Origin of the sequence: Rhizobium terrae, from assembly GCF_003425685.1 — a bacterium.
Classification (GTDB): Bacteria; Pseudomonadota; Alphaproteobacteria; order Rhizobiales; family Rhizobiaceae; genus Neorhizobium; species Neorhizobium terrae.
Genome location: NZ_QJKM01000019.1, coordinates 1 through 55456, shown reverse-complemented (window position 1 = coordinate 55456; position 55456 = coordinate 1). Strand labels below are relative to the sequence as shown.

Annotated in this window: 57 protein-coding genes and 2 pseudogenes; 31 read left to right on the top strand and 28 right to left on the bottom strand. The window is 59.8% G+C overall.

Going from position 1 to position 55456, the window contains the following annotated elements:
• The first annotated feature begins 242 nt into the window (after window positions 1–242).
• Complete coding sequence (locus DMO26_RS27700; RefSeq protein ID WP_117195597.1) at window positions 243–890, top strand: LysE family translocator; 648 nt, start codon at window positions 243–245, stop codon at window positions 888–890.
• Window positions 891–1002: 112 nt separating this feature from the next.
• On the top strand, window positions 1003–1419 hold the full coding sequence (locus DMO26_RS27695) for a RidA family protein (protein WP_205421269.1): 417 nt from the start codon (window positions 1003–1005) through the stop codon (window positions 1417–1419).
• Between the two features lie 423 nt (window positions 1420–1842).
• Here the strand turns inward: DMO26_RS27695 and DMO26_RS27690 are convergent, their stop codons facing one another.
• Window positions 1843–2589, bottom strand: a complete 747-nt coding sequence (locus tag DMO26_RS27690; RefSeq protein ID WP_117195556.1) for a pirin family protein — start codon at window positions 2587–2589, stop codon at window positions 1843–1845.
• A gap of 62 nt (window positions 2590–2651) precedes the next feature.
• On the bottom strand, window positions 2652–3227 hold the full coding sequence (locus DMO26_RS27685) for an isochorismatase family protein (protein ID WP_117195555.1): 576 nt from the start codon (window positions 3225–3227) through the stop codon (window positions 2652–2654).
• A 137-nt stretch (window positions 3228–3364) separates the two neighbouring features.
• Here DMO26_RS27685 and DMO26_RS27680 point away from each other — a divergent pair, with 137 nt between their 5' ends.
• Entirely contained in the window at window positions 3365–4249 is an 885-nt protein-coding gene (locus DMO26_RS27680) for a LysR family transcriptional regulator (protein ID WP_117195554.1), read from the top strand.
• Window positions 4250–4266: 17 nt separating this feature from the next.
• On the opposite strand, the gene DMO26_RS27675 is transcribed toward DMO26_RS27680, so the two are convergent.
• A complete protein-coding gene (locus tag DMO26_RS27675) occupies window positions 4267–4590 on the bottom strand; it encodes a winged helix-turn-helix transcriptional regulator (protein ID WP_117195553.1) in 324 nt (107 codons plus the stop codon).
• Window positions 4591–4696: 106 nt separating this feature from the next.
• Between DMO26_RS27675 and DMO26_RS27670 the strand changes: the two genes are divergently transcribed.
• Window positions 4697–5692 carry an NADPH:quinone reductase gene (locus DMO26_RS27670; protein ID WP_117195552.1) on the top strand — a complete coding sequence of 332 codons (996 nt, stop codon included), beginning with the start codon at window positions 4697–4699 and terminating at the stop codon, window positions 5690–5692.
• A gap of 20 nt (window positions 5693–5712) precedes the next feature.
• On the opposite strand, the gene DMO26_RS27665 is transcribed toward DMO26_RS27670, so the two are convergent.
• The gene (locus tag DMO26_RS27665; RefSeq protein WP_117195551.1) at window positions 5713–7131 is read right to left on the bottom strand and encodes an aldehyde dehydrogenase family protein; all 1419 of its coding nucleotides are present in this window, start codon (window positions 7129–7131) and stop codon (window positions 5713–5715) included.
• Window positions 7132–7230: 99 nt separating this feature from the next.
• Here DMO26_RS27665 and DMO26_RS27660 point away from each other — a divergent pair, with 99 nt between their 5' ends.
• The 8 genes from DMO26_RS27660 (at window position 7231) to DMO26_RS27625 (ending at window position 14861) form a co-directional block, all read left to right on the top strand.
• A complete protein-coding gene (locus DMO26_RS27660) occupies window positions 7231–8133 on the top strand; it encodes a LysR family transcriptional regulator (protein ID WP_162895082.1) in 903 nt (300 codons plus the stop codon).
• 190 nt (window positions 8134–8323) lie between these two features.
• Complete coding sequence (locus tag DMO26_RS27655; protein ID WP_117195549.1) at window positions 8324–8935, top strand: glutathione S-transferase family protein; 612 nt, start codon at window positions 8324–8326, stop codon at window positions 8933–8935.
• A 59-nt stretch (window positions 8936–8994) separates the two neighbouring features.
• Entirely contained in the window at window positions 8995–11052 is a 2058-nt protein-coding gene (locus DMO26_RS27650) for a 2Fe-2S iron-sulfur cluster-binding protein (protein WP_117195548.1), read from the top strand.
• A gap of 124 nt (window positions 11053–11176) precedes the next feature.
• Window positions 11177–11722, top strand: a complete 546-nt coding sequence (locus tag DMO26_RS27645; protein ID WP_117195547.1) for a carboxymuconolactone decarboxylase family protein — start codon at window positions 11177–11179, stop codon at window positions 11720–11722.
• Window positions 11723–11798: 76 nt separating this feature from the next.
• Entirely contained in the window at window positions 11799–12263 is a 465-nt protein-coding gene (locus tag DMO26_RS27640; RefSeq protein WP_117195546.1) for a nuclear transport factor 2 family protein, read from the top strand.
• A gap of 24 nt (window positions 12264–12287) precedes the next feature.
• Window positions 12288–12629, top strand: a complete 342-nt coding sequence (locus DMO26_RS27635) for a hypothetical protein (protein WP_117195545.1) — start codon at window positions 12288–12290, stop codon at window positions 12627–12629.
• A gap of 33 nt (window positions 12630–12662) precedes the next feature.
• Complete coding sequence (locus tag DMO26_RS27630) at window positions 12663–13553, top strand: LysR family transcriptional regulator (RefSeq protein WP_117195544.1); 891 nt, start codon at window positions 12663–12665, stop codon at window positions 13551–13553.
• A 336-nt stretch (window positions 13554–13889) separates the two neighbouring features.
• Window positions 13890–14861 (top strand): alpha/beta fold hydrolase, encoded by a 972-nt coding sequence (locus DMO26_RS27625; RefSeq protein WP_117195543.1) that lies wholly within the window; start codon window positions 13890–13892, stop codon window positions 14859–14861.
• Between the two features lie 341 nt (window positions 14862–15202).
• On the opposite strand, the gene DMO26_RS27620 is transcribed toward DMO26_RS27625, so the two are convergent.
• The 7 genes from DMO26_RS27620 to DMO26_RS27590 all read right to left on the bottom strand — a co-directional run bounded on the left by DMO26_RS27620 (window position 15203) and on the right by DMO26_RS27590 (window position 20707).
• A complete protein-coding gene (locus DMO26_RS27620; protein WP_117195542.1) occupies window positions 15203–15607 on the bottom strand; it encodes a VOC family protein in 405 nt (134 codons plus the stop codon).
• Between the two features lie 59 nt (window positions 15608–15666).
• A complete protein-coding gene (locus DMO26_RS27615; RefSeq protein ID WP_162895078.1) occupies window positions 15667–16869 on the bottom strand; it encodes an MFS transporter in 1203 nt (400 codons plus the stop codon).
• Between the two features lie 204 nt (window positions 16870–17073).
• Window positions 17074–17520: a carboxymuconolactone decarboxylase family protein gene (locus tag DMO26_RS27610; protein ID WP_117195541.1), complete on the bottom strand. Its 447-nt coding sequence runs from the start codon at window positions 17518–17520 to the stop codon at window positions 17074–17076.
• A gap of 94 nt (window positions 17521–17614) precedes the next feature.
• Window positions 17615–18052 (bottom strand): cupin domain-containing protein, encoded by a 438-nt coding sequence (locus DMO26_RS27605; RefSeq protein ID WP_117195540.1) that lies wholly within the window; start codon window positions 18050–18052, stop codon window positions 17615–17617.
• A 26-nt stretch (window positions 18053–18078) separates the two neighbouring features.
• Complete coding sequence (locus tag DMO26_RS27600) at window positions 18079–18831, bottom strand: SDR family oxidoreductase (RefSeq protein WP_117195539.1); 753 nt, start codon at window positions 18829–18831, stop codon at window positions 18079–18081.
• Between the two features lie 11 nt (window positions 18832–18842).
• The gene (locus DMO26_RS27595; protein ID WP_112435186.1) at window positions 18843–19355 is read right to left on the bottom strand and encodes an RrF2 family transcriptional regulator; all 513 of its coding nucleotides are present in this window, start codon (window positions 19353–19355) and stop codon (window positions 18843–18845) included.
• Between the two features lie 515 nt (window positions 19356–19870).
• Window positions 19871–20707, bottom strand: a complete 837-nt coding sequence (locus DMO26_RS27590; protein WP_117195538.1) for an alpha/beta fold hydrolase — start codon at window positions 20705–20707, stop codon at window positions 19871–19873.
• A 228-nt stretch (window positions 20708–20935) separates the two neighbouring features.
• Here DMO26_RS27590 and DMO26_RS27585 point away from each other — a divergent pair, with 228 nt between their 5' ends.
• The gene (locus tag DMO26_RS27585; RefSeq protein WP_117195537.1) at window positions 20936–21934 is read left to right on the top strand and encodes a GlxA family transcriptional regulator; all 999 of its coding nucleotides are present in this window, start codon (window positions 20936–20938) and stop codon (window positions 21932–21934) included.
• A 392-nt stretch (window positions 21935–22326) separates the two neighbouring features.
• On the opposite strand, the gene tehA is transcribed toward DMO26_RS27585, so the two are convergent.
• A complete protein-coding gene (gene tehA / locus DMO26_RS27580) occupies window positions 22327–23301 on the bottom strand; it encodes a dicarboxylate transporter/tellurite-resistance protein TehA (RefSeq protein ID WP_117195536.1) in 975 nt (324 codons plus the stop codon).
• Between the two features lie 260 nt (window positions 23302–23561).
• On the opposite strand from tehA, the pseudogene DMO26_RS27575 reads away from it, so the two are divergent.
• A pseudogene (locus DMO26_RS27575) lies at window positions 23562–23666 on the top strand (Lrp/AsnC family transcriptional regulator); the annotation flags it as partial.
• A gap of 36 nt (window positions 23667–23702) precedes the next feature.
• Here DMO26_RS27575 and DMO26_RS27570 read toward each other — a convergent pair.
• The 3 genes from DMO26_RS27570 to DMO26_RS27560 all read right to left on the bottom strand — a co-directional run bounded on the left by DMO26_RS27570 (window position 23703) and on the right by DMO26_RS27560 (window position 26259).
• Window positions 23703–24932: an MFS transporter gene (locus DMO26_RS27570; protein ID WP_117195535.1), complete on the bottom strand. Its 1230-nt coding sequence runs from the start codon at window positions 24930–24932 to the stop codon at window positions 23703–23705.
• Between the two features lie 59 nt (window positions 24933–24991).
• Window positions 24992–25750 (bottom strand): SDR family oxidoreductase, encoded by a 759-nt coding sequence (locus tag DMO26_RS27565; protein WP_117195534.1) that lies wholly within the window; start codon window positions 25748–25750, stop codon window positions 24992–24994.
• Between the two features lie 104 nt (window positions 25751–25854).
• A complete protein-coding gene (locus tag DMO26_RS27560; protein ID WP_117195533.1) occupies window positions 25855–26259 on the bottom strand; it encodes a winged helix-turn-helix transcriptional regulator in 405 nt (134 codons plus the stop codon).
• A 116-nt stretch (window positions 26260–26375) separates the two neighbouring features.
• On the opposite strand from DMO26_RS27560, the gene DMO26_RS27555 reads away from it, so the two are divergent.
• From DMO26_RS27555 to DMO26_RS27540, 4 genes are all read left to right on the top strand, one after another.
• A complete protein-coding gene (locus DMO26_RS27555) occupies window positions 26376–27395 on the top strand; it encodes a zinc-binding alcohol dehydrogenase family protein (RefSeq protein WP_117195532.1) in 1020 nt (339 codons plus the stop codon).
• Window positions 27396–27483: 88 nt separating this feature from the next.
• Window positions 27484–27792 carry a putative quinol monooxygenase gene (locus DMO26_RS27550; RefSeq protein ID WP_117195594.1) on the top strand — a complete coding sequence of 103 codons (309 nt, stop codon included), beginning with the start codon at window positions 27484–27486 and terminating at the stop codon, window positions 27790–27792.
• Between the two features lie 38 nt (window positions 27793–27830).
• Window positions 27831–28544: an SDR family oxidoreductase gene (locus DMO26_RS27545; RefSeq protein ID WP_117195531.1), complete on the top strand. Its 714-nt coding sequence runs from the start codon at window positions 27831–27833 to the stop codon at window positions 28542–28544.
• A 49-nt stretch (window positions 28545–28593) separates the two neighbouring features.
• Complete coding sequence (locus DMO26_RS27540) at window positions 28594–29019, top strand: cupin domain-containing protein (RefSeq protein WP_117195530.1); 426 nt, start codon at window positions 28594–28596, stop codon at window positions 29017–29019.
• A 338-nt stretch (window positions 29020–29357) separates the two neighbouring features.
• Here DMO26_RS27540 and DMO26_RS27530 read toward each other — a convergent pair whose 3' ends face one another.
• Window positions 29358–30164 (bottom strand): SDR family NAD(P)-dependent oxidoreductase, encoded by an 807-nt coding sequence (locus tag DMO26_RS27530; RefSeq protein WP_117195529.1) that lies wholly within the window; start codon window positions 30162–30164, stop codon window positions 29358–29360.
• A gap of 120 nt (window positions 30165–30284) precedes the next feature.
• Here DMO26_RS27530 and DMO26_RS27525 point away from each other — a divergent pair, with 120 nt between their 5' ends.
• Together DMO26_RS27525 and DMO26_RS27520 are read left to right on the top strand one after the other, a co-directional pair.
• On the top strand, window positions 30285–31247 hold the full coding sequence (locus DMO26_RS27525; RefSeq protein ID WP_080823616.1) for a GlxA family transcriptional regulator: 963 nt from the start codon (window positions 30285–30287) through the stop codon (window positions 31245–31247).
• 105 nt (window positions 31248–31352) lie between these two features.
• Complete coding sequence (locus DMO26_RS27520; protein WP_117195528.1) at window positions 31353–32171, top strand: alpha/beta fold hydrolase; 819 nt, start codon at window positions 31353–31355, stop codon at window positions 32169–32171.
• A gap of 30 nt (window positions 32172–32201) precedes the next feature.
• Here the strand turns inward: DMO26_RS27520 and DMO26_RS27515 are convergent, their stop codons facing one another.
• From DMO26_RS27515 to DMO26_RS27490, 6 genes are all read right to left on the bottom strand, one after another.
• Window positions 32202–32933: a PP2C family protein-serine/threonine phosphatase gene (locus DMO26_RS27515; protein WP_117195527.1), complete on the bottom strand. Its 732-nt coding sequence runs from the start codon at window positions 32931–32933 to the stop codon at window positions 32202–32204.
• Complete coding sequence (locus DMO26_RS27510; protein WP_117195526.1) at window positions 32930–33643, bottom strand: nucleotidyl transferase AbiEii/AbiGii toxin family protein; 714 nt, start codon at window positions 33641–33643, stop codon at window positions 32930–32932. Before DMO26_RS27510 ends, DMO26_RS27515 begins: the two co-directional genes overlap by 4 nt.
• On the bottom strand, window positions 33640–34209 hold the full coding sequence (locus tag DMO26_RS27505) for a hypothetical protein (RefSeq protein WP_117195525.1): 570 nt from the start codon (window positions 34207–34209) through the stop codon (window positions 33640–33642). Before DMO26_RS27505 ends, DMO26_RS27510 begins: the two co-directional genes overlap by 4 nt.
• 193 nt (window positions 34210–34402) lie before the next feature.
• The gene (locus DMO26_RS27500) at window positions 34403–35035 is read right to left on the bottom strand and encodes a hypothetical protein (RefSeq protein ID WP_117195524.1); all 633 of its coding nucleotides are present in this window, start codon (window positions 35033–35035) and stop codon (window positions 34403–34405) included.
• A gap of 576 nt (window positions 35036–35611) precedes the next feature.
• A complete protein-coding gene (xth, locus tag DMO26_RS27495; RefSeq protein WP_226951438.1) occupies window positions 35612–36505 on the bottom strand; it encodes an exodeoxyribonuclease III in 894 nt (297 codons plus the stop codon).
• Window positions 36506–36516: 11 nt separating this feature from the next.
• On the bottom strand, window positions 36517–36693 hold the full coding sequence (locus tag DMO26_RS27490; protein WP_117195523.1) for a hypothetical protein: 177 nt from the start codon (window positions 36691–36693) through the stop codon (window positions 36517–36519).
• Between the two features lie 198 nt (window positions 36694–36891).
• Between DMO26_RS27490 and ku (DMO26_RS27485) the strand changes: the two genes are divergently transcribed.
• The 3 genes from ku (DMO26_RS27485) to ligD (DMO26_RS27475) are packed head-to-tail and all read left to right on the top strand — an operon-like array spanning window position 36892 to window position 39650.
• Window positions 36892–37794, top strand: a complete 903-nt coding sequence (gene ku, locus DMO26_RS27485) for a non-homologous end joining protein Ku (protein WP_117195522.1) — start codon at window positions 36892–36894, stop codon at window positions 37792–37794.
• Window positions 37795–37806: 12 nt separating this feature from the next.
• Complete coding sequence (gene ku, locus DMO26_RS27480) at window positions 37807–38622, top strand: non-homologous end joining protein Ku (RefSeq protein ID WP_117195521.1); 816 nt, start codon at window positions 37807–37809, stop codon at window positions 38620–38622.
• Window positions 38619–39650 carry a non-homologous end-joining DNA ligase gene (ligD, locus tag DMO26_RS27475; protein WP_117195520.1) on the top strand — a complete coding sequence of 344 codons (1032 nt, stop codon included), beginning with the start codon at window positions 38619–38621 and terminating at the stop codon, window positions 39648–39650. Before ku (DMO26_RS27480) ends, ligD (DMO26_RS27475) begins: the two co-directional genes overlap by 4 nt.
• A 31-nt stretch (window positions 39651–39681) precedes the next feature.
• On the opposite strand, the pseudogene DMO26_RS27470 reads toward ligD (DMO26_RS27475), so the two are convergent.
• Together DMO26_RS27470 and ligD (DMO26_RS27465) are read right to left on the bottom strand one after the other, a co-directional pair.
• A pseudogene (locus DMO26_RS27470) lies at window positions 39682–40070 on the bottom strand (DUF4112 domain-containing protein).
• Complete coding sequence (gene ligD / locus DMO26_RS27465) at window positions 40067–42733, bottom strand: DNA ligase D (RefSeq protein WP_117195519.1); 2667 nt, start codon at window positions 42731–42733, stop codon at window positions 40067–40069. Before ligD (DMO26_RS27465) ends, DMO26_RS27470 begins: the two are co-directional and overlap by 4 nt.
• 653 nt (window positions 42734–43386) lie before the next feature.
• On the opposite strand from ligD (DMO26_RS27465), the gene DMO26_RS27455 reads away from it, so the two are divergent.
• The 5 genes from DMO26_RS27455 to DMO26_RS27435 are packed head-to-tail and all read left to right on the top strand — an operon-like array spanning window position 43387 to window position 50202.
• Window positions 43387–44145 (top strand): ImuA family protein, encoded by a 759-nt coding sequence (locus DMO26_RS27455; protein WP_117195517.1) that lies wholly within the window; start codon window positions 43387–43389, stop codon window positions 44143–44145.
• Complete coding sequence (locus tag DMO26_RS27450; RefSeq protein ID WP_205421268.1) at window positions 44063–45577, top strand: Y-family DNA polymerase; 1515 nt, start codon at window positions 44063–44065, stop codon at window positions 45575–45577. Before DMO26_RS27455 ends, DMO26_RS27450 begins: the two co-directional genes overlap by 83 nt.
• Window positions 45574–48840 (top strand): error-prone DNA polymerase, encoded by a 3267-nt coding sequence (locus tag DMO26_RS27445; protein WP_117195515.1) that lies wholly within the window; start codon window positions 45574–45576, stop codon window positions 48838–48840. Before DMO26_RS27450 ends, DMO26_RS27445 begins: the two co-directional genes overlap by 4 nt.
• Before the next feature lie 10 nt (window positions 48841–48850).
• Complete coding sequence (locus tag DMO26_RS27440; RefSeq protein ID WP_117195514.1) at window positions 48851–49516, top strand: SOS response-associated peptidase family protein; 666 nt, start codon at window positions 48851–48853, stop codon at window positions 49514–49516.
• Window positions 49517–49557: 41 nt separating this feature from the next.
• Window positions 49558–50202: an SOS response-associated peptidase gene (locus tag DMO26_RS27435; protein WP_117195513.1), complete on the top strand. Its 645-nt coding sequence runs from the start codon at window positions 49558–49560 to the stop codon at window positions 50200–50202.
• Window positions 50203–50215: 13 nt separating this feature from the next.
• On the opposite strand, the gene DMO26_RS27430 is transcribed toward DMO26_RS27435, so the two are convergent.
• From DMO26_RS27430 to DMO26_RS27415, 4 genes are all read right to left on the bottom strand, one after another.
• Window positions 50216–50407, bottom strand: coding sequence for a hypothetical protein (locus tag DMO26_RS27430; protein WP_226951437.1), 192 nt, complete (start codon window positions 50405–50407; stop codon window positions 50216–50218).
• An 86-nt stretch (window positions 50408–50493) separates the two neighbouring features.
• The gene (locus tag DMO26_RS27425; protein ID WP_117195511.1) at window positions 50494–51303 is read right to left on the bottom strand and encodes an NAD-dependent epimerase/dehydratase family protein; all 810 of its coding nucleotides are present in this window, start codon (window positions 51301–51303) and stop codon (window positions 50494–50496) included.
• A gap of 4 nt (window positions 51304–51307) precedes the next feature.
• Window positions 51308–51757 (bottom strand): MarR family winged helix-turn-helix transcriptional regulator, encoded by a 450-nt coding sequence (locus DMO26_RS27420; RefSeq protein ID WP_117195510.1) that lies wholly within the window; start codon window positions 51755–51757, stop codon window positions 51308–51310.
• A gap of 278 nt (window positions 51758–52035) precedes the next feature.
• Complete coding sequence (locus tag DMO26_RS27415; RefSeq protein WP_117195509.1) at window positions 52036–52926, bottom strand: LysR family transcriptional regulator; 891 nt, start codon at window positions 52924–52926, stop codon at window positions 52036–52038.
• A gap of 95 nt (window positions 52927–53021) precedes the next feature.
• On the opposite strand from DMO26_RS27415, the gene DMO26_RS27410 reads away from it, so the two are divergent.
• The 3 genes from DMO26_RS27410 (at window position 53022) to tnpA (ending at window position 55382) form a co-directional block, all read left to right on the top strand.
• The gene (locus DMO26_RS27410; protein ID WP_117195508.1) at window positions 53022–54116 is read left to right on the top strand and encodes an aldo/keto reductase; all 1095 of its coding nucleotides are present in this window, start codon (window positions 53022–53024) and stop codon (window positions 54114–54116) included.
• Between the two features lie 58 nt (window positions 54117–54174).
• Window positions 54175–54720, top strand: coding sequence for a nuclear transport factor 2 family protein (locus tag DMO26_RS27405; RefSeq protein WP_117195507.1), 546 nt, complete (start codon window positions 54175–54177; stop codon window positions 54718–54720).
• Between the two features lie 227 nt (window positions 54721–54947).
• Window positions 54948–55382 (top strand): IS66-like element accessory protein TnpA, encoded by a 435-nt coding sequence (gene tnpA, locus DMO26_RS27400; RefSeq protein ID WP_117195506.1) that lies wholly within the window; start codon window positions 54948–54950, stop codon window positions 55380–55382.
• Window positions 55383–55456: the final 74 nt, after the last annotated feature.

Sequence of the window (55456 nt, the reverse complement as noted above, 5' to 3'; positions counted from 1 at the left end):
AGCCTGGTGTCGTCGCGGGCCTTCAATGCAGATCGCCATGGAAGGTACAGCAGGAGCGCACTCCGATGATTGTAGAATGTCTCAACTTTTCAGCCTCGTTGAAACGGTGCTCTACATCTCTGTTGCCCGGGAGCACTGTGCCCGATAACTCTGTCTCGACTCGAACTCCTTCGTATGATCCAGGCCGGAAAACGGCCGGATGCAGTACGCTCTAATTGTGCCCAAACCGCAAGGTCGTTACCATGTCCATCCCTCTGCATCAGTACTTCATATTTATCTCTATCGTTACCATGATCGTGGTGACACCGGGACCCAACCTTGCTTTGCTCCTAACCAATTCGCCGAGCAACACGAAGCTGACCGGCTTCGGGATGGTATTGGGGTTCGCCGCAGCCATCGTTTCTCATGCCACGTTGGCACTTGTTGGAGTGGGGGCGGTGATCGCAGCTTCGGCAATCTTGTTCACAGTGATGAAACTGTTGGGCGCAGCCTATCTCATCTGGCTGGGGATTAAATCTCTCTTGTCGCTGCGCGGTCTGGATGCATCTGTCATAAATCCAAGCCGGGTTCCAATGAGCCTGACAGCTCCGAAAGCCTTCGTTCGCGGATATCTCAGCAACTTCCTCAATCCCAAACCGGCGATCTTTTACGTTGCAGTCTTCCCCCAATTCTTGGAGGGCCACCAACAGGATGTGCTTGCAAATGGCGCCGCGCTTGCACTCACACATGCTCTGATCGCTGTAGGTTTTTACGGCGTAGTTGTCCTCCTTGTCGGCAGCGTGACTGGTTTTCTCAATCGCCCGCACATCGCCAGAAGGATCAAAACGATCTCCGGAGCGGCTTTGATTTTGCTAGGCGGTCGCTTGTTATTGGCAAAGAGCCCTGCCTGATCGTCTCAACCTAATCCGGGGCTAACGCGGCTTCAACACAACGACCGCCTCGCGTCAATGCATTCACTTAGCTAACTTGGCTCGGCCTATTCGGACGAAGAAAGGATCATTTGTGAATCGCAAAATTATCGTGCCGCTGGCAATGAAGCCCATTGTGGAGCGGGCAGGCTATGTCCCTGCAGTACGCGTCGAAAACCTGGTTTTCTGCGCGGGGCAGGTTGGACGTGATGCCAACATGAATGTCATCAACGACCCAGAGAAGCAATTCGAGGCGTGTTGCGACAACTTAGCTACCGTTTTGTCGGCGGCAGGTTGCAGCTTCGAAGATGTTGTCGAAATGACTACGTATCATGTCGGATTGCAGCAGCATATGCATACCTTTCGCAAGGTAAAGGACCGGATTTTCCCCCGCGGAACATGCGCGTGGACTTGCATTGGCGTCTCTGAACTTGCCCATCCCGGTCTTCTTGTGGAAATCAAAGTTGTGGCAGCTACACCTTCACACCCGTTGCAACAGAGCGGTAGTTGAGGCCCGCCGAAGTCCTGGAGTGCTCAAATTGGACTGGACAGCTGGTGTAGAAGACATAACAAGACGACGCAGCTGGTGGACGACCAGCCGCGGTTTGTATCGCTAATGGCGCGGCTGCGACAGGTGTGTGTGCTCACCATAATGTTCCTTGGTCGGCTGGAATTAGCGGTTCCATAATTAACGGTCACGCTCCAGCCTACGCTCCGCTTGCATGAAGCCATTGGACTTTCTATCGCTTGACGAACCAACGCGTGGGCAGATGGTTCGATTCCGCTCAAGGCGTGTGTAGCGCGACATTCTCGATACGGATGCCGAGCGGCGCGAGCCGCTGATGCGAGGCCTTCCATAAACCCCACACACGAACTTCGTTGAAGGTTCGACGCCAAAGACTGCCAGTGAGCAGTGACTGAGGCGCTCTTAGTCTTAGGCAGGCCGCCTTTGGTTCCCGCTGAACATGCCGCCGCGATAGACGTCCGCCATAAGATCGAACGAGAACAGCACGACGTCGGATGCCGACAGCGCGCTGATTTCGAAATCGCCATTGGACGTAAATGCGCTTTCTCCCTCAGAGACCAACTCGCCCGCGATGGAGACCTTTCCACTGTAGACGTAAAGCAAGGTGTTTCTTCGAGCTTCCTTGGCCGGCAGCCGCAGATGGACCCCTCCAGCAATACGGGCGTCAAAGACGCGGACGTCAGATCTGACCTTCAACGGTGCACCGCTCAGTCCGGCAATAAGCCGCCAGCGATCGACGCTGTCTTCCTCCGTGAACTCATGGAACTGAACCATCGGCTCCAGATCGGGGGCGTTCGGTCGCAGAAATATCTGCAGTGCTTTCACGGGGTCGTCACCAAGCATCAGCTCTTCATGCTGAAACGTATGCCCGGCGTTCATCAACATGAAATGCGTCTTGTCGAGCTTCGTCTCGTTTCCGACCGTGTCGCGATGGAGCATCTCGCCACCACGAATATAGGTCAGGATTTCGTCGTCCTTGTGCGGGTGCATGCCGATGAGATGACCCGGCTGAACCTGGGCACGGTCGATCCTGCCGATCGGGCCAATACCGGTGTCGTCCGACGTCAGCGTCAGGCCGGGATAGAGGATCTCGACGCCGAAGCCATGGGCGAAGTCGCCGCGCATCTGGCCCGCGGGAATCTTGGTGATGGTCATTATATTGTTCCTTTCATCCGGGCGCGGGCTCTCCCGCCCGCGCCGAAGACGGCTATGTGCGTTCAATGGTAGTTCAGGATGCCGACCAGCTTCTGACCGAGCGGGCTCGTCCAGTCGACGGCGAGCTCGGAAATGATCTGGTCGACGGTGGTGATGATCGCGCCGGCCTTCTCCATGCGGCGCAGGGCGATATCGTCACCGTATTTGGTGTAGGACGCGGATGCGTCGGCCGAGACCTGGACCTCGTAGCCTTCGTCCAGCATCTGCAGGACCGGAAAAGTGACACAGATCTCGGTCGTCACGCCGGCGACGAACAGCTTCTTGCGACCGGTCGCTTTGACCGCCTGATTGAAGCCGTCGTGGTGCATGGCGTTGACGATGCCGGGGCGCTTGATCCGAGCTTCGAACGCTTCGGGCAGGATGGCTTTGAGTTCCGGCAGCAACGGACCCTGGATCTGGTTTTCCATGCTGGAGGTCAGGATCGTCGGGATGTTGGCGGCCTTGGCAATGTGGGCAAGCTTCAGCGCGTTCTGCTTGACCAGGTTGATGTCATGCGAGTGCGTCCAGGCCATGGTGCCGATCTGGTGATCGATCAGAAGCATTGCGGAATTCTCGGGGTTAAATACGTCCTTATGCATTGATGTGTTCCTTTTTCTGTCGGCGGGGTTGGTGAAGCTCGTTTCGATCCGCTCGATGACTGGAATTTAGCGTTGCGATCAGCGGTACGGTAGCTCTATGATTGGCCACTCTGTCGAACGAAAAATGGAACACTGGGATGATCAGCTTCGAGGACATGCAGACCTTCGTGGAGGTCGCGGACGGCGGTGGCATTACGGTGGCCGCCCGGCGTCTCGGCCTGCCGAAGTCGATCGTCAGTCGGCGGCTTGTCCGGCTTGAAAGCGAGCTTGGCGTTCAGCTTCTGGCACGGACGACCAGAGGCGCATCCCTCACCGAAGCTGGCGCCACCTTTCGCGAGCATGCCGCCCGCATGTGTCTTGAAATGGACGTGGCGCGCGAGGAGATGCTTCCAACCGGAGAGCTGCGAGGACGCCTTCGCGTGGCGGTCCCCTCGTCCTTCGGTCCTGGGCACTTCGCCCCGGCACTGGCCGAGCTCGCCCGCCTGCATCCGCTCCTGCAGCTCCACGCGCATTACAGCGACCGCTACGTCGATCTGGTGGCGGAAGGCTTCGACTGCGGCATCCGCGTCGGCTACCTGCAGGATTCGAACCTGACCGCGCGCAAGATTGGCACCTTTGCGGCAGGCCTTTTTGCAAACCCGGAGTATCTGCGTGTCCACGGCGTTCCACAGAAGCCGTCAGATCTTCTCGACCATCAGGCCATCTTGCAGGGGACCGAAAGCTGGAGGGTTTCCGACGGCACCCGGACCGTGGTCGTCAGCGCTCAGGGACGGTTCAAGGCCGACAGCGCTGCGGGCATCGCCGAAGGGACGGCGGCGGGGCTGGGCGTGGCAGCGCTACCCGTGGTGATCGCTCAGAATTACCTGGAAGCCGGAACCCTTGTGCCGATCATGACGGACTACAGCCTGCCAGAAATTGGGGTCTACATCGTGCGCCCGCCTGGGTCACACGTGTCGCGGAAGGTCCGGGTTCTGATCGACTTCTTCGTCGAGAGGTTCTCCGCAAACGCGGTGGCTGGCTAGAGCAACGAAGGCTAGTATTACGTGGCCGAGCGCCGCTCCTGGAACGCGACGCCCCAGTCGCGCATGGCTATCAGCACGGGTGCCAGAGTCTGCCCGAAGGGCGTCAGAGAGTATTCAACGCGCGGCGGAACCTCTGCGAAGACTTCGCGGGCGACGATCCCGTCGGCTTCGAGTTCGCGGAGCTGCATCGTCAGCGAACGCTGGCTCGGGTCACCGACAAGCCGGCGCAACTCGCCGAACCGTCGAGGCCCGTCCAGCAGCCGGTAAATGATCATTGGCTTCCATTTTCCCCCCGTAACGTCGACGGTGGTTTCGACAGGGCACTTCTGGCCAGAAGTCATTACATGCTCCAATAGTGTATTTTCTATATCTATAGGCAAAATTGTTGCCTACTTGCAAGTTCGCCTGTGTCGCGTCAGTTGGAAGCAGTATATTCAGAGGTGCGTCATGCGAGCTGCTTTCTACGACCGACAAGGCCCTGCAAAGGAGGTGCTCGCCGTCGGCGAGCTCCCCGATCCGCAGCCGGGAGCGGGAGAGGTCCGGGTGAGGGTGGTCGCGTCAGGCATCAATCCCTCCGACATCAAGACGAGAACCGGATTTGGCGGCAAGGCCATGCCGTTTCCACGGATCGTGCCGCATCAGGACGGCGCGGGCGTCATCGACGCCGTCGGTCCCGGCGTGCATCTGTCGCGCGTCGGCGAGCGCGTCTGGATCTACATGGGCCAATGGGGTCGTGCGTTCGGTACTGCGGCGGAATTTGTCGTCGTGCCCTCCGTGCAGGCCGTCAGGCTGGCCGACAACGCATCCTTCGAGATCGCAGCGGCGCTCGGCGTTCCAGCGATGACAGCGCATCGCTGCCTCTTCGCCGACGGAGACCTGCGCGGCAAGCGAGTCCTCGTCCAAGGAGGAGCAGGCGCCGTCGGCAATGCAGCGATCCTTCTTGCGAAGTGGGCGGGGGCATGGGTGGCGGCGACGGTGAGCCGTGAGCAGCAAGCGGAGGTCGCGCGTGCGGCGGGCGCCGATCTTGTCGTCAACAGGCGCGAGGAAAATGTCGCTGCGGCCGTCCGATCAGCCACCGGCGGCAATGGCGTCGATCGCATCGTAGACGTCGATATCTCCGCCAACATCGACGTAGCAATCGCCTCTCTCGCCCGCGACGGTGTCGTGTCGGCCTATTCGACGGAATCGCCAGATGCGAAGCTGACGATTCCGTTCTTCCCGGCGCTGCTGGGCGGCTTCTCGTTCCGTTTCGTCTATGTCTACACCATGCCGGAATCCGCGATGAGGCAGGCAGCCGATGAGGTTTCGGCCTGTGCCGCATCGGGGGTATATGCTCCGCTGATCGCGAAGACATATGCGCTTGACGAAGTGGCCGAGGCACACGAGTTGCAGGAGAGCGGGAAAGCTGTCGGTAAGATTCTCCTCCGAATCCAGAACGCGTGATGCGATCCCATCAAGCTAGCTTATGAGGCGATGACGGCTTTCGGCTCCAGGAACGCCTCGAGGCCGAACACGCCATACTCGCGACCGATACCCGACTGCTTGAACCCACCAAAAGGAGCGAGAGGTTCATGGGGGGCGCCGTTGACGACGACGCGGCCGGACTCCAGGCGATCCGCAAGCGCCTGCATGCGCGCGACATCGGTGCCATGCAGGTAGGCCTGAAGTCCATACGGCGTGTCGTTGGCGATGGACACGGCTTCGTCCTCGTCTCGATAACTGATTACCGACAGGACCGGCCCGAATATCTCCTCGCGCGCGATACGCATCTGGTTGTTGACGTGAGTGAATATGGTTGGCTTCGTGAACCAGCCTCGCTCCAATCCGGCAGGCCGTCCGAGACCACCCGTCAGGAGGCAGGCGCCCTGTCGTGTCCCCAGCTCGATATAGGACTGGACCCGGTCGTACTGCTTTTGACTAACCATCGGTCCGATCATTGCGTCCGGATCGTCGGGGGCGCCGATCTTGAATGTCTCGATCTCCTGTTTCAACCTGGCCAGAACCTCGTCGAGCCGATGGCTCGGTACCAGAATACGAGTGCCGGCAATGCAGGCCTGGCCGCTGTTGATAAAGCCCATCCGCAGGACGGCGGGTATTGTAACGTCCAGATCGGCGTCGTCGAGAATGATGTTCGGACCCTTGCCGCCGAGTTCAAGCGTGACGCGCTTGAAGGTATCGGCCGCGCTGCGCAGGATCTCCCTGCCGACCGCGGTGGAACCCGTGAAGGTCACCTTGGCGATATCCGGATGCCGGCTGAGCTCTGCGCCGACAATGCTGCCAAACCCGTTGACGATGTTGAACACGCCCTTCGGTAAACCCGCTTCATGAAGGCACTCGGTAAGGATCTGTGTCTGCGTTGCGCTCATTTCGCTGGGCTTGATGACGATGGTCGTGCCGGCGGCGATGGCGGTTGCGAGCTTCGAGGTGATGAAGCCGATATTGCTGTTCCACGGCGTGATAGCGGCGGCAACGCCGGAGGGCTGCATGACGACGCGGGCCCGGCCCATCTGTCTCTCGAAGTCATAGTCCTCCAGAACCTTCGCCATGGTCAGAAAGCTTGAAGCAGCGTGGGGAATAGCGAACCGGGTAAAGGTCTGAGGAGCGCCATATTCGAGCGCCATCGCTTGCGTCAGGTCGGAGACGCGCGCGGCGACGGCTGCGTTCAAACGCTTAAGCATCTCGACACGCTCGGCCTTCGTCGTCCGTGAGAACGCCGGGAAGGCGCGTTTCGCGGCGGCGATAGCCTCATGGGCATCTTCGATGCCGCCAAGCCTGACTGTGCCGATCTTCTCCTCTGTCGACGGATTGTAGAGATCGGCGGTCTCCGATCCCTTCGGTGTGACGAAGCTTCCATCGATATAAACCTTGTCGATGATGCGCATCTCAAACTCCTTTTGGCTGTTCCGTCATATCTGGCGCTTCGACACTGTCCTGATAAGCTGGTTAAACATGCTCAGACTGATAGGAGATTACGGACAATGATGCGCGGCTCACTTGCTGAACTTGAGGCTGTCCTCGCCGTCGCCTCACAAGGCGGGTTTCGCGCGGCGGCTCGCGAGCTCGGCATCTCGTCGTCATCGCTCAGCCAGCAGATCGCTACGCTGGAGTCCCGCATGGGCGTCAGGCTGTTCAACCGCTCGACCCGTAGCGTGGTGCTGTCAGCCGCGGGAGAGCAGTTCGTCGCAACTGTGGGCCCGGCGCTGGAGGCGATCCGCAACGCCGTCGAGCATCTCGATGAACATCGGACTGAAGCTACAGGCACTTTACGGATCAATACATCCATCGGCGCCACTCGTATGATCCTGACGCCGCTGATCCTGGAGTACATGCGCCGGAACCCGCAGATGGGGGTGGAGATCGTCACGGAGGGTGCGCTGGTCGATGTCAACGCAAAGGGTTTTGACGCCGGGATCAGGATCCGAGAAGCCGTTTCTCCCGACATGGTGGTCGTCCCGATCGGCGACAGCATCCGACCGGCCATTGTCGGGTCGACCGATTACTTCCGCCGCTATGGAAAGCCGGAGGTCCCGGCAGAGCTCCAAAACCACTTGTGCATTCGTGCACGAATGGCGAGCGGAACCATCTATCGCTGGGAGTTCGAGCGGCGAGGCGAGAGCTTCGCGCTCGACGTTCCCGGCAGGCTCGTGCTCGACGATAGCGATCTGATGCTCCGGGCCGCGCGTGAGGGGGCGGGGCTAGCCTACCTGAGTGAGTGGCAGGTCGAAGATGATCTTGCTGCCGGTAAGCTGGAGCAGGTTCTTGCTGACTGGACCCCGCCTTATCCCGGCTTATGTCTCTACTACCCCGGAAGGCGCAATCTGCCGGCGAAGCTTCGCCAGCTCGTCGACTTGATAAAGGAACTGCGGACAACCGGAACGATGTGAGCCGCTGTTCAGCTTGGGAGATCGCCCGACGGGATGGATGCGAAGTTCACCTTTCATCCTGGCGCTACCGAACTATTCCGCTCAGCGTAACAGTCCAGTGCCGAACATGAGTATTCAGCCGCGCGGTTGCGCATTGCATCCTGTGTTCACGGATCGGGAACGAGCCCGGCCTTCAATCAGGAGCGATCACATGAAACTTTATCACCACCCGCTGTCAGGTCACGCGCACCGCGCCCGGCTCTTCCTTTCTCTGGTCGGGCTCCCCCACGAGCTGGTCGAAGTCGATCTGAAATCTGGCGCCCACAAGCAGCCCGACTTCCTTAAGATGAACCCCTTCGGGCAGGTCCCGGTGCTGGCGGATGGCGATGTCTTCATTTCCGATTCCAACGCGATCCTGGTCTACCTCGCCAAGAAGTCGGGCAAGACGGAATGGCTCCCGGAAGATGCAAAAGGGGCCGCCGACGTTCAGCGCTGGCTCTCGGTTGCAGCCGGTGAAATTGCTTACGGTCCGGCAGCTGCGCGTCTGGTGACGGTCTTCGGCGCCAAGTTCAACCCAGAAGAAGTTATCGGCCGGGCACATACCATCCTTGGCCGGATCGAGAGCCATCTGCAAGGGCGCGAATGGCTGGTGGGCAACCGTCCGACCATCGCCGACGTCGCGGTCTACAGCTATGTCGCACGGGCCCCAGAGGGCAACGTCGACCTCAGCGCCTATCCGTCCGTGAATGCCCTGCTGCGCCGGGTCGAGCAACTTCCGGGCTTCGTCGATTTCGTCAAAACGCCGGCCGGTCTTGCCGCCTGAGCCTGGACAGGGCGTGCGGCACCTCGCACGCTCTTCGCCTCTTTTTCTGGAGAACAGAGATGTCCGTGAAGCTTACAAGATTGCCGACGTGGCATGAAGGCGAGACCTTTATTCAGGAAAAGCTCGGCGTAAAGGAACGCATGGCCTCCGTCGGCCAGCGTGTCGTTCGCGATTTCATGCCGGACCAGCACCGTGACTTCTACGCCCAACTCCCCTTCATCGTTCTCGGGAGCGTCGATCAAGCAGGTGACGCCTGGGCGACCGTTATCGAAGGCCAGCCGGGGTTCATGTCGTCGCCTTCGCCTGCCATCCTAGACATCCTCGCAAGCCGAGATCCCAGCGACCCGGCAAGCGAAGGACTGGCGGACGGCTTGCCGATCGGTCTTCTCGGGATCGAGATGCACACACGCCGCCGCAACCGTATGAACGGCTTTGTCTCGACGATCGATGGCGGTTTCCGCGTCGATGTCGACCAGAGCTTTGGAAATTGTCCGCGTTACATTCAGCTGCGCGACTTTACATTCGAACGCCAGCCCGAGACTTCGTTTCAAGGTGAGGTTGAGGAACTGCCCGCCCTCGATGACGAGGCGCGCGCGATCATTCGGGAAGCCGACGCCTTCTTTGTCGCGTCCTACGTTGATCGCGAGGACCGGCGCCAGGTGGATGTGTCCCACCGGGGCGGCAATGCGGGGTTTGTCCGCGTTGGTGACGATGGCGTCATGACGATCCCGGATTTCGATGGCAATCTCTTCTTTGCAACGTTGGGCAACATCCTGATGAACGGAAAGGCAGGACTTCTGTTCGTGGATTTCAACACCGGCGATATGCTGCAGATGACGGGCAAAGCCGAAGTCATATTCGACTCCCCCGAGATCGCCGCTTTCCAGGGGGCAGAGCGGTTCTGGACATTCAAGTCGACACGGATCGTACGTCGCCGCAATGCACTGGCGTTGAGATGGGCTTTTCAGAAGGACGGCTGGTCGCCGAGTTCCCTGATGACAGGCAGCTGGAGCCAAGCGGCCGACCGTCTCCGCGCCGCAGAGTTTGCCAAGAGCTGGCGGCCAATGACCGTCACCGCGATCGTTGATGAAAGCGCGACGATCAAGTCTTTCCACCTCCAGCCAGGCGATGGCGCAGGGCTACTCCCGCACGCGGCCGGTCAGCATCTGCCCATCCGCATAAAGCTGCCCGGCGAAAATAAGGCGGTCATTCGCACCTACACGCTCTCGGTCGCGCCGTCCGACGGGATCTACCGCATCAGCGTCAAGCGCGATGGTCAGGTATCTCAGTTCCTCCATGATCGCATCGCCGTTGGCGATGTCATCGAGGCGCGCGCGCCGGCCGGCCACTTCAGCATAGACGCGCGTTCAACCCGTCCGGCGGTGCTTCTTGCAGGCGGCGTCGGCATTACGCCGATGCTCGCGATGCTCCGTCATATCGTTTACGAGGGGCTCCGCAAGCAGCGCGTCCGCCCGGTGACGTTATTCCATGCGTCCCGTTCCAAGGCCGATAGGCCGTTCGATCAGGAGATCGGGGAACTGGTCGGTGCGGCCAAGGGCGCCGTGCGGCTGGTCAGGATCCTCAGTGACACCACGGATGCCGAAGAGGGCAGGGATTTCGATGCCGCAGGGCGGATCGATATGGCGATGCTGACGCGGTTCCTTCCCTTCAACGACTACGATTTCTATCTCTGCGGGCCTCCCCAGTTCACACAAGGCCTCTATGACGGACTGAGGGCTCTCAACATTGCTGACGATCGCATTCAGGCTGAAGCCTTCGGTCCGTCGTCGCTGGTCCGCACAGGGCAACCCACACCAGCCCTGATGTCTCCTGTCGCGCAGCCGTCCGAAAAACCTGTGCCCGTCGTGTTCACGAATTCCCTGAAAGAGGCACGGTGGACACCTGGTTCCGGCACTCTCCTGGAACTTGCCGAAGCGCGTGGCGTCGAGCCTGAGTTCAGTTGTCGGGAAGGAAACTGCGGGACGTGCCGGACGAAGCTCGTCAAGGGTGCTGTCGCTTACGTCAAGCAGCCCACCGCGAAGGTCGACGCCGACGAAGTGCTCCTCTGCTGCGCCGTCCCTGCTGAGCAGGAAGGCGGCCTGCAGCTCGCTGTCTAAGGGCCGATTGCTGCGTCCGACGTAATGGACCCTTGTTCCCTTTCGATGTTCAGCAAGCCGCCCCACCAGGTCATATTCAATCCCAAGGGAGCGACGTCTCCCTCAACCAAAAAAGGAGAATACAATGTCACGCATTTCTACCCCGGCAACGATCGACGACGCTCCGGAAGCCTCTCGTCCGATCCTCGAGACCATCCAGAAGCAGATCGGCTCCGTCCCCAACATCTTTCGTCTGGTTTCCAACAGCCCCGCAGCGCTGTCGGGCTTGACGTCGCTCCAGGGCGCACTTGGCAAGGGAAAGTTGCCGCCGGCCACCCGCGAACGCATCGCCCTCGCCATGGCTGAAGCAAACGGCTGTGACTATTGCTTGTCCGCCCACACCTTCACCGGCAGGAAGTTCGCCAAGCTCGACGAAAGTGAAATCGTTGCCAACCGAAACGGCACATCCAACGATCCTAAGGCAGCGGCCGCTGTCGAGTTCGCCCGGGCTCTGACGGTCGCTCGCGGGTCCGTCGCGCCAGCCGAAATCGCCAAGGTTCGCGATGCCGGCTACAGCGATGCCGAGATCGTCGAGATCATCGCCCATGTGGCTCTCAACACCTTTACGAACTACGTGAACGAGGCCCTCGACACCGAGATCGACTTCCCCCGCATTGACACTGCTGCCTAAGGCCAAGCCTGGAGGCGGCGCAAGACTTACCGCCTCCCGCCCCGCGGTCAGAAATCATCCCGAGAGGAATTTTACCATGTCCCGTCCACCGCTTCCCCCATTCACCAGAGAGAGCGCGATTGAAAAGGTCCGTCTTGCAGAGGATGGCTGGAACAGCCGCGATCCCGCCAAAGTGGCGCTTGCCTATACGCTCGATACCCGTTGGCGCAATCGCGCCGAGTTCGCGAAGAACCGGGCCGAGGCCGAGGCTTTCCTGACCCGCAAGTGGAATAAGGAGCTCGACTACCGCCTGATCAAGGAACTCTGGGCCTTCACCGGCAATCGTATTGCCGTCCGATACGCCTACGAATATCGCGATGACAGCGGCCAGTGGTTCCGTGCCTATGGCAACGAGAACTGGGAGTTTGCCGAGGATGGCCTTATGCGGGAACGTCATGCAAGCATCAACGAACACCCGATCGCTGAAGTCGATCGCAAGTTTCGTTGGCCGCTGGGCCGCCGCCCGGACGACCATCCTGGCCTGAGTGATTTCGGCTTTTAGACGGCTGAGCCAGGAGATGGAAAAATGGCCGGCTCGTCAATCGGTGCTCGCATAAGGCTTTCAATAGAGCTTGCTCTCACGGGAGCCAACGCGAGCAAATCGCTGCTGGCGAAACAAGAAGAAGCCGGTCGTGCCCTTGGCATGACAGGCGCAGAGATGGATGTTGCCAGGCAAGGTTCCAGCTTCGATTTCGAGACTTCGGTCGCGGTCTCGCTTGCTTTGAATGCCTGTCGGGAGACGCACCAGCGCGCCCTGCGCGCCGGTCTTTCCGAGGAAGCCTGCGCGGAGATAGAATTCATCTCGCAGGCTTGCCGTTCTCAATCGGATGATCCCGTGCCTCTTGAGGCTTCGTTTTTAAGCCCCTAAGGTCTTGGAATTTCGACCGGTTCGGGGGAATGGATGGATCGCTGGCAAGCAATGAGGATCTTTGTAAAGGTCGCCGAAACCGAAAGTTTCGCGGACACCGCACGCCAGATGTTCATGAGCGCACCGGCTGTCACACGTGCCGTTGCCTCGCTCGAAGATCTTATTGGTGCGCGCCTACTCGTGCGAACCACCCGCTCGGTGAAGATGACCGAAGCAGGCGTTCGCTATTTTGAAGATTGTCGCCGGATCCTCGCCGATATCGCAGAAGCAGAGGCGGCTGCCGGCGGTTCCTACGCCACGCCGACAGGGACTCTCTCCATAACCGCGTCCGCGCTGTTCGGCCAGATGTACGTTCTTCCGATCGTGACAAGCTATCTCGACACCTATTCGACCATGAGAGCGAAGACGCTATTCATCGATCGACCGGTCAACATCGTCGAGGAAGGGATCGACGTCGCGGTGCGTATCGGTCATCTTCCGGATTCCAATCTCTCGGCCGTCAAGGTCGGAAGTGTTCGTCGCGTCATGTGCGGTTCTCCGAAGTACTTCGAGCGCTACGGCGTTCCGAACTCGCCAACCGATCTGAAGGACCACCGCATCGCAGCATCGACCGCAGCCTGGGCTTCACCTGAGTGGAAGTTTCGCGACGATCTGCGAGTATCCGTGGATGCAGCTTTACAATGCAACACCAACGAAGCGGCGATACAGTCTGCGCGCGAGGGATGGGGCCTGACCAGGGTTCTCAACTACCAGATTGGCCCAGCGCTCGTTGCTGGAGAGCTACAGATCATCCTCAGTGAATTCGAAGAACCACCTTTACCCATACACATCCTTCATCCGGAGGGTCGGCACGCTCCAGCAAAGGTTCGCACTTTCGTCGATATGGCTGCAGCAAGGCTGCGCGAGAACCGCTTTTTCAATTAGCCCTTCAATATCACCGAGCTAGGCCTAAGCTCGTGGAGCGAACTGCGTCCGCCCGCCGTCTCTTTGCGCGGGATTGCCGTTTGACCAGACAACATCCGTGGCCAAGAAGCGCAATAGTCGTACCGTAAGTCGATCCCTAGCTGCGATCCGTCGGTGGGCGTTAAACAACGCCGATACTACCGTAGCGATTCATCCAAATGGCCGACCGCCTAGCCACACTCATACCATCAGATGTAATAATCCCTTGTCGAATACGAACGTTCTCCTTCCAGGCCGAACGAGCGATGTTGGCTGCGGGCAACAAGCCGCCCACAACCACTCCTGAGGAGAGCTACAATGTCTCGCACTCTTGCCGCCCTGCTTTTCGCATCCGCCAGCATCTTTGTTACAACCCCCGCAAGCATGGTGTTCGCCGAAACGCCGGCGATTTCCCAGCAGGCATCTGCAACGGTTCACTATCGCTCCGTGAAAATCGACGGCGTCAACGTGTTCTATCGCGAAGCCGGTCCGGCCGACGGCGCCGTCGTCGTCCTGCTTCACGGCTTCCCGACATCGTCGCACATGTTCCGCAACCTGATCCCGCTGCTCGCTGACCGCTACCGCGTCATCGCTCCTGACTATCCGGGCTTCGGTCAGAGCGATGCGCCCGATCACACCAAGTTCGAGTATTCCTTCGGCCACTATGCCGATATCATCGATACGCTGCTGACCAAGCTCGGTGCTACCAAATATTCGATGTATCTCATGGATTATGGCGCACCCGTTGGCTACCGGCTGGCGCTCAAGCATCCGGATCGCATCACCGGAATGATCGTCCAGAACGGCAATGCTTATGACGAAGGCATCCGGGATTTCTGGAACCCGATCCGCGCCTACTGGAAATCAGGGGCAACCAAGGACCGGGAAGCGCTCTCGGTGCTCGTTGCACCGGAGACAACCAAGTTTCAATATACCGATGGCGTTAAGGATCTGACGCGCATCAGCCCCGATAACTGGGTCCACGACCAGGCACTGCTCGACCGGCCAGGGAACAAGGATATCCAGCTCGATCTGTTCTACGATTACCGCACCAACCTGCCGCTCTATCCGCAGTTCCAGGCATTCTTCCGCGACCGTAAGCCGCCGACGCTGATCGTCTGGGGCAAGAACGACAAGATCTTCCCGGAAGAGGGCGCGCATCCCTATCTTCGCGATCTTCCCGAAGCAGAGTTCCATCTCCTTGATACAGGCCACTTTGCGCTTGAAGACAAGCTAGACGAGATGGCTCCGCTGATCAGGAGCTTCCTGGATCGCAAGATTGCAAAGTGAAAACGGAGTGAGGCTCCCGCACCGGCTGAGAACAGTTCGGGAAGCCTCCTCCACAAGCCTCTCTTCATGGGCAGCCATTTGTTCTATACGCTTGCCGCATCTCTCCTCCCGCGGCAGGCGTTTTGGTTTGCCTTGAGATGGAAATATTGGTCATCATTACCGTCGGCTCTGGTTTGGCGATCGCAGGGACAGGTCGTCGGTTCAGATCCCATCAAGCGCGCTGGGACCGACTAAAATGCGGGTGGCGCCACCACGATGCGGTGCTTGTTGGGTATACGTCTGCCGCAGGACAGAGCAGGTAGCGGGCGTGAGACAACCAACAGAGTTTTGAAAGTAACTTCTCAAAGTCGACCGTCGTTGTATTCGATCAGATCCCAGAGATTGCCATAAAGGTCCTTGAACACGGCCACGACGCCGTAATCTGCTTGTGCCGGCTCGCGCACAAATTGAACGCCCTTCGCGGTGAATGCGCGATAGTCCCGCCAAAAATCGTCGGTTCTTAGGAACAGGAAGACGCGGCCGCCTGCCTGGTTGCCGAGCCACTGCGTCTGATGAACGTTCGATGCGCGAGCGAGCAAGATCGAGCATCCCTGGGCTCCAGCCGGTCGAACGACCACCCAGCGTTTGTCCTGCGCCGGCTGATACGTGTCTTCGACAAGATCAAAGCCAAGCTTCCCTACGAAGAAGGCGATTGCCTCGTCGTATTCTCGAACGAGTAAAGCGACATGCGTGAGGGACTGGGACATGAGGTTCTGGTAATAAGTGGAAGTGGCACTTCTCCGCCGGCGCTTATCTCCGCTGGGTGTCATCGCATTCCTGCCTCTGCAACGCCTTTCGGAAGGAATACGAGACACACGAGCCCAAGAGTAGCTGACAGGAAGCTCGCCAAGGCGAGCGGCCACCACCCCGAGTTAAGGAAGGGTGCAGCAGCGGCAGTGCCTGCCGCTGTAAATCCCAGGATACTCGCCACGACCAGCGCGGCGCCTCGCGAGTGATCGCCCTTCGACGCGATGATCGCTTGATGGAAGCCGATCGGACCTCGGATGCCGAAGCCAGCATTCGTGATCACCCAGACAGGTATGATGACGCCAAGGCTCCTCCCACCAAATCCGACGTAGGCCAGGATCAGCGCGAAACCCGCGAACAGGCCTGTCGTTCCGATGAAGATCATGCGCTCCACTCCGAACGTGCCGGCCAGCTTACTCGAGAGATTGGAGGCGAGGATGAAGTTCGCAATCCCACAAACCTGCAAGAGAATGAAATCCCCGATGTTGCCGCCCATAACCTCAGTCATGATTACGGGGGCGCCGAAGACGAAGACGAGGATCGCCGCTAGCGAGAAGGCCTGGCTTAAGGCGTGCCGGAGAAAGGCCGCCTCGCGCATGATAGACGCGTAGGTGCGATGGCTCTCTAGGGCTTCTGCCCGATCCGGAAGCAGGTGTCCGTACGCGATGCTGGCGGCGGCACAGAGGGTCGCCAAAATGGCGAGGACGACAAAGGACATCTCCCACCCGCCAGCTTCGAGCAGGAAAACGCCTGCTATGGGGGCGAGCGCCGGAGTGAGGGATTCAATCGAGCCCAGTCGCCCGAACATGCCGGCTGCCTTCTCGCCAGTGAAAAGGCCCTGGATGAAGCCCGGCGCGAAGACTGCCGGACCGGAGCCGAACGCGCCCTGGGCGAACCGAAGCGCAACGAGCCACTCCAAGGACTGCACCATCACCGATGTGATCGACGTGATTGCAAACAGCGCCAGCGACCAGATTAGGAGTTTGCGAGCCGAATACCTTGCGCCGAGTTCGCCAAAGGTCAGCAACCCGACAAGCGTCCCCGCCGCATAGGCGGCAAGCACCATCTGAGCGAGGGCTGGGGTTCCGCCGAGCTCCCGCGGCATTATCGGGACGGCTGGTAGAACGAGGTCGGTCCCGGCGATGCCAAGTATCGTGCCGCAGGCGACGAGAGTGAACATGAAGGCGGGAGATGCAGATCGGGTCATGGCCGCAGATACCATTCGGGCATGATCAAAACCATCACGCCACGTTTATAACGGTCTTCAAATTCGTTGATGGATGCAGACGATAGGGCCCGCCCAGTGCCCCAACGTTCGATGCCCTGGGCGTCAATCGTCTAGACGACGTCCTTGGCGCATGACATCCTGGCGTCCTGTCGGCCGTGAACTAGGCCGACAAGACGTTTCTCGGCCAGCAAGGTGCCATCAGGCCTTTGCCGCCACCGGAAGACGAAACGGCGCCCCGAGGCGATTGAACGCGTTCATCGCAGCGATCGTAATCGTCAGATCGACGAGATCCTTCGGTTCGAAAGCGGCGGCAGCGGCGGCATAGGCCTCGTCGGAGGCATGGGTCTGGCTGACATTCGTGACTTCTTCAGCCCAGGCCAGTGCTGCTCGCTCCTGCTCGCCGAACAGGTGAGGCACCTCGTCCCACACCGGAACAAGCGTGATCTTATCGACGGACATCGTCTTGCGCAGATCGCGACTATGCATGTCGATGCAATGGGCGCAGCCGTTGATCTGCGACACGCGCAGGAAGACGAGATGAACCAGCTCTTCAGGCAGGTTCGTCTTCTTGGTGACGTAGTGATGGACGCCGAAGAGCGCCTTGGCACCCTCGGGGGCGACTTCGGACCAGTTCATGCGGGACATATCGTTTTCCTTTCTCGTGGACACGGTTCTCCGTTCGCCGGAGAAACCGTCGTTGCTTGTGCAGTAGGGGAGGGTGTAGGTCTGGTAGGTAGCGCTACGGCTTGCGCGGTGTCGTCAGGGCGGTGTCATCGGTATCGACGACGAAGACGGCGAGCAGTTTCGCCGGCTCGGTCTTGCTGGCGTTAGCGCTGACGTCGTGGCGGTCGCCCGGCAGCTCGGTGAAGTTTTGACCGGCGATGAAGGTCTTCGTCTCGCCACCGTTCACGGCGCTTTGGATGGCGCCTTCGAGAACCGTCGCGTAGATCAGCGCGGACTTCGCATGCGTATGGGCTGAACTATAACCGCCGGGTCCGTACTCCACGAGCACGCCCTTGACGCTCTTGCCGGGAACGTCCGGAAGAGGATGCTCGTAGACCAGAGTCACCTTGGCGTCTTTCGTGTCGTATGCGAGTCCCGGCTTTGCGACGTCGTGAGCGGAAGCCGTAATCAGCGAGGCAGAGAGTGCCGCGGCGGCATAGAGGATTGTCTTCATAATCGTTCTCCTTGTGCTGTGGGAGCTCACGCCCGAAGCCATTCGGCTAGCGTGATCGCGCCCTTGATGTAGTCTCCGCCGGGAACCAGTGAGCCGGTGACAACGGGGGCGCCGAAGTAGTCGACAGCCGCGTCGGCGTTGACCGGACGAGCGTCGCTCTTGGCATCGAGATAGGTCCGGATGAAGGATTCGAACGGTCCCCGTTCAGGCCCGGCAAGATCAACGGATCCGTTCTTCGGCTCGCTGAGCGCGGCTTCCACCAAAGCAGCGGCGACGTCGTCGGCCGCGATCGACTGGAAGTCGATATCCGGCACTTTCACCGCGCCGTCGGCCGAGTAGGCGTCCACCAGCGTCTCCATGAACTCGTGGAACTGTGTCGCACGCACGATGGTGTAGGCCTGGCCCGATGCTGCGACGGCCTCTTCTTGGGCGAGTTTGCCGGCCATGTATGGGTTAGCGGCGAGGCGTTCCGCGTTGACGATCGAGAGGACGACGTGATGACGCACGCCCGCGGCCCGTTCGGCGCTCGTCAGGTTCCGGCTCGACGTGCCGAAGAAGTCGTTGATGACGGCCTTGTCGAAGGACAGCATGTTCGACACGTCGATGACGGCGTCAGCGCCCACGAGGGCTTCGGCTAGTCCTTCGCCCGTGTAGGCGTTGATGCCGTTGCGGGAGCTTGCGACGACGGCTTCGTGACCGGCGTCCTGCAGCAGTTTCACTGCCTTCGAGCCGATCAGGCCCGTGCCGCCGATAACGACGACCTTCTTCATCTTGGTCATGGTGCTTTCTCCTATGACGAGGCGCGATTGCCCGTCCTGCGTTCGTGGAGTTCGAGGAAGGCGCATCCGCGGGCGGCGATACCGCCGTCGTCGTCTGCACCAAGGTTCGCCAGAAGGTCTGCGACGGACACCTTGGCGAGTTCTGCGCGATAGGCCTTCTCGGCCTTCAGCATCGCGGCGTTAATCTGGCAGGGCTTTGTAAAGTAGCGCTGCGGCAGAGGGTTCGGCCCCCGCTGGCGGATCTCGGCGCACCGGAAGGCGGGCGCCGGACCTTCAACCGCGAGGACGATGTCCAGGAGACTGATGTCCTTCGGCGTCTTGGCCAGACGGTAGCCACCTTTCGGTCCAGGCGTCGTCACGACGATCCCGGCGCCGGAAAGCGCCTGCAGGTGCTTAAGGAGGTAGCTCGTCGAAACGCCGTGGAGTTCGGCCAGTGCTGCTGCAGACAGTACGCCGTCGTCCGAAAGGCCCGCCAGGAAAGCCGTGCAGTGAATGGCTTGCTCCACGCCTTCGCTTAGTTTCATGTTGCATCTCCTAATCGTGGATATAAAATATCTATGATTAGGCTGATGTCAATCCCCGATCACGTCGTGTGCTCACAATTCATAAAATGAGATCACAAAACGGGTTTTGGGTGCGGGTGCCTCGCCATAGTCAGGATGCTCGTATTTCCCATCTGCTGACGGGATATTCATACTGCGCCAAGAAGGATGAGGCAGGCGCGATGCCTCTGTTGCAAATATTTCAGACGGCAGCGAAGAAGCTTTCTCGGGTGCGATCATACGGGTTTGGCATCGAAGTTCTGTTCGAGCATTGCCGCCACCTCGGGTAGCGTTTGGACCAGCCCCTAAGGCCCGTTGAACGATTTAAGCCCCTCCACGAATGCGCCGATTATGCCGTAGCAATCGGTACGGAGAACACTGCGAGGCCGAGCGCGGCCTGCGGGGCGAAGATCAGAAAAAAGGGGCGCAGACGCCCCCTTTTGTTTTTCGATCGGCCGCAAACGGCCGTGGCATGGGTCATCCACGCCGGATTCGGATCAGCCCTCGATAAAAGCCAGTAGATCCTCATTCAGCACGTCGGCGTTGACGGTAAGCATGCCGTGCGAGAAGCCCGGATAGGTCTTGATCTGTCCGTTCGCCAGAAGCTTGATCGACTTCCTGGCAGCATCGGCAATCGGCACGATCTGGTCGCCTTCGCCATGCAGGACAAGCGTCGGCACAGCGATCGCCTTCAGGTCTTCCGTCTGGTCGGTCTCGGAGAAGGCTTTGATGCCATCGTAATGGGCTTTTGCGCCGCCCATCATGCCCTGGCGCCACCAGTTCTGGATCACGCCTTCCTGCACCTTGGCGCCGTCACGGTTGAAGCCGTAGAACGGGCCGGCCGGAACTTCGCGGAAGAACTGTGCGCGGTTGGCGGCAAGCGCTGAACGGAAGCCATCGAAGACTTCGATCGGCAGGCCTTCAGGATTGGCGGCGGTCTTGACCATCAGCGGTGGGACCGCGGAGACGAGGACAGCCTTGGCAACACGGCCGGCCTTCTGGCCGAACTTTGCGACATAGCGGGCAACTTCACCGCCGCCGGTGGAATGGCCGATATGGATGGCATTCTTCAGGTCGAGTGCCTCGACGACGGCGAATGCGTCGGCTGCGTAGTGATCCATGTCGTGACCGTCGGCGACCTGGGCAGAGCGGCCATGGCCACGCCGGTCGTGAGCGACGACGCGATATCCCTTGGAGAGGAAGAACAGCATCTGTGCGTCCCAGTCGTCCGACGACAGCGGCCAGCCGTGGTGGAAGACGATCGGCTGTGCGTCCTTCGGACCCCAGTCCTTGTAAAAGATTTCAGTGCCGTCCTTGGTTGTTACAAAGCCCATGTCGATATCTCCTTGTGATGAACTGTTTGTGGAAGAGTTGTGTGAGAAGGCAAGCGCTGGAATGCTCACGCTGGCAAGTGCGATGCCTCCGATCAGTACGCTGCGTCTCGACACGAAAAACCGATCTGTATCGGATGCCATTGCATTTCTCCTGTCGCGGTGTGTTTAAGAATTCGTATTTGACAAAGAGAAAGTATCGCCATCTTCTGGCATAAGCACGTGGCGGAAATGACTTTATCCGAGGCAAAAGTGGCAAAACGCAAAGAAGCTGAGTTCACAGAGGTGGGGCTGCTGCTCTACCCAGACTGCCAATTAGCTGCTGTCTACGGATTGACCGATCTGTTCCGCGTCGCCAGCGACTGGTCGACGGATCTGCAGGTGCCGACAGGCCTTCGCAATATCCGCGTCAGCTATTGGAAGATGGAGGACGGTGATGTGTCGTGCACATGGGATACACACCCTGGAATCCCTCACGCTCTGAGCTACGTTATCGCGCCACCGAGCATCATTATGCCGGAGAAAATGCAGAGCATGAGCCCTGCGTCGCAATGGCTCGCACACCAGCACGCGCTCGGTGTCACCGTCTGTTCGATCTGTGCCGGAGCATTTGTCCTTGCCGAGACCGGACTCATCGACGGCCGGCGCGCTACCACCCACTGGGCTTTCGCCAAAAGACTTTCCGAACAGTTTCCCAATATCGACGTCTCACCGGACAATATGATTATCGACGATGGTGACGTGATCACCGCGGGCGGCATTCTCGCCTGGGCGGATCTCGGCCTGCTGCTTGTCGAGAAGCTGCTCGGACAGGCTGTGATGCTGGAAACGGCTCGCTTTCTTGTCGTCGATCCGCCGCGTCGCAGTCAGAGCCCATACAAGGCCTTTCTCCCGCAGTTCGACCACGGCGATAAAGAGGTCGTGCAGATTCAGCAACAGTTCCACGCGAGACCAGAGCTACAGAAATCGATTGGCGAGTTGGCGGAGAGCGTGCATCTTTCAGAGAGGACGCTCCAGCGACGATTCTACCGTGCGACGCGGCTTAAGCTAACCGAATATCTGCAGAACGTGCGCATCATGAAGGCGCGGCAATTGCTTGAGACGACAAACGCGTCGGTCGAGAGCATCGCATATACAGTCGGTTATACAGATCCAGCCGCATTTCGGAAGATATTTGGCCGGCTGACGGGCGCCAAGCCAAACGTCTACCGCGGCGATGCGCGATTCTAATCATCGGCAAATTGATGCCTTTCCAGGTGATCGACGGGCCGCCAGTTTCTTAATGGCAGCTCGCGCCGTGCGCGGGCACCGGCGCGAATGGACCACGACGGAGCGCGGCGCGTAGAAGCCGAAATCGTTGAGCGACGAATAAGAAACGAGAGTTAAGTGTCTTCTGAGGCCGCCAGTCTTAAGACAAGCGCGATCGAATGTAACGGTCGAGGGTTCGGCTCTCATCAAGGCGAAGACGCTGATCGGCCATGGCGTCCGCAGCACCGGCGGCTTGCGCCCGACAACGGGTAACCCGATGTTTAACGCGCTTTCCCTTATGCTCCCAAACCAGCTCATGCCTTTCGCACTCGCAGTTGAGCCAGGGCCAAGAGAGCCAGTGCGGTACAAGTCACTCAAGCTCGTGTGGCCGGCGGACCTGCAGTCAGCAGCTGTCCCTTCATTGCCAAACGAATTGTTGCCATCGCAATGATCAGCACGACTAGATTGGCAGAGATAAAGAGCACAGGTGCGATAACGATGGTAGCGCCGTGATCGCCTTTGACAGCCAGCAGCATGCTGGCGGCGGCCAGCGCCGTCGACCCAAAGGTGAAGGCCCAGAACGATGGTGAGAAACCTTCTTCCATAATCCACGGTAGCATCCGCACGAGTAAGATCGCCTGCAGCATCGCATAGCCGAGCAACGCGTGCGCGAAGATGTCTGGAAGACCGCCGCCGACGGAAAGGTAGGCAACAGCGCCAACGGCTGGAGGTGCTAGTTGGATCCCCAGTGTGGCACGAACACTGGCTGGCATCATCGGTCCAGAATAAAGGCGATGGAGTAGGACCGATTCGATTGCGAGCCACGAGAACAGGGCGGCGCCGAAGGCTAGCTGACCCCAATCTGGTGCACCAAACATGGCTGCCGTGGTTCCCGTCACGAAACCTCCCGCGACCGCCGGCAAGTAGAGCACTGGCGTTGTTGCTCCGATATCCCTTTCGCCTCTCAACAAGAGCCCGGTGCGCCAGACAGCGAACGCTAAGGTATAGGTCGCACCTAAAGCAAATAGGCTGGTGGCGAATGCTTTTGAATAAGGTAGCATCCCTTGCGCGACGAGCATGGTGGCAACCCCGCCAAGACCTATGAAACAGCATTGGACTGGATGCGCCGCCTCAGCTTTGGCCATGGCCGGTCGAAGAACCCATTTTGCCAAATAGAGGATGGAGACCAATAGCCAGGTGGCGGCTGCTGCGAATGTTAAGAGCTCACCGATCAACTCCGGCAGACCCCACAGGTTGTGCGCAAGCCGCCATGTATTGGCAAGGCCCGCTAATCCGAGAACCATGCCAAAGAAAGATGCAGGGATTAGCGGCAATTTGCTAGGCTCCATCACGATTTTCTACCCTCTTCTACGCTTTGGGGACATCAGCTTGGTTACATGCATCTGCCCAAGCATATCGACTTAATCTCTAGCCTCCCGACCGTTCACGTGAGGCTGCGAGCGCTAAGGATCCGTGTATGTTTGCAGGTAAGTTCAGTTGCTGAGCGATCTAGGTCAATTCGGCGCGACGCTTGCCCTAGCCACCAGAACCACACGGTCTTGACGTAGACTAGTCCAGTGGCGAAAGCAGGTGTGACGTCGTCTTCGTGTTGGACTGCCTGACGCGGATACTGAGTGTCGCCAACATTCGCTCGAGTTTCGCCCTCAACCAGGTCAGATACACAACGGCGCTGCCGACAGGACACCTGCGGTAGCGCCGTTGTCTGACAATAGTGGCCGTGGCCTGCGGATTAACTTCCATTCCGCTTCCAGATCTTGTCGAGAGCCAAGGCTACCAGTTCCATCACTGCGGCAGCCGCACCGACCATCCAGACATCACCCACCGCGATGATCCCCGCGCCGATTGCGCTGCCGATGGAAAAGCCGAGATACATGGTGGACGTGTTGAGGGAGAGCGCGACCGAGGCCTGGCCCTGGCCGCCCGCAACGATCAGACGGGCCATCTGGGCGGGAAAGAAGGACCAGACGCTGAAGCCCCATCCGGCGACGGCGAGAAGTGCCAGAGAGACGGCAGCCCCCGGCAATGCTGTGGCTACCGCCAAAGCTGCGAAAGAGAGGGCGAGCACGACAAGCGAGATGCTTGCGACCTTGAGCGATCCGAAGCGATCGTTCAATGCGCCGCCGGTGAAAACGCCGAGTGCCGCGAATATGCCCCAGAGCGTGACGGTTGCCGCAATGCCCCTGTCGGCGAAGCCCAGCGTCTGGGAGAGATAAGGGGCGATATAGGGATAGGCCGTGTAGGCGCCCATCGACCAGAACAGTGTCACCGAGAGGAGTTTCAGAACGGGAGCCTGGCGGATGACGCCGATACGGTCAGCAATGCTTACGATGGCCATATGCGCACCGGCATTGCGTCCAACGCCTGTCAGGATGCCGATAATCGCAATGGCTCCCATGGCGGCAACCATAAGAAATGTCGAGCGCCAGCCGAATGCATGGCCAATGATCGAACCGAGTGGCAGGCCGAGCGCAATCGCAATGGTCATGCCGCCGCTGACGATGGCAAGCGCACGCCCCCGTTTTTCTGTCGGTACAATCATGCCGGCAAGAGCATTGGCGTTCGGCGCATAGAGACCGGCGGCGACAGCCATCAGGATACGGGCACACATCAGCGTGCCGAACCCGGGCGCGAAGGCCGCAATCAGATTGCCGACTGTGAATATCGTCATGGCAAGCAGCAACGTGTCCCGCCGGCGCAGCCCGCCGGTAATGACCGTTGCGATAGGAGAGCTGAGCGCCAGCACGAGGGTAAAGACAACGACAAGCATGGCCGTCGCGGAAAGGCTCATGCCCAGATCGGCAGCGATGGTCGGCAACAAGGGAGCTATCATAAAACCCTCGGTACCGATTGCGAAAGTACCGAGTGCCAGGACCCATGCCGGCAGCATGGATGGCTCGGGCTGCCCCAAATGCTCGCCCTTCAAGGGAATGGCGGTTTTCAGATCATGTTTCTGCAGCATGGTAACCTCCTGCCGAATGCCCGGCTGCCCGTTCGGCAACCGGGTCTCGGCCCGTCCTGTCAGACGGGGATCGGGTTAGCGGCGAGTGACTCGTTGAAGGCGTTGAAGAGCGCGTGTTCTCCGCTGCCCGGGTTGTCGCGGATGGCCTTGATCTCCTCGACATAGATTTCTTCGGATTCCGTTCCGAGGCCCTTCATGGTTTTTTCGATGAAGATGTCGAGCGGCATGGCGCGCGGATCACCGCTCTTCTTGACGAGGTCCGTATCAACCCACGGCGGTGCGATTTCCTGGACGCTGACATTGGTGCCGCGTAACTGGAAGCGCTGCGACAGGGCATAGGAATGCAGCGCTGCCTTTGTGGCGGAATAGACTGCGGTGGAGGCGAGTGGCAGATAGGCCAGAACCGACGTATTGTGGATGATCGTGGCTTTCGGCTGAGCCTTGAGGTGGTCGATAAGAGCCGAAGTCAGGCGGATCGGACCAAGCAGGTTCGTGTCGACAATCCGACGTGACTGAGCGTCATCGATCTTTGCGCCAGCATCATCAAAGGGCATGATGCCCGCATTGTTGACGAGGACATTGAGCGTCGGGTAGTCGCGGATCAGTAGAGTAGCGACGCGATCGATATCGGCCGGATCGGCAATGTCGAGCTCGATGCCTTCCATGCCCGGATTGGCGGCGGTTACCTGATCGAGCAACGCCTTGCGGCGGCCGGCGATGATGACCTTGTTGCCAAGGCGATGGAAGGATTCCGCCAATGCGCGGCCGATGCCGGATGTGCCGCCAGTGATAAAGATCGTGTTGTTTTCGAGTTGCATGGGTCTCTCCTTTGAACCGAGCGGCTGAAGGCCGCGCTTCGATGGAGAGATCTTGCATCAAGTCATCTATGTCTGAAATGACGCATAAACGTCAATTCAGGACATTACGCTGATCGACTGCTCGGCGTCTCCATGGCAATCGTCTCGCGCGGATCCATCCCGCGTGGTTTGCCATAGAGACTGATATTGGCGTCACCCCAATATTTAAGGGCGAGCAGGATCGGTTCCATGCTGCGGCCGAGCTCTGACAGCTTGTACTCTACCTTTGGCGGCACCTGAGCATAGACTTTGCGTTCGATCAGGCCGTCGTCCTCAAGCTCGCGCAACTGGTTGGTTAACATGCGGGGGGTCACGTTGACGATGTGTTTGCGCAGTTCGTTGAACCGCAGTGTCCCTGAAAGCAGGTGAAAGAGCACGACCGATTTCCATTTTCCGTCAATGAGGCCAACGGCAGCCTCAACCGAGCAACCGGGAGAACAATCGAGGCGCGAATGGCGAACTTTGGCCATAACAGTATCCTTTTTGATACTACGTGTGTGATTTGTGCGTATTGCGTGCTTTCGATAATAGCCCATTTTAGCTCCATATCAATCGACACGGCAGTCGATCATCAAAGGAGCACATCATGAAGGCCATCGGTTATAAGGCACCGGGAGCTATCGAGCGCGAAGACGCATTGCAGGACATCGAGCTTCCCCGGCCGGTTCCGGCAAACCGGGACCTTCTCGTTGAGGTGAAGGCCATTTCGGTCAATCCGGTCGACACGAAGGTCCGCAAGGGCGCAAGTCCGGAAGCTGGACAGTGGAAGGTGCTTGGCTGGGATGCTGCCGGCACTGTCGTGGAGACCGGACCCGCAGCGAAGGATTTCAAGATCGGCGACGAGGTATTCTATGCCGGCTCTTTGATCCGCCCCGGAGCCAACAGCCAATTGCACCTGGTCGATGAACGAATTGTCGGCTTAAAGCCGAAATCGGTTTCCGATGCTCAGGCCGCGGCCCTACCGTTGACGGCCATCACGGCCTGGGAAATGCTGTTCGACCGGCTGGATGTCCGCAAAAGCGTGCCGGGTGCGGCGAACGCCATCCTAATCATCGGCGGTGCTGGTGGGGTTGGCTCGATTGCCATCCAACTCGCGCGCGCGCTGACAGACCTGACCGTCATTGCGACAGCCTCGCGGCCTGAAACGCAGGACTGGGTGAAGACGCTTGGCGCCCATCATGTGATCGATCATTCCAAGCCGATCGCCGAGCAGGTGGCAGCTCTGGGCATTGGCGCCCCCGCCTTTGTATTCTCGACAACCGAAACCCATCGCCATCTCAAAGAAATCATCGAGCTCATCGCGCCGCAGGGCCGGTTCGGGCTGATCGATGATCCGGAAAGCCTCGACGTGCTTGGCTTCAAGCGCAAGGCTGTTTCCACTCATTGGGAGCTGATGTTCACACGCTCGATCTTCGAGACCGCCGATATGGCCGAACAGGGCAAGCTGCTGAACGAGGTGTCTCGTCTGATCGATGCTGGCAGTATCCGCACGACCGTGACCGAAGTCTTGTCGCCCATCAATGCCGCAAATCTGCGCAAGGCGCATGCCGCCATCGAAAGTGGGCGAACAAAGGGCAAGGTGGTGCTCGAAGGGTTTTCCGACTGAGGCAGCCGGATCTTGAGGCGGTGATCGCTCACAGTCGTTCACCGCCTGAGCTACTTGCAGTGACTTTCAACGAAAAAGGATGACCGTCATGAGTGCTCAGCCCTCTGACCAAATTGAACTTATTGCGCTTTTGCGCGCGAAGCCGGACAAAAGCGTAGCCTTGTTCAGTGCACTGGCTGCCATCGTGCCTGACGTCCGCAAGGAAGATGGATGCCTACGATACGATCTTCACGTCGATCGCGACAATCCGGAAATGGCGGTCATGATCGAGAGCTGGCGGGATGAGGCCGCTCTCGCTGCCCACGCCGCCGGCGCGCCGTTTCAATCGCTGGCCTTGCGTCTGGATGAGCTGCTTGCCGAACCTCTGCGTTTGCAACGCCTCCAGCATCTAGCCTGACAGCGCAAATTCACACTTGAAGGGAAAGGAAAAGGTTTATGACTTTGCTCAAAGATCAACGCGTCCTGGTGATCGGCGGCAGCTCCGGTATCGGACTTGCGGTCGCCGAAGCCGCAGTCGCCGCAGGCGCGCATGTCACCATTGCCTCTCGCTCACAAGATAAACTGCTCGCCGCCATTGAGAAGCTGGGACCTGGGACCGATAGCGCGGTACTGGATACCACGGATGAGCTGTCGCTTCAGAGCTTCTTCGTGTCACGGAAGGCTTTCGACCACGTCGTGGTCTCAGCGGCACAGACGCCGACTGGTCCACTGCGCAAGCTAGCTCTTACCGATGCCCAGGCGGCAATGGAGAGCAAGTTCTGGGGCGCCTATCGGGTTGCGCGTGCGGCCCGCATCGCGGAGCGGGGCTCGCTGACATTGATCTCCGGCTATCTGAGCGAACGGCCATCCGCGTCCTCGGTCCTGCAAGGAGCGATCAATGCAGCGCTTGAAGGTCTTGCGCGTGGTCTTGCGCTCGAATTTTCGCCGGTGCGTGTCAACACCGTGTCACCCGGACTCATCGATACGCCGCTGTGGTCGAAGATGGCCGACGATGCCAAGGCGGCGATGTTCTCTCGCGTGTCGGAAAACCTGCCGGCAAAGACCATCGGCAAGCCTGAGCACATCGCCAAAGCGGTGCTGTTCCTCATGACCACGCCATTCGCCACCGGGTCGAACGTGCGGGTTGATGGCGGCGGTGCGATCGCCTGAGCGTGGTCGGATACTTTGTAGAGGCGAAGCAAAGATAGGGAAGATCACCATGTCTGATCAAAGCACTGCAACATCCGCCCGTTTCGACATCCTGGCGATCATGAATGAGTTTCCGCAAACAGCGGAGACGTTGCTGGTGGATACGTATTTGCGCGATACGCCTGCAGCAAGCTCGCGGGTGTTTCGCGTCTACAAGGGGACGCCGCCGCATTGCCATCGGGGCAGCGATGAGTATCTTTACGTCCTGTCCGGGCGGGGCACCTTCTGGATGGAAGACCCTGCAACGGAGGCCGAGTTCCAGCCCGGACAACTCCTGTTCTTCGAAAAGGGCACGGTTCATGCGCTGCCAACCATCCTTGAGGAGCCGGTCGCGTTCCTTTCCGTCGATACGCCCCGCCGCGATCCGAAAGACATTGTCTTCGTGAACAGTGCGGACGGATCGCGCGAAACCTTTATCGCCTCAAAGCGCGGTTGACGCGCTTTCCGTTCGCAATCTAATTTAAGGGAATGTGACCCGTGGTCCGAACCTGGTTTATCACCGGCGTCAGCAGCGGCTTTGGTCGCGAGATGGCCGAGGCGCCAGCCGCTCGGGGATCCGATCAAAATAGTTCAGGCCATGATTGCGTCGGTTGATCAATCGCCGGCGCCCCGTCGGCTGGTGCTCGCAGAGATGCCTATGGCGCGATCACAAGGGCGCTCAACGAACGCTGGCCGAGGTGGAGCTGCAGAGGATAGCGCCGCCGCCGCGGATATCGTTTAACGGAGGGAGGGGAGGGGAATGCCGGTGACGACCATTCCCCTCCATGGCGCCCATCAAGCCGTCTGGCCGTGCGCGGAGTATCTGCCTGCCGGTCGGGCACTGGACAAATGTGGAAGCATGGCTGCCCGGGCAGCTTCCCATTTGTCCCATTCAGCTGCATCCATGAGGGAAGGAATGGTGGCGAATTCGCCGCGATCAAGGCCGACGAGCGCAGCGTCGACGAGATCCGCAGGCGACATCACCCATTCGCTCGGCAGGTTGCTTGCCGGCAGTCCGGCAATGTCCCAGAACTCGGTTCCCGTTGCGCCGGGAAGCACGACCTGAACAGTGACCCCTGTCTCGTGCAGTTCCTTGCGAAGCGAATGACTGAAGGCCAGCAGGAAGGACTTGGTGCCGCCATAGACGCCGTTCAAGATTTCTGGTCCGATCGCCACAATGGAAGAGATGTTGATAATGGTACCCTTGCCGCGCTGCCTGAAGAGCGGGACGATGGCATAGGTCAGACGCATCGGCGCCGTGACATTGATGGCCACCATGGCCTGCATATCGGAAATGTCGGCAGTCGCCAAAGGCGCGGCACTGCCAAAACCTGCATTGTTGACCAGATGCGTGATGGTTTCGTCCTGTGCAATAACCGTTTCCACCGCAGCCAGGCCGTCTTCCGTGCCGAGATCCGCGGCAAGTGTCCTGACCGATACGCTATAACGCTCCGCCAATGCGGCGGCGACATCCTTCAAGCGGGCGAGATTGCGCGCCACCAGAATGAGATGATGGCCGCGCCGGGCAAAGCGGTCGGCATAGACGGCGCCGATCCCGGATGATGCACCTGTTATCAGAACGGTGCCGTGTGTGTTGCTCATTGTTCGCTCCTTTGATGATGGATTGGAACGTCCAATCCGTGTTTCGACGGAGGGACATTAGCCGTAGACAATGATGTCTGAAATGACCTACAAACGGCAAAACAGGACAAGGATACGAGCATGCGGCACATTGGCTTCATCATGGAGAATGGGTTTCAGGTGATGGGCATGGCGGCGTTAAGCGCTTTTGAATTCGCCAACGAGACCCTCGGCGCGGAGGCGTACCGGCTGACCGTCATGTCCGAAAACGGTGGTTCAATTCGATCCTCGCTTGGCATCGGTATTGAGACACAGCCGCTCGCAGACTTTCCCGACACGCTGATGGTCGTCGGCGAATTGCTTCCGAAGCCTGTCTCTGCGGTATTGAGGGATTACATCGCTCGTGCGGGGCGAGAAAGCCGACGGGTGGCTGGCGTCTGCACCGGCGCATTTCTGCTGGCCGAGGCCGGCCTTCTGGATGGAAAAAGCGCCACCACCCACTGGGCTCACGCGCGCAGCCTGCAGGAACGGTTCCCCAACATCCATGTCGATGACGACCGCATCTTCATCCAGGATGGTTCGATCTGGACGTCGGCAGGCATGAGTTCCGCCATCGATCTGACGCTGGCACTGATCGAAGATGATCATGGGGCCGAGCTCTCGCGATCCATTGCGCGCAAACTGGTGGTGTATCATCGACGGCCAGGAGGGCAGTCGCAGTTTTCGGCGCTACTGGAGTTGGAGCCGCGCTCGGACCGGGTGCGACGTGCGCTTGTCTATGCCAAGGAGCATCTGCGAAATCCGTTGACGGTGGAGGAACTCGCGGAAGCCGCAAGCCTCAGCCCACGCCAGTTCAGTCGCCTTTTTCGGGAGGAGACGGGGCAATCGCCGGCAAAGGCCGTAGAGCGCCTGCGGCTGGAGGCGGCAAAAGTGATGCTTGAAGACGGCCGTCATCCCCTCGACATCGTCGCCCGCGATACAGGCTTTGCGGACCGCGATCGGATGCGTCGAGCATTCTTACGCTTTTTCGGCCAGCCGCCGCAGGGCCTGCGCCGCAGCCTGAAGCTGATAGAGGGCGTCGAAGACCCTGATCTGGTGCATTGATGTGCGCGTCCTGAAATGACGTTTCTATGTCATTTAAGACGCGATCGACCGGATCTATCTTCTTTCATCAGAAGACCTCACGGCGGGTGATGAAAGGAAAACCTCATGTTCTCTTCCAAATACAATGGCGGAATCGAGACCAGCCATGGCCGGCTCGCCATCCGCCTCGACGGACCCCAAGGAGGCATCCCGCTCCTTCTCCTGCAGCGCTTTCGGGGCACCATGGATGATTGGGATCCGGCTTTCATTGCAGCGATTGCCAGGGATCGCCGCATCATTCGCTTCGACAGCGCCGGCGTTGGACGATCGAACGGCACCGTGCCGGCGACCATCGGCGGGATGGCGGCCATCGCTGCCGACGTCGTGGCAGTGCTCGGGTTGTCTCAGGTTGATGTCCTCGGCTGGTCGTTGGGTGGAGCGGTTGGCCTGGAGTTTGCACTGAACTTCCCGCATCTGGTCCGCCGGCTGATCGTCGCGGGCTCAAGTCCCGGACCCGTTGCAGACGGTCCGCAGCAACATCCACGCGTGCCGCACGTCATGACGAAGAGCAAGAATGACGAGGACGACTTTCTTTTCCTGTTCTATCCGTCAAGCGAATGCGCCACCGCCGCAGGTCGCGCCTCTTTTGCCCGTATCCGGTCGCAGTCTGATTGTGGACCGGCAACGTCACCGCTAGCGCTGATGATGCAGGTGAAGGCGATCTCTTCCTGGCCCGGCATATTGCACCGGGCGAGCGAACTCAGGCTGCCGATACTGGTCGCCAATGGCGCGCATGACCTGATGATCCCGGCCTATCGCTCCTATGTGCTCTCGCAGCAAGCACCCGATGCCAAGCTCATCCTCTATCCGGATTCGGGTCATGCATTCCTGTTCCAGGAAATTGAAAGCTTCTCGCGCGACGTCGAGCAGTTCCTGGAAGGGTGAATTAGCCGAACATGAGTTATTGCTCCGGGGTTATTTCTGGGAGGCCTGAGGCTGCACGTAAAAATTGGTCGACCCACCATCTTCCAGCAAGATTTCGGACGGCGCCTCGGCGGAAAGCCTTAATTGTAGCACGCTGCGATCATCTCTCTCTGGAGCAGTTGACTGGCCGCCGCCAAGGAAGGTTTCCTGCTCGCTTTCTGTCAATTCCGCCCAGAAGCCATCGGTGGCAAGAAGAAACGTGCCACTGGCCTTCTTTTCGGCGAGAACGTCTGGGGCCATGAACTCCCTGGAACGAAAACTCTGGGTGAGAAGGTGCCTCGTGGTGGACCTTGCGATGGCATCGAGAGGCATATCCGCCAGGGCGTTTGCAAGGGTATGCGGCTTGACTTGCCAGTGTACCTGCCCGTCGTGCCTGCCAAGAAGGCAATCTCCGGAATGGAGGACCGTCAAGGAGCCTTTGTCCGTTACGTGAAAGAGGATAATGCTGGCGGAACCTCTCGGAAACGATTTGCGAAGGGCTTGATGAATCTCCCGGAGCTTGGCTTGTATGAGCTCGTGGCCCCATGCATCGTCGGTTCCGGCAAACCAGTCGACGACAGCTTCGACGATTGCCCGTGCATATCCCCCGTTGTTCGAGCCGGTCGTGGCGCCATCAGCCACAATAGCAAGATATTCGCCATGTCTCCCCGCGATCCCCGCATGGTCGCGATTGTCGTCGGTGCGCGTTCCTTTTTGGCTTAACCATCGGGCCTCAATTTTCATTGTGCGGGGCCATCCGCACAGTGGCTTATCGAGACAAACCTGTCCCGAACGATTTCTACACGACCGGCGGGCCCGCGGATATTGCCATCGAGGAAATCGTCGAAGTCAGCTTGATCGAGGAGTGCACGAAACTGTCCGGCGATGAAATTTCGAACGTTGTTGTCTGAAGCCGTGACCTCGGCAAGGAGTTCCTCCCTGCCGTCGACAATAAGGAGGATGTCTTCAGCGTCACGGCTCATGATCAAGTCACCGTTTCCCCTTCCGGCATAGGCTTCGAGCTTCGTCGCAAGAAACATTGGCGGCGTCAGGATCCGGATCGTCAGGTCTTCCGAGAGCTGGTAGTGCTGTGCTGTCTCGATTCCACTCGCATACCATCGATTTCCGAATCCGAGGATAGTCGGATCATCCGGCATGAAGTCGACCGTGAGCTTGCCGAGACGCATGCGGCAGATCACCGCCTCGTCAGCGGCCTCCATAAAACCCCGGTGTCGAAGCTCTTCCTGGAGCTGTGCCCAGGCAGGAAGGCCCGCCAGATCCACGATCAGGTCGATGTCATCTGTGGCACGCACATCCTCGAGCGTGACCGGATCAGTGATGAATAGCGCGGTCGTGCATCCGCCAACGAAGACCAGGCGGGAGCGGAGGTCTTCGCCAAGCGCCGAGGCAACGGCTTTCATCATTTCCAGCAGTTGAGCGCGGATCGCTGTCATTTGCTCATGATCCTTGACTTGAGGTGGTCGGTCGCGAGACCGACTTCCCGCTGGTTCCCAAGCCGGATCGCATCGACCAACGCGAGGTATTCATAGAGTGCGTCGTCCTTCAGGACTGCGTCCGGCACGGTCTTGAAGAGCGGCTCCACCGCCTGCCCCATCTCCCTTCCGTTGGCATAAGGCCAAACGTAGTTGTACGTCCCGCCACTGATCAGGAGTTCCGTGAGCATAGGTGCGGCGAAGGCGGTCGGTATGCCGCGCTGCATCGGCCCAACTTTGGCGGGGAAGACGAACTTTAGTCCGGTGGTAATGAAGCCGAACAGGTTCCTTCGGCTTGGCCGAGGCTCGTTCTTACTGTTGTCTTTTCGCGCGATGCCTGATGCGACACTGCGCTTGATCGACTGCGCTATTTCGGTCTTGCTGATCCCGAGTAGCGCCTCTAGGTTACGAACAGAATAAGGGTCTCCCCCCACGGATTCCGATCGCAACCGATCAATGCCCTTGGTGAGCTCCTGATCTTGCAGGCTTACCAGCTTTAGCAGGACGACGATATCTTGGCTCTTCATAAACACTGTCCTCTGTCCTAGGACTGAGGACAGTTAGCCCGAAGCAGTACGTCCTGTCAATCTGTGGACCCCGCGCCTAGGATTAATGGTCTGTGGCAAAGAGCTCGGTGTGACTCACACCAAGTGAATGGCCGAGGGGGTAGCTGGTGATGATCGAGGACGGGGGCTTCCGTTTCTGAGCTTTTGGGAGGGGCTATCGCAGCAGCCCATCGACGTCGAACTCGTCCCAACCAAGGAGCTTGCTGGCCGCGGCATCAATCTCTCTCTCGACCGTCTTTGGCTTCTTCGCCGCATTCTTGAGCGAACGGGTGAGTTTCGCCCGGTAGGCGGCCTGCCTTCTGTTCTCCGCTCTCGCGGCGATATCCTCTTCACGCCATTCATCGACGGCGCCCCGGTCAAGGAGATCCTCCACCACACGGGGATCGAACACATGGAAGGTGATCTGCCTTGCGCGACCGCTCAGTCGCACCGTGCGTGTTCCGGCGCTCGGAAGACGACCGTCCTTCAGCCAGCGATGCCGTTCGCCCGCGGAGATACCGAGTATGTCCTGGATTTCGCGCGGAATGACCGGCAGGCTTTCGATCCCTTCGAGCGCCCGGGTGACGGCCGCTTTGGTCGAGGCGAACTCCCGCTCGCCTTCTTTCGCCATCCCCAAAACGAGAGCCATGCCGTTCACGTCGAGAGATTTCCGAACGGCCACGGGCAGACTGGCCCGGACTTCCAGAAGTATACCTTTGGCGCGGACGAAGGAGCCGAAAGTGGCGGCGGGCGCCAGTGTCCAGGTCTCCACTAGCGCGGGAGCGATGATGATCTTCTGTTTCGGCATCAAGCGTAGATGGGTTGGGCGTTGCTCGGGATCAACAAGGAAAACGCGGTAGTTCCGACAGGCGTTCAATGCTGGCGCAACAAAAAAGGCCGGGGCGAATTCGCACCGACCTTCTCACGTCGCTCCTCATACCAATGCCAGTACATCCGTGGTCAAAAGCAGAAAGCGACTTCGGCTATCGCGAACATCCCTTGGGACACTCACCAGCGACACCTATGAACGATAGATAGCCACTGATTGTGTTCGTTTCAAGTTCGCAGCATTAACACCAGGGAACTTCGAAGAAGCCACATCGAGGTGTCATCTTGAGATCGCCGTTGGCGTAACTATCTCGAGTCAAATCCTCGACCTGGAGCATCGAGATGGAAGAAGAAACCCTACGCCTCTTCGCAGACGCCGAAATTGAGATCCTGCCGCCGTCGGAGACGCTTTCGGCTGATCCGGCGACGCCCCCATGCGCCTGTTGCGGGCGGCCCGCATCGACCGAGGAAGACTGTTACGGCATTTGCGAAGAATGTCTCTCGCCCTGATTTGGTCGGCGATCCGCACACCGCCGCAGCGATCGCCTGGACGTCGTCACCTTTTCCGTTCTCCTGCAAAGAGCGTCTGCACCTGTCTCGGCGTGATCAAGGCAGACAAGAGACCTCTCAAGGCATCGCCCGGCAAAACTGACCCCTCTTCATCTAAGGTGAATCGGTCATCATCCAGCTCAATCCAAACCGGGGCATGGTCGCTGGTGTGCTCCCATCCACGCGCGAATTTATCGACGCCGCAGGCCTGCAGTCGTTCCCGTAGCGATGGACTGAGCAGGAAATGGTCGATGCGAAGGCCGGCGTCTCTGGCGAAGGCGTTGCGGAAATACTTCCAGAACGTATAGACCCGCTCTTCCGGATGCAGCAGCCTGACGGCGTCCGTCCACCCCATGGCAATCAGCTCGGCATAGGCTGCCCGTACTTCCGGCCGAAACAGGGCATCGTCTCGCCAGCGCTCCGGCTTGTAGACATCGAGATCAGTCGGCATGACGTTGAAATCGCCGACAAGGGCGACCGGCACATCGAGCTCGAACAGTTCCGCCGCATAGGAATGCAGCCGCTCGAACCAGCGGAGTTTGTAGTCGAACTTCGGCCCTGGTGCCGGATTGCCGTTTGGAAGATAAAGGCAGCCGACGATCATGCCATCGATGGCCGCCTCGATATAACGGCTATGGCTGTCGTCGGGATCGCCCGGAAGTCCACGACGTGTCTCACGCGGCTCCTGATCCCGGGCAAGGATTACCACGCCGTTCCAGCTCTTCTGGCCGTGCCAGATGGCGCCATAGCCGGCGCGCTCGATCTCGCGACGCGGAAACTTGTCGTCCGGCGCCTTCAACTCCTGCAGACAGACGACATCGGGTTGAGCTTCCGCCAGCCACCGCAGCACGACCTCTAGCCGGCCATTGATGCCGTTGACATTATAGGTGGCGAGCTTCACCGGCGTTTCCGTCAGTGCTTGCGATCACCCTTGTCGCCCTGACCGGGCTTCGCAGCATGCTTCGCGTCATGGCGAGCATCGGCGGACAGCGATCGCGAGACGTCGACGCTCTCCTTGAACTTGCCGTCATTGTCTCGGCGGACATAACGCTTGTCGGTTCCAGTATCGATCAGTTCGCGCTTGCTCATGTCAGGACTCCTTCAGGGTTGTTCCAGGAAGAAACGCGCGTGGCCACGAAAAGATGCACCGGAATCAAGCGCCTAGCGCGGACTCGCATAACGGGCGGCGCGCTCCGACTAAGTCCTTGAAAAATGATTCGTTTCGACTCGGAACAATTACATTTTGATTCGCTTGAATCGCTTAGGTTGCGTCAGGAGTTATGCGTCATGGTTACCCCAAGAGCGAATTGGAAAGGCTTCATCAAATTCGGAGAGGTCGCTTGTCCAGTGGCGCTCTACACCGCGGCGTCTTCGTCGGAGCGGATTGCCTTCAACACGCTGAACCGCAAGACGGGCAACCGGGTAAAGCGTGAGTTCGTCGACAGCGAGACCGGCGATCCGGTCGAACGGGACGAACAGGTCAAGGGCTACGAGATCGAAAACGGGCAGTACATCATCCTTGAGCCCGAGGAGGTCGCGGCCGCGGTTCCTGATAGCGACAAGACGCTGAAGATCGATGCCTTCATTCCCTGCCACGAGATCGATGATGTCTATTTCGACAAGCCGTACTATCTGGCGCCGGACAAGATGGGCACCGACGCCTTTCTACTGCTGCGCGACGGCATGAAAAAAGCCAAGGTTGCCGCGATCGCCCGCACAGTCCTTTTCCGCCGTGTGCGTACGGTTCTCATCCGGCCACACGGCAAGGGGCTGATCGCCACCACGCTGAACTTCGATTACGAGGTGCGCTCCTCCGAAGAGGCCTTCGAGGAACTTCCCGACCTGAAGATCGAAGGCGAGATGCTTGAGCTCGCAGAGCACATCATCGGCACCAAGAAAGGCAGCTTCGATGCCAGTGCCTTCGACGATCGCTACGAAGCTGCCGTCGCCGAGCTGGTGAAAGCGAAAATCGAGGGCAGGGCGCTACCGAAGAAGAAGGCTCCGCCTGCCTCCAAGCCCAGCGATCTTCTCCAGGCGCTCAGAGAGAGCGCCGGCATTGGTGGGAAGAACGCCGAGCCGAAACGGACCGCCGCCAATGCCAATAAGGGCGCATCGCGCCAGAAGGCCGCGAAACCGGCTGCCGGCGTTAAGGCGAAGTCGACGGCCGCGCCGACGCGGCGCGCGGGCTGATCGGAGGAGACCATGGCCGTTCGCCCCTATTGGAAAGGCTATCTAAAGCTCTCGCTCGTCACGTGCCCGGTGCAGATGATGCCGGCGACCTCGGAGAGCGAGAAGGTTCGTTTCCACACGCTCAATCGCGAGACCCAGAACCGTGTGGTCAGCCACTATGTCGACAGCGTCACCGGCAAGGAGGTCAGAGACGAGGACGAGGTGAAGGGCTATCAGCGTGGTGAGAACGAATACATCATGCTGGAAGACGAAGAGCTTGAGAACGTCGCGCTCGACAGCACAAAGACGATCGACATCTCAACTTTCACGCCGCGCGACAGTGTCGAATGGATCTGGCTGGACACCCCCTATTACCTGTCTCCCAACGATCCCGTCGGGCAGGAGGCTTTTTCCGTCATCCGCGATGCGATGGAGGCGCAGGACATGGTCGGCGTCTCCCGGCTGGTAATCTCCCGACGGGAACGCGCCGTCATGCTTGAGCCACGCGGCAAGGGTATCGTTCTCTGGACGCTACGCTATGGGGATGAAGTGCGTGACGAAGATACCTATTTTTCCGGCATCGATGACGACGAGACGGCGGACAGCGAAATGATGCCCTTGGTACAGCAGCTCATCAAGAAGCAAACCCAGCACTGGAACCCGAAGATGGTCATCGATCCGGTGCAGGATCGGCTGCTCGACATCATTGCGGACAAGAAGAAGGCGCTGAAGAAGCCGTCGAGGGCCAAGGCGAAAGCGTCGGCCTCGGCGCCCGCACCGAACAACGTCATCAACATCATGGATGCTTTGAAAAAGTCAGTCGCGGCCGAGACCCGGTCCGGCAAATGAAAAGACCCGCGAAGCCGCTCCTGCAGGACGATAGTCTTTCCGCCAAATCGCAGCCGCGCCGAAAGCGCGACCCGGCACAGCCGAATCTTCCCTTCGATCCGATGCCAGACCGGGTCGAGCCATGCTTGGCCTTGCTAAAGGCAGCTCCACCCGTCGGACCGGATTGGGTCTACGAGATCAAGTGGGACGGGTACCGTCTGGCGATCCACATCGAGCCAAAGGGCGTCCGCATCATCACGCGCGGCGGCCATGACTGGACGGATCGGTTTCCGGTGATCGCAGCAGCTGCCAGAGAGCTCGGCGTCGGAACTGCGATCCTGGATGGGGAAGCTGTCGTCCTGAATAGCGAGGGCCGATCCGATTTCGGAGCGCTGCAGCGCTCGCTCGGCGGACGCGGTGGCAAGCGTGCCTCTGAAGAATCCGTCCTCGTCGCCTTCGACCTGTTATACTTCGACGGGCACGATCTGACGAAGACCGAGCTATCGGTCCGCCGGCATCTCCTAGCGGACCTGCTGGATGGAGCCGTCGGCGCGATCCAACTTTCCGAGGAGGTACCGGGCAACGGCGCCGAGCTCTTGGAAAACGCCCGGTCGCTTGGACTGGAAGGCATTATCGCCAAGCACAAGGACCGTCCCTATCGATCCGGCCGGACTGGCGACTGGCTGAAGATCAAATGTATTCAGAGTGAGAGCTTCATGATCGTCGGCTACGAGCACTCCGCCACCGCCCGAGGCGGGATCGGCAGCCTGCTGCTTGCCGCCCGGCGCGCCCACGACTGGATCTATGTCGGCGAAGTCGGCACGGGCTTCAAGGAAAAGGACGCAGCCTACCTGAAGAAGACGCTCGACAAGCTGAAGACGAGGACGCCGGTCGTGCCGCTCAAGGGCAAGAATTACGTCTTCGCGCAACCGACGCTGATCGCCGAGATCGAATTCCGTGGCTGGACCGACGACGGCAATCTGCGACACGCATCCTATAAAGGGCTGCGTGAGATCCAGGACAATGCTGCAGTTTACGAGCTCGACTGAGCTGATGTTGGCGGCTGTCGAACGGGCGGGTTCATTCCTGTGTCGGCCATCTGCGATCGAGGTCGGAATGGTCGAGACCGAAATGATCCAGAACGAGATCGAGGTTACGGCGGTTGGATTTGAAGTAGACGTCGAACAGGTCCCCTACCAATGGGACACTTCCGGCCGCCGCATCGAAGCCAATATTGACCAGCATCTTAATAAGCTTGCATTGGGCACGCCGAGCCGCCGCGCCTCGTTGACGATGTATAGACTGATCGCAGCGCCGGCGAAATCCCCGACACCCGGCACCAACCCCATGATTGAATCTGCTCCAAGCGAAAAGCGTGTGCCGGGAAACCCGGTTATGCGGCGCAGGCGGGCCAAACGGCCGACGTTACGGAAACCCGTGTACTGACGATGTGCCCGCTCGTCTGTCATGCCGCCGCTTTCGCCATCTTGCCCAGCCGCTTAATCGCCTGCTCCAGCGAGCGCTGTCCGTCGCAATAGTCCTGCCAAGCGCTGGTTTTCGCCAGAAGTGCAGGCACTGTGCGGACAGTAAACCGCTTCGGGTTCAGATCCGTCTTCACTTGGCTCCAGGTCAGCGGCATCGATACAGTCGCGCCCGGCCGGGCGCGTGGCGACAGCGGTGCGACGGCCGTCGCCATCCGATCATTGCGCAGGTAATCCAGGAAGATCCGGCCGTTGCGCTGGTTCTTTGCCATTTTGATCAGATAAAGCTCGGGGTTCTCGCGTGCCATCTGCATGCAAACATCGTGGGCAAACCCTTTCGCCTCCGGCCAGGTCAGCTTCTTGCCCTTTGCCACGGCCAGCGGAGTGACGACATGCAGACCCTTGCCACCGGTGGTCTTGCAGAAGCTCACAAGACCGAGTTCCTCCAACCGGTCCCGCATTTCTCGGGCGGCTTCGACGACGGTGGAGAAGGGGACATCCGGACCCGGATCGAGGTCGAAGACGAGACGACCGGGTACCTCCGGTTGGCCCGGTTCGCAATTCCAGGGATGTAGTTCGACGCCGCCGATCTGGGCGATGGCCGCAAGGCCCTCGACCCGATCGACCTGCAGATAGGGTTTCCTGTCGCCGAACACCTCCACCAGTTCGAGCAGGTTCGAGGTTCCAGGCATCGCGTGTCGCTGGAAGAACTGCTCGCCGCCGATGCCGTCAGGCGTCCGGATGATCGAGCATGGCCGCCCCTTGATATGGTCGATCAGCCATGGACCGATAGTTTCGTGATACCGGGCAAGATCTTCCTTGGTGACCGGTTCTCCGTCATTGGCATCCGGCCACAGGGGCTTGTCCGGGCTGGAGATCATCACGCCCATCACCTCGGCCTTGGCGTTCTTGCCGCGGGCCTGCCTTGCTGTCTTGGTGCCGGTTGGCGTCGGAGTTTCGGTTACTTTCGTAGGCGAGGCCGGCTTTTCTGCCTCGACCTCGGCTGCAGGCTTGTCTTCGCGCAATCCCTTGAATGCCGCCTGGCGGACCAGTCCATCCGCTGTCCAGCCGGCGAACTGGATCTCCGCGACCAGCTCCGGCTTCACCCAGACGACATTGGGATCCTTTTTCGGGGCGCCGATCCCCGTAAAAGCCGACTTTGAGGCTTCCAGTTCCTGCAGCCTCGGCAGGATCGTCTCGACCGTTTTGGCACCATAGCCGGTCCCGACCCGACCGACATAGACGAAGTGATCACCCCTGAAGACGCCGACCAGCAGCGAACGGAACTTGCCGTCGGTCTTGGCATAGGCGCCGATCACGACTTCATGGCCGGCACGGCACTTGGACTTCGCCCAGGTCTCGGTGCGGCCCGACTGATAGGGAGCATCCGCCTGTTTCGAGACGATGCCTTCCAGTGAGAGCTTGCAGGCCGACTTCAGGACGGCATCTCCGCCAGTCTCGAAATGCTCCACGAACCGCAGGCGTGGATCCTCGCCGGCATCATCCAACAGTTTCTGCAGCCGTTCCTTCCGTTCGGTGAGCGGCAGTTGCCGCAGATCCTCATCGTCGTCGAACAACAGGTCGAAGGCAAAGTAGACCAGCGCATCGGTCTTTCCTTCCGACAGCGCCGCTTGAAGTGCTGCGAAGTCCGGCGCACCATTTTCGTCGAGGGCGCAAATCTCGCCGTCAATGATGGCATCAGGCAGGTTTGCGGCCGATGTTGCAATCGCCGGATATTTTGCCGTCCAGTCCAGGCCCTTTCTGGTCTTCAGCGTCACCTCGCCGTTTTCGATCCGCGCCTGTATGCGGTAGCCATCGAACTTGATCTCGTGGATCCAGCCCTCGGCCGAGGGCGGGCGTTCCAGCGTTTCGCAGAGTTGCGGCGCGATGAAGTCGGGCATTGCGGACTTCGCTGGCTTGGCAGCTTTGGCTGGGGCTGATTTCCTTTTAGTTTTGGTTTCGGCTTTGCGTTCTTCCGCAGCGAGGCCGTGGTTGCTGTCCCAGACCGCATCGGCCTGAACGTCGCCACTCTGGACCATGAACGGCTTCGGCTTCCGGCCCTTGCCGGCGGCGATCGCCTCCATGGTTCGGCCCGAGGCCACCGACGCCGCGTTCTCCTCAAGCACGGCGGCGCCGTTTTCCTCGACCGAAAAATCGTCGTGATGTTTGATCAGCAGCCAGTTGGTCCGCTTGCCGCCGTCGCGGTCGGTGCGCATCCGCACTAGCACGAAGCTGCCATGAAGGCGCTCGCCTTCCAGTGTGAACTTGAAGTCACCTTTGGCGAGCGCCTGCTCCGGCGTTTTGTTGCCTTCCGGCTCCCAGTAGCCACGGTCCCACAACATGACCGTGCCTCCGCCATATTGCCCCTTCGGGATCGTTCCTTCGAAGTCACCGTAGTCCAGCGGGTGGTCTTCGACCTCGACGGCCAACCGCTTGTCGTGCGGATCGAGTGACGGTCCCTTGGTCACCGCCCAGGACTTGAACACCCCATCGAGTTCGAGCCTCAGGTCGTAATGCAGCCGCGTCGCATCGTGTTTCTGGATAACGAAACGCCGGCGGTTCGATGCCTTCAGTTTCGCCGAGCCGCTCGGCTCCTGCGTTTTCTGAAAATCGCGCTTTTGTTTGTAAGTCGAGAGCTTGTCTCTGGCCATGGCAGTCCCCGGTACACATCCGCCTCCTGTCACGTCTGGTTGTCACAGCGCGCGACCTTAGGAAGCAAAAAGCGACAGATTGTCCTTTTGTTCCATGGAGTTGGGCAGGGGCGGTGGACAACAGCGCCATCGGCTTTGAATGACCGACCCGGCCCGTCGGAATTGATATGCGCTTTCGGCATGACTGCGCTGCAGCAAAGCCCATTTAATAGGCGGCCAGAACCTGTATGATGTGACTATCGAAGCGGTGCATCTCCTCCCGCGTTGGTTCGACATGCAGACGTCCTCTCCTCCTCCCAAGGGCGTTTGCGGAACAGCGACACTCCTCCTCCCAGTTGCTGTTTGGTTACTTTCGAAAAGCCTGCCGCACCTCCTCCCGCGGCAGGCTTTTTCGTTTCGGCAGCTGTCACGCCGCCGCATCTTTCAGGTCCTTGTGCAAAACGCGGAAAAAAATGAGGCGGTGGAGTCACTTGGCTCCCGCAGCCTAGGCTCCTGATTCGTTTCATCATTTCGCCCGCAGCGCTTTAGCGGAGCCTAAATAAGCTCGATAAGACCGGCTTGACTCCGTCATGGGCACGGAACAAAAGAAGAACACCAACAATTTTCGGGGACATGAAGTCCATGCAACACGAGCCGAGGGAGGTCCGTGAACGATGTCGCGCGTCCATAGCCCTCGGGTCATCGAGGAACTCAGGGATCGTATTGCGCACCTGGAAGGCGGCGGGGCGAAGAAGCCTGCCGCTTTGCCCTTCGGCGTCCGCGAGATGGACGAGCGATTGCCCGGTGGTGGGCTGGCTTATGGGGCTCTTCACGAGGTCGCCGGTGGCGGCTCTGGCACTGTGGACGGCGCGGCGGCCGCGTTGTTCGCCGCCGGCATTGCCGCGCGCTCGAAGGGCAAGGTCCTATGGTGCCTGACGAGGCCAGACCTGTTTTTCCCCGCCGTCGCCCAAGCCGGCTTGCATCCCGACCGAGTGATCTTCTGCGAAGGCGACAAGGAGGAGGATGTCCTTGCGTCCATGGAAGAAGGGCTCTCCTTCGGTGGCTTGGCAGCCGTGGTCGGGGAGCTGGTTCGATTGCCGATGGTGGCATCCCGGCGGCTGCAGCTGGCCGCCGAAAAGACAGGAACCATGGGGCTTGTTGTCCGCAGGTGGCGGCGGCAGACGGAAGCGTCGGACTTCGGCAATCCGACGGCCTCGATGACACGGTGGAGGGTGAGCGTGCTTCCGTCGGAGGAGCTGCCGGTCGCGGGTGTCGGCCGGGCCCGATGGCTCTTGGAATTGATGCGCGTGAAGGCAGGCGAGTGTGCTGAGTTCGAGATAGGAGCCTGTGATGCCAAGGGTCGTGTGTGTCTACTTCCCCACTCTGCCAACAGACCGGATACGTCGACATGGAGAGGGAGCCGTGCCAGCTGATCAGCCGCTCGTCGTCATCTCGAAATCGGGGTCGAAACGCTGGATCTCGGCGGCCGATACCGCCGCGCGCAAACTGGGCCTCAAGATCGGCATGCCGGCGAGCAAAGCCCAGGCCATCGTCGCCAATCTGACGATGATCGATGCCGATCCCAGCGCCGACGCTGCTGCCCTGGAACGACTGGCGCTATGGGCGCTCCGCCAGTACAGCCCGGTCGTCGCCGTCGATGGTGTGGACGGGATCGTCATGGACACGGAGGGCGCCGATCACCTGCAGGGCGGTGAAGATCTGCTGATCTCCGGGTTGGTCAACGGGCTGAGGGGACGGGGCCTCACCGCACGTGCGGCGGTCGCGGATACATGGGGAGCCGCGCATGCCATCACCCGCGTGACGTCGGCCGAAACGACGGTTGTCCCGGTCGGCGGCGTTGCGAGAGCGGTGACTGGCCTGCCGATCCACTGTCTGCGTCTTCCGCCAGACACAATCCATGGACTGCGGGTGATGGGCGTCGAGACGGTTGGGGAGCTCTCGGCAATGCCGCGCGCTCCGTTGACGCTGCGATATGGGCCTGAGGTGGGGCGCCGCCTCGATCAGCTCTTCGGGCGAATGGCGGAACCCCTCGAACCTTTGCGCACTCCGGAGCTTGTCGAGGCAGCGAAGAACTTTCAGGAGCCGATCGGCGCGGCGGAGACGATCGCCAAATATGTGCGCCGACTGGTTGGTGAGCTCACTTCTAAGCTTGAGGCACGCGGTCTCGGCGTCAGGCGTTCCGATCTTGTCATCCATCGTGTCGATAACACCCGCCAGTGCATTCGAGCCGGGTTGGCAAAACCGGTGCGTGACCCCGCCAGACTGTCAAAGCTTCTCTGCGATCGCATCGAAAAGATCGATCCCGGCTTCGGTATCGAACGGATGGTGCTTGTCGCCATCATGGCAGAGCCACTCGAGGAGCGGCAGGCCGCATCCTCTCTGATCGAAGAACCCGTGGTCGACGTGACACCGCTTGTCGACATTCTCGGCAATCGCGGCCAGCGGCTTTACCGGGTCACCCCCGTCGCCTCCGACGTTCCCGAGCGATCGGTGATGCGCGTCGGCCCGACGGCTGACGAAACCGGGGCGACATGGGCTGCAAAATGGCCGAGGCCCTCGCGGCTGCTGGCAAACCCGGAACGGATCGACGTCACCGCTCTGCTTCCCGACCAGCCGCCGGCTGTATTCACCTGGCGTGGCAAACGCCGCCGGGTGAAGCGTGCGGACGGCCCGGAGCGGATATTCGGCGAGTGGTGGCTTCGTCCGAGAGAACATGCCGCCGTTCGGGACTATTTCGTTGTCGAGGACGAGGCGGGTGAACGCTACTGGGTCTATCGCGCCGGTGACGGGGTGGATGCTGAGACGGGCTCGCACCTCTGGTTTCTGCATGGGGTGTTTGGATGAGATATGCCGAACTTCAGGTCACCACGCATTTCTCGTTCCTGCGTGGAGCGAGTTCGGCCGAGGAACTTTTTGCCACCGCGGCCGCGCTTGGCATAGACGCTCTTGGCGTGGTCGATCGCAATTCGCTTGCCGGGATCGTGCGGGCATGGGAGGCGGCAAAGACCACGGGCGTTAGACTGGTCGTCGGCTGTCGGCTCGATCTTTCCGACGGTACGTCGATCCTGGTCTACCCGACCGACCGGCCAGCCTATTCGCGGCTGACCCGCCTGCTTTCGCTTGGCAAGAGCCGGGGCGGCAAGGGCAAGTGCATCCTTGATCTGTCGGACGTGGAAGCCTACAGCGCTGGGCTGATTGCGATTCTTGTCCCGGATGAGGCCGACGAGACCACTGCAGGCCAGCTCAGGAAGATCGCTGCGATTTTCGGCGATAGGGCCTATGTCTCACTGTGCCTGCGCCGTCGCCCGAATGATCGCCTGCGGCTTCACAATCTCTCGAACCTGGCCGCTCGCCACAAGGTCAAAACGGTCGTCACCAACGACGTTTTGTTTCATGATCCAAGTCGCCGGCAGTTGCAGGACATCGTCACCTGCATCCGCAATCGCACCACGATCGACAGCGTAGGCTTCGATCGCGAGCGACATGCCGATCGGTTCTTAAAGGGGCCGGAAGAAATGCACCGGCTGTTCTCGGGATATCCGGAGGCGCTGGCACGAACGCGCGAAATCGTCGATCGCTGTCGTTTCGACATGAGCGAGCTGCAATACCAGTACCCGGAGGAGGCCCTGGTGCCCGGTCTCGATGCCCAGCAGTCGCTGACCAAGTTCGCCTGGGAGGGCGCCGCAAACCGGTACCCGGAGGGGATCCCCGACAAGGTCCGCAAGGCGATCCTGCATGAGCTCGAACTCATCCGGGTGATGAAATACGCACCATACTTCCTCACCGTCTACAGCATCGTCCGGTATGCCCGGTCGCAAGGCATTCTCTGCCAGGGAAGAGGATCGGCTGCCAATTCTGCCGTCTGTTACTGCCTCGGCATCACCAGCATCAACCCGGAAGCCGGTGACCTGTTGTTCGAGCGGTTCGTGTCGATGGAACGCGACGAGCCTCCGGATATCGACGTCGATTTCGAGCACGCCCGCCGCGAAGAGGTCATCCAGTGGATCTACGAGACCTATGGCCGCTCGCGCTCTGCGCTCTGTTCCACCGTCACCCGCTACCGTGCCAAGGGCGCGCTGCGCGATGTCGGCAAAGCCTTAGGGCTACCAGAAGACCTGATCACGCAGCTCTCCTCTGGGGTCTGGGGCTGGTCGGAAGGCGTCGGCGAGAAGCAGCTCAAGGACAATAACATGAACACGGCGGATTACCGTCTGAAGCTGGCGCTGGACCTTTCGGCCCAGCTGATGGGCGCGCCCCGCCATCTCGGCCAGCATCCGGGCGGTTTCGTTCTGACCCAGGATCGGCTCGACGATCTGGTGCCGATCGAACCGGCGACCATGAAGGACCGGCAGGTCGTGGAATGGGACAAGGACGACATCGAGGCACTGAAGTTCATGAAGGTCGATGTGCTGGCACTCGGCATGCTGACCTGCATGGCGAAATCGTTCGAGCTGCTGAGGGAACACAAGAACATTCCTATGGGGCTGACCGATATCGAGCAGGAAGACGCGGCCACTTACGCGATGATCCGAAAGGCCGATACGCTCGGCACGTTCCAGATCGAAAGCCGCGCCCAGATGGCGATGTTGCCCCGCCTGAAGCCTCGCACGTTTTACGACCTCGTCGTGCAGGTGGCGATCGTCCGGCCGGGACCTATCCAGGGGGACATGGTGCACCCGTATCTGCGGCGGCGCGAAGGCAAGGAGAAGGTCGAGTATCCGACGCCCGAACTCGAAGCCGTTCTCGGCAAGACGCTTGGCGTTCCGCTGTTTCAGGAGAGCGCGATGAAGGTCGCAATGACCTGCGCCGGATTCACGGCAGGCGAAGCCGACCAGTTGCGCCGGGCAATGGCGACGTTCAAGTTTACAGGCGGGGTTTCGAAGTTCAAGGACAAGCTCGTCGATGGCATGGTCAAGAACGGCTACAGCCGGGAATTTGCGGAGAAAACCTTCACCCAGCTCGAAGGCTTCGGCTCCTATGGCTTTCCCGAAAGCCACGCCGCGAGCTTCGCGCTGATCGCCTATGCAAGTTCGTGGGTCAAGTGTCACCACCCCGACGTCTTTTGTGCCGCCCTGCTGAACAGCCAGCCGATGGGATTTTACAGCGTCGCGCAGATCGTCCAGGATGCGAGAAACCACGGTGTCGAAGTTCGACCTGTCTGTGTGAACCGCTCCCGCTGGGACTGCACGATGGAGCGGATCGGCAATTCCGACCGGTTTGCTGTCAGGCTTGGCATGCGCCTCGTGAAGGGACTGTCCACCAACGATGCCGCCCGGATCATCCTGGCTCGGGGAGATCAGCCGTTCGCATCGGCCGATGACATGTGGCGACGTTCCGGCGTGTCTCCGTCTTCGCTGGTCAAGCTGGCGGAGGCAGATGCTTTCCTGCCGTCGCTGCAATTGGAGCGGCGGCAGGCACTCTGGGATATCAAGGCGCTCCGGGATGAACCCCTGGAGCTTTGGGCGGCCGCCGCTGAGCGCGAGGCCAAGGTGATCGCCGAAATGCAGGAGCCCGAAGTAGCCCTGAAATTGATGACCGAGGGCAGGGAGGTTGTCGAGGACTACTCGCATACCGGTCTCACGTTGCGAGCGCATCCGGTCTCGTTTCTCCGAAAGGACCTCAATCGCAAAGGCATCGTTACCTGTGCCGAGGCGATGGGACAACGCGACGGTAGATGGCTTTGGACGGCCGGTCTGGTTCTCGTGCGACAACGACCGGGATCGGCCAAGGGCGTGATGTTCCTGACTCTGGAAGACGAGACCGGTATCGTCAACGCGGTCGTCTGGCCGTCGCTGTTCGAACGCCAGCGGCGGGTCCTGATGACGGCGAGCATGATGGCCATCAACGGGCGCATTCAGCGGGAAGGCGAGGTTGTTCATCTCGTTGCCCAGCGTCTGTTCGATTTCTCCTCCGACCTGGCAAGCGTTGGTAACCGGGACGGCGGCCTCGGCGACTTCAGGCTTCCCCATGGCCGCGGCGATCAGGTCAAGCACGGAGGAGGACCGGATCCACGGGATAATCCCAAACCCGCTGTGCAAGCTCGCGATATATATATACCTGATCTCCATATCGATAATTTGAAAATCAAATCCAGAAACTTCCACTGAGGAGACCGCTGTGTCGCGCCGGTTTGCAGTCACCAAAAGCCTGGAGGAAATTGTCACGCATTTCGCGGTCGACATGGCGCCGGCCCTTGAGGTGCCGAGCGAGACAGTCGAAGGCACTCCCGGACTGATCGTGCTGGAGAAGGATGGACTGCGGCTGCTGAAGTCGATTCCTTGGGGCTTCCCACGGCAGACACGCGACATGCGACGGGAAGGCGAGCCCCCGAGCCGAATAGGCCTTGTTGCCGATCTCACCAATCCGCTCTGGGACCGCATCGTCGTTCATCCCAGATATCGCTGCTTGATCCCTCTGACACACTTCGCAAATCCCGACGGTGTAAAAGGGGCAAAAACCCGATCGTGGTTTTCGAAGAACCGCCAACCTTTGATGGCCTGGGCGGGCTTTGCCAAGAACACGCCCGACTTCGGTCCCGTGTTCGCCGGCATGACCATGACCGCCAACGAGAAGATCAGGCCGTTCAACGATCGCATGCCGGTTTTGCTCAATCCGGACGAATACGACCGCTGGCTTCATGGCCCGATCGAGGACGTCATCGCCTTCCAGTTCCGCGAGCCGCCGCCATCCGATGACTTCGAAATCCTTCATAGCCGCGACCGCTGGCAAAGCGGCGTTTCGCCCTCCAAGGCTTCACCCCGTCGGGACAACATGCTTATGTAACCGAGGTCTCCTGCTCGGTTTCCAGTCGAAAGGTCTGCAGAATGTGTAACTTGTACACCGTCCGTCTGTCCGCTGCGGAAGTGGCCGCGCACTTTCGCGTACCGAACCCGATGCAGTCGAACGCCCCGGAGGAAGTCTATCCGGGCACGCCGGGGATGGTGGTGACGGAGAATGAGGGTGTTCGCGAGCTCCGCTCAATGGTCTGGGGCTTTCCGCTGCGCCTGAAAGGCATGAAGCCGGAAGCAAAGCCAAAGCCGGTCAACAACATCGCGGATCTTACAAAAGGCATGTGGATCGGCCTGGCGCGAAAGCCGCAATGGCGGTGTCTGATCCCCGTAACGGGTTTTGCCGAAGCCGAGGGTGAAAAGGGCAGGATGACAAGGACATGGTTCTCACTGAAAGACCAGCCTGTCTTCGCATGGGCGGGCCTGTGGCGCATCAGCGACGAATGGGGTCCGGTCTACTCCGGTGTCATGACGGACGCGAACGAAGCGATCCTACCGGTGCACAATCGCATGCCGGTTCTCTTGCACGCCGACGAATACGAACAATGGCTTCACGGCAGCTTCGAAGATGCGCTCGCATTCCAGAAGCGGACGTTTCCGCCTGAACTCGTGACGATGGAGCGGACCAACGAGCTATGGGCGAAAAAGAAAGCGGCACCTGAAGCACCCCTCCTTCTTTGAAGACGAGGCGCTTCTAAAGGCTTGCAAACCAGTCGGCATAAGGCGTGTTCTTCGCCATGTGCCTGTTGTAGTCAGGCGCGCCGTCGTTCCACCAGGGGTCGCCGCGCTCGCCGAGAGCAACTTTCGCCTGATTGATCAGATACCGGGCCGTCCTGATGGCTACCGGATCTCCCTTCGCATCGCGGACGGCACGTCTTGCTGACATCAGTTCATGGACCTGTCGGTTGTCGTCGCCACAACGCATTGCCTCGCCCAATGCTGGAGAAGGTTGGAGAAATTCCGCGCTTTGATTCAGAGATGTCCCTCCTGCCAGGCTTGATAGACGGTCCTGATACTGGGATGAAAACCCAGGCTGCGGGCGAGGGACGTATCGACATGCAGATACCAGGGGTTTGGGAGAGGCTCGCAACTTGGGTCCAGCCGCCTGCCCACCATGCCCGCGAGTTCGTAAACGGAGGAGGGCGCCTCGTCGGCGACGTTCACGATGCGCCGATCGAATACACCTTGCAGCGCCAGTGTGACTGCCTGGGCGATGTCACGATGGTGGATCGTGCTCATGCGCTGGGCCGGATGCCAGCTGCTGACGTGCTTGGGAAGAGATTCGAGATGTCCGTCTCCATCGCCATAGACGAAGGGGAAGCGCAGGATCGACCAGTTCAACCCGCTTTCGCGCAGTTCCTTTTCTGCGGCGACCTTGCTTGCGGGATAGGCGTGCTGGGGATCAACCGGGTCGTCTTCCCTTCCCGGATGCGGATTGTCCTTATTGTAGACGTGGCTGGTGCTCGACATGATGAACCGCGCGTCGGGAGCATGCGCCTCCACGGCGGAAATCAGGTTGCGTGTCCCGTCGAGGTTGCTCTTCCAGATAAGATCGGCGTCTTGCGTTCGAAAGACGGCGGCAAGGTGCACGATGGCAGAAACCCCCTGGACGGCGTTGGGCAGGGTCGAAGGTTCGAGAATATCGCCTGTCACGGCTTCTATTCCTTCGGGGCAGCCCTTGCCCGCCCGCAGCAGGACACGGCAGGCGAAGCCGGCCTCAACCAACCGCGGCAATAGTCGTTCGCCGACAAGCCCGGTGGCTCCGGTGATCAATACGCTCATTTGCTCAATCCTTTCGCAACAGGGTCTGCAATCGCTCGGTCGCTGATTTGAGGACGCGGATGGTCGTGGCAAGGTCGGCCTCGTCGACACCGCCGAAAGCAGCATCGTGAATGAAAGAAAGATCGGGGATCCGGCGCCACAACGCATCGCCGGCGGCTGTCAAAGTCAGCAGACGTTGACGCTGATCGCCTCCATCCGCAGTCTGCGCGACCAGATCTTTGCGGACGAGCGTGGCGATGATGCCGCTCAAAGTCGCGCGTTCCAGTTCAAGTGCGCGGCCGATGTCGCGCTGGACGGACGGGCCGTTGTTGACGAGATACCAAAGCACATACCATTGCGTGGATCCGAGATCGAATGGCCGCAGGCGCTCGTCCATGAGAGCGCGGCCCGCGAAGTAACACCGCTTCGTCCATGCTCCCACAGAGAGGTCTTTGGTGTCGGCCTGATCGCGCATGGAAACAGCCTGCTCATTTTGTTCGCTACCATACGATAATTGCAAGGTAGCGAACGAATGTCAAGGTTCGATGTGGCCGAATTCGGATGGGGTGACCTCAGGGGTGCTGAGTCAGAAAGCTGGACGGCCTCTTGGACCAAGCGATGCGATCAGGCGGGCGATCCAGATGACCATCCGCGATGGGACCACGGCTTCAAGGTAGCCGCGGCCCTCGGGCGTTCTGCCTCGTAGCGGCCCGACCCGGCAATGACCGTGATGACGACGATGTCGTGGGGGCGCTATCGCCACTGCTTCACATGGTCGACGAGTGCACGCAGTTTTGGAGCGAGATTGCGCCGGCTGGGGTAATAGAGAAAGAAGCCGGCAAACGGAGGGCAATAGTCCTGAAGGAGAGGGATCAACTGACCGGATTCGACATAGGGTCTGAACGTGTCTTCCATACCGAAGGTGATGCCGCCGCCGGCACAGGCTGTGCGGATCATAAGCCACATGTCATTGGTGGTGATCTGCGGGTCGACAGCCACGTCGAACTCACGTCCATTCTGCTCGAACTCCCAACGATAGGGCGCACTGTGTGGCGCTGGGCGCCAGCCTATACAACGATGGGCCGAAAGTTCCGAAGGATGTCCGGGCTTGCCGAAACGTTCGATGTAGGACGGTGCGGCGAAGGCGCCCTGCCGCTGATCGCCCGAGACCGGAACGGCAATCATGTCCTGGTCGATGACTTCGCCCAGTCGCACCCCAGCGTCACAACCTTCCGCGACGATGTCGAATTCCTCGTCCGTTACAGTTACGTCAACCTGAACTGCGGGAAAGGCATCCGCGAAACGCGCTAAAAGCGGCCCGGATATGAACTGTTCGGCGATGGACGATACTGCCAGCCTCAACAGTCCGCTCGGTGCGCTGTCGCGGTCCGCCGTCGCGTCGAGCGCCATGCCGACTTCGGAAATAGCCGGCGAAATGCGCTGATAAAGCTGTTCGCCGGCCTCTGTGAGACTGACGCTGCGTGTCGTGCGCTGCACAAGGGCGACGCCCAGCCGATCTTCGAGACGGCGGATGGTCTGGCTGACCGCTGGCCGGGTGACGCCCAAATTCTCCGCGGCAACGCGAAAGCTCCGCGCTTCGGCGACCGCCAAGAAAACAGAAATGCCGTTCAGATCGATTGCCATTGGTTAGTAAATATTACCAGCTTGGTCACTATTGAGCAAGTTGTCCCATCTTATCGATACGCCTAACTTTGTCTCACTAACAGGAGACAGCCAACATGACGCTTGATCACTACAGACTTCTTGGAAGGTCGGGTTTGCGCATTTCGCCATTGAGCCTTGGAACGATGACCTTCGGTTCCGAGTGGGGATGGGGTGCGGACGGCGATGAGGCCCGCCGCATCTTCGATCTCTATGTCGATCGCGGCGGTAACTTCGTCGACACATCGGTGAACTACACCAATGGAGGCGCCGAACGTTTGCTAGGAACCTTTATCGGCGACAAGCGCGAGCGGATCGTTCTTGCGACGAAATTTACGATGGCACGCGACCCGGCCAACCCGAACTCAGGCGGTAACCACCGCCTGAACATGGTACGCTCCGTTGAGCAGAGCTTGAAGCAACTCGCCACGGATCGCATCGACCTCCTTTATCTGCATGCGTGGGACATGACGACCCGGCCGGATGAGGTCATGCGAGGGCTCGACGACCTCGTTCGGTCCGGAAAGGTACTCTATCTCGGCATTTGCAACACGCCTGGATGGCGCGTTGCGCAAATGCAGACGCTCGCCGACATTCGCGGCTGGTCGCCTTTCGTGGCGCTGCAGATCGAATACAGCCTCGTGGAACGGACGGTGGAGCACGAGCTTATGCCGGCGGCTGAGGCTCTGGGCCTTGGGGTGCTCCCGTGGTCACCGCTCGGCGGTGGCGTCCTCACGGGCAAATATTCCCTTGCCGACGTCGAGGATTCACGAGAGGCGGCTGTGTCCGCCAGCCGCAAGGGTGTCATAGCGTCGTCCGGGCACCTCAACGAGCGCGCGATCGAAATTGCGGACGAGGTTCGAGCCGTCGCCGAAGAGGCCAACTCCACACCATCGCAAGTGGCGCTTGCGTGGACGCTAGCCAATCCGACGGTCGTCTCCCCTATCATCGGCGCCCGCACGCTCGCTCAGGCCGAAGACAATCTTGGAGCTCTGGATCTGCTGCTGACGCCGGAACAATTGGATCGTTTAAACCGGATCAGCGCCCCGAGCCCCGTTTTTCCCGCTCGCTTCACGCATCGTCCCCTCGTCCAGCAACTGATCTTCGGCAACGCCGCGATCGAACGCCGCGGCTGCCCTTCAGACAATGTGAGGCCTGTCGACGGTGCATGATCTTCATGCCAGTCGATAGGTCCCAACAAGCCCTCAGCAACAGGAAAGGACCGATATCATGACCCTCCAGAGGTGCCACCATATCGCCCGCGCGAGCCGAACAGCTCTGATTGCATTGGGATTGCTGTCGCTCGCCGTGCCGGGCGCAGCCTTCGCCAACACCGCGGCAACGCAGGCTACGGACAGTGCCGCGATCGAGCAACGAAACAAAGCGATCGTGGAAGCCGCCTTCGAAAAGTGGCGTGGAGGCACCTATGTCTTCGCGGAACTTCTCGCTCCCGATGTCGTCTGGACGATCCATGGCTCCGGACCGGTCGCCGGCACCTATCTTAACCAGAAGGACTTCATCGAACAGGCATCGCGTCCTCTGACCAGCCGGCTCGCGACCCCCATCGCGCCGGAGGTGCACAACATCTTCGCCGACGGCGACACGGTCATCATCCGCTTCGACGGAACAGCGACCACGACGTCGGGCGCTCCTTATCGCAACCAGTTCGTCTGGATACTCAAAATGAAGGACGGCCTCGTCGCCAATGCGGAGGCCTTTCTGGACCTCGTTGCCTATCAGCAGGTCGTCGACAACAACGCCCCGCGGTCCCAATGACCGACGCCCGCGGTTCGGCGGATCTGAGCGTCTGCCGAACCGCACCAAGCATCCATGCGCGATCGCCTCCAAACCGAGAACCCTAGTGGAGCCAGACCATGCGACAGGCATTTGCAGCACTCATCACGGCCACTCTTTTGTATCCGTCCGAGCGAGACCGCCTGTGAATATTGATTAAAACAGTTCAGACCCTGTCCTTATTCCCATGCATAAGGACAGTTGGACGGATGGAGATTTTGAGAGGAGACAGTGGGTCTCGGGTGAGCCGTCTTGAGGTGATCAACACCGGACGGCGGCGTCGCTTTACGGAAGATGAGAAGCTGCGGATTGTCGCAGAAAGCTTTGCGGGGAGAGGCCAGGCGTCGGCCACGGCCCGTCAGTACGGCATCAGCCGCTCGCTGTTGAACCGTTGGCGCAAGTCGGTTCGCCAGGGTTTGCACGGCCAGAAACAAACCGATGGTTTTGTGCCGGCGTTCGTCATGCCGGAAACTTTTGTGCCGGTGAAGCAGGCCACTCCACCTGCTGCGATGGAGCATCCGGCGGCGTCTTCTTCCGGTCGCATGGAGATTGTCGCGGCGAACGGCCGTCGCGTGGTCGTGGACGGCAGCGTCGACGTTGAGGCGCTGCTGCGGATCATGCGAGGGCTGGAGACGTTGCGATGATCACGCTTCCTTCCGGTCAAAATGTGCGGGTGTGGATTGCAACGGGCCATACGGACATGCGGTGTGGGTTTCCA

Coding starts and splice junctions, on each gene's coding strand:
- DMO26_RS27490 (WP_117195523.1), bottom strand. CDS start 36,693: ATGAGCAAGCGCGAACTGATCGATACTGGAACCGACAAGCGTTATGTC.
- DMO26_RS27595 (WP_112435186.1), bottom strand. CDS start 19,355: ATGAAACTAAGCGAAGGCGTGGAGCAAGCCATTCACTGCACGGCTTTC.
- DMO26_RS27685 (WP_117195555.1), bottom strand. CDS start 3,227: ATGCATAAGGACGTATTTAACCCCGAGAATTCCGCAATGCTTCTGATC.
- DMO26_RS27415 (WP_117195509.1), bottom strand. CDS start 52,926: ATGGCAATCGATCTGAACGGCATTTCTGTTTTCTTGGCGGTCGCCGAA.
- DMO26_RS27665 (WP_117195551.1), bottom strand. CDS start 7,131: ATGCGCATCATCGACAAGGTTTATATCGATGGAAGCTTCGTCACACCG.
- DMO26_RS27405 (WP_117195507.1), top strand. CDS start 54,175: ATGACCCTCCAGAGGTGCCACCATATCGCCCGCGCGAGCCGAACAGCT.
- DMO26_RS27565 (WP_117195534.1), bottom strand. CDS start 25,750: ATGCAACTCGAAAACAACACGATCTTTATCACTGGCGGCACATCCGGC.
- DMO26_RS27455 (WP_117195517.1), top strand. CDS start 43,387: ATGTCGCGCGTCCATAGCCCTCGGGTCATCGAGGAACTCAGGGATCGT.
- DMO26_RS27700 (WP_117195597.1), top strand. CDS start 243: ATGTCCATCCCTCTGCATCAGTACTTCATATTTATCTCTATCGTTACC.
- DMO26_RS27630 (WP_117195544.1), top strand. CDS start 12,663: ATGGATCGCTGGCAAGCAATGAGGATCTTTGTAAAGGTCGCCGAAACC.
- DMO26_RS27450 (WP_205421268.1), top strand. CDS start 44,063: ATGCCAAGGGTCGTGTGTGTCTACTTCCCCACTCTGCCAACAGACCGG.
- DMO26_RS27610 (WP_117195541.1), bottom strand. CDS start 17,520: ATGTCCCGCATGAACTGGTCCGAAGTCGCCCCCGAGGGTGCCAAGGCG.
- DMO26_RS27675 (WP_117195553.1), bottom strand. CDS start 4,590: ATGACTTCTGGCCAGAAGTGCCCTGTCGAAACCACCGTCGACGTTACG.
- DMO26_RS27555 (WP_117195532.1), top strand. CDS start 26,376: ATGAAGGCCATCGGTTATAAGGCACCGGGAGCTATCGAGCGCGAAGAC.
- ligD (WP_117195520.1), top strand. CDS start 38,619: ATGAAAAGACCCGCGAAGCCGCTCCTGCAGGACGATAGTCTTTCCGCC.
- DMO26_RS27625 (WP_117195543.1), top strand. CDS start 13,890: ATGTCTCGCACTCTTGCCGCCCTGCTTTTCGCATCCGCCAGCATCTTT.
- DMO26_RS27660 (WP_162895082.1), top strand. CDS start 7,231: ATGCGCGGCTCACTTGCTGAACTTGAGGCTGTCCTCGCCGTCGCCTCA.
- ligD (WP_117195519.1), bottom strand. CDS start 42,733: ATGGCCAGAGACAAGCTCTCGACTTACAAACAAAAGCGCGATTTTCAG.
- ku (WP_117195522.1), top strand. CDS start 36,892: ATGGTTACCCCAAGAGCGAATTGGAAAGGCTTCATCAAATTCGGAGAG.
- DMO26_RS27690 (WP_117195556.1), bottom strand. CDS start 2,589: ATGACCATCACCAAGATTCCCGCGGGCCAGATGCGCGGCGACTTCGCC.
- DMO26_RS27410 (WP_117195508.1), top strand. CDS start 53,022: ATGACGCTTGATCACTACAGACTTCTTGGAAGGTCGGGTTTGCGCATT.
- DMO26_RS27445 (WP_117195515.1), top strand. CDS start 45,574: ATGAGATATGCCGAACTTCAGGTCACCACGCATTTCTCGTTCCTGCGT.
- DMO26_RS27520 (WP_117195528.1), top strand. CDS start 31,353: ATGTTCTCTTCCAAATACAATGGCGGAATCGAGACCAGCCATGGCCGG.
- DMO26_RS27425 (WP_117195511.1), bottom strand. CDS start 51,303: ATGAGCGTATTGATCACCGGAGCCACCGGGCTTGTCGGCGAACGACTA.
- DMO26_RS27525 (WP_080823616.1), top strand. CDS start 30,285: ATGCGGCACATTGGCTTCATCATGGAGAATGGGTTTCAGGTGATGGGC.
- DMO26_RS27540 (WP_117195530.1), top strand. CDS start 28,594: ATGTCTGATCAAAGCACTGCAACATCCGCCCGTTTCGACATCCTGGCG.
- DMO26_RS27635 (WP_117195545.1), top strand. CDS start 12,288: ATGGCCGGCTCGTCAATCGGTGCTCGCATAAGGCTTTCAATAGAGCTT.
- DMO26_RS27560 (WP_117195533.1), bottom strand. CDS start 26,259: ATGGCCAAAGTTCGCCATTCGCGCCTCGATTGTTCTCCCGGTTGCTCG.
- DMO26_RS27505 (WP_117195525.1), bottom strand. CDS start 34,209: ATGAAGAGCCAAGATATCGTCGTCCTGCTAAAGCTGGTAAGCCTGCAA.
- DMO26_RS27655 (WP_117195549.1), top strand. CDS start 8,324: ATGAAACTTTATCACCACCCGCTGTCAGGTCACGCGCACCGCGCCCGG.
- DMO26_RS27530 (WP_117195529.1), bottom strand. CDS start 30,164: ATGAGCAACACACACGGCACCGTTCTGATAACAGGTGCATCATCCGGG.
- DMO26_RS27510 (WP_117195526.1), bottom strand. CDS start 33,643: ATGACAGCGATCCGCGCTCAACTGCTGGAAATGATGAAAGCCGTTGCC.
- DMO26_RS27680 (WP_117195554.1), top strand. CDS start 3,365: ATGATCAGCTTCGAGGACATGCAGACCTTCGTGGAGGTCGCGGACGGC.
- DMO26_RS27545 (WP_117195531.1), top strand. CDS start 27,831: ATGACTTTGCTCAAAGATCAACGCGTCCTGGTGATCGGCGGCAGCTCC.
- DMO26_RS27570 (WP_117195535.1), bottom strand. CDS start 24,932: ATGCTGCAGAAACATGATCTGAAAACCGCCATTCCCTTGAAGGGCGAG.
- DMO26_RS27435 (WP_117195513.1), top strand. CDS start 49,558: ATGTGTAACTTGTACACCGTCCGTCTGTCCGCTGCGGAAGTGGCCGCG.
- DMO26_RS27605 (WP_117195540.1), bottom strand. CDS start 18,052: ATGAAGACAATCCTCTATGCCGCCGCGGCACTCTCTGCCTCGCTGATT.
- DMO26_RS27585 (WP_117195537.1), top strand. CDS start 20,936: ATGACTTTATCCGAGGCAAAAGTGGCAAAACGCAAAGAAGCTGAGTTC.
- DMO26_RS27420 (WP_117195510.1), bottom strand. CDS start 51,757: ATGCGCGATCAGGCCGACACCAAAGACCTCTCTGTGGGAGCATGGACG.
- DMO26_RS27590 (WP_117195538.1), bottom strand. CDS start 20,707: ATGGGCTTTGTAACAACCAAGGACGGCACTGAAATCTTTTACAAGGAC.
- tehA (WP_117195536.1), bottom strand. CDS start 23,301: ATGGAGCCTAGCAAATTGCCGCTAATCCCTGCATCTTTCTTTGGCATG.
- DMO26_RS27670 (WP_117195552.1), top strand. CDS start 4,697: ATGCGAGCTGCTTTCTACGACCGACAAGGCCCTGCAAAGGAGGTGCTC.
- DMO26_RS27550 (WP_117195594.1), top strand. CDS start 27,484: ATGAGTGCTCAGCCCTCTGACCAAATTGAACTTATTGCGCTTTTGCGC.
- DMO26_RS27645 (WP_117195547.1), top strand. CDS start 11,177: ATGTCACGCATTTCTACCCCGGCAACGATCGACGACGCTCCGGAAGCC.
- ku (WP_117195521.1), top strand. CDS start 37,807: ATGGCCGTTCGCCCCTATTGGAAAGGCTATCTAAAGCTCTCGCTCGTC.
- DMO26_RS27620 (WP_117195542.1), bottom strand. CDS start 15,607: ATGTCCCAGTCCCTCACGCATGTCGCTTTACTCGTTCGAGAATACGAC.
- DMO26_RS27615 (WP_162895078.1), bottom strand. CDS start 16,869: ATGGTATCTGCGGCCATGACCCGATCTGCATCTCCCGCCTTCATGTTC.
- DMO26_RS27600 (WP_117195539.1), bottom strand. CDS start 18,831: ATGACCAAGATGAAGAAGGTCGTCGTTATCGGCGGCACGGGCCTGATC.
- DMO26_RS27430 (WP_226951437.1), bottom strand. CDS start 50,407: ATGTCAGCAAGACGTGCCGTCCGCGATGCGAAGGGAGATCCGGTAGCC.
- DMO26_RS27500 (WP_117195524.1), bottom strand. CDS start 35,035: ATGCCGAAACAGAAGATCATCATCGCTCCCGCGCTAGTGGAGACCTGG.
- DMO26_RS27650 (WP_117195548.1), top strand. CDS start 8,995: ATGTCCGTGAAGCTTACAAGATTGCCGACGTGGCATGAAGGCGAGACC.
- DMO26_RS27515 (WP_117195527.1), bottom strand. CDS start 32,933: ATGAAAATTGAGGCCCGATGGTTAAGCCAAAAAGGAACGCGCACCGAC.
- tnpA (WP_117195506.1), top strand. CDS start 54,948: ATGGAGATTTTGAGAGGAGACAGTGGGTCTCGGGTGAGCCGTCTTGAG.
- DMO26_RS27640 (WP_117195546.1), top strand. CDS start 11,799: ATGTCCCGTCCACCGCTTCCCCCATTCACCAGAGAGAGCGCGATTGAA.